The 54947-nt window shown below is 59.9% G+C and carries 60 protein-coding genes and 1 pseudogene (2 of these 61 only partly in view); 23 read left to right on the top strand and 38 right to left on the bottom strand.

All coding sequences use genetic code 11. From position 1 onward, the window contains the following. Both K2Y42_RS06430 and K2Y42_RS06425 read right to left on the bottom strand, forming a co-directional pair. Nucleotides 1-1016 carry the 5' portion of a tyrosine-type recombinase/integrase gene (locus K2Y42_RS06430; protein WP_291149943.1) on the bottom strand. The gene continues 181 nt to the left of window position 1, outside the view, so 1016 of the gene's 1197 nt are visible here — the first part of the coding sequence; its start codon is at nucleotides 1014-1016; its stop codon lies off the left edge, out of view. A 299-nt stretch (nucleotides 1017-1315) separates the two neighbouring features. Further along, a complete protein-coding gene (locus tag K2Y42_RS06425) occupies nucleotides 1316-1687 on the bottom strand; it encodes a hypothetical protein (protein ID WP_291149940.1) in 372 nt (123 codons plus the stop codon). 344 nt (nucleotides 1688-2031) lie between these two features. On the opposite strand from K2Y42_RS06425, the gene K2Y42_RS06420 reads away from it, so the two are divergent. The 9 genes from K2Y42_RS06420 to K2Y42_RS06380 all read left to right on the top strand — a co-directional run bounded on the left by K2Y42_RS06420 (nucleotide 2032) and on the right by K2Y42_RS06380 (nucleotide 8775). Then, nucleotides 2032-2277 carry a hypothetical protein gene (locus tag K2Y42_RS06420; RefSeq protein WP_291149937.1) on the top strand — a complete coding sequence of 82 codons (246 nt, stop codon included), beginning with the start codon at nucleotides 2032-2034 and terminating at the stop codon, nucleotides 2275-2277. Between the two features lie 648 nt (nucleotides 2278-2925). Then, nucleotides 2926-3591: a Crp/Fnr family transcriptional regulator gene (locus K2Y42_RS06415; protein ID WP_291149935.1), complete on the top strand. Its 666-nt coding sequence runs from the start codon at nucleotides 2926-2928 to the stop codon at nucleotides 3589-3591. 77 nt (nucleotides 3592-3668) lie between these two features. Beyond that, nucleotides 3669-3866 carry a DUF2892 domain-containing protein gene (locus K2Y42_RS06410; protein ID WP_291149932.1) on the top strand — a complete coding sequence of 66 codons (198 nt, stop codon included), beginning with the start codon at nucleotides 3669-3671 and terminating at the stop codon, nucleotides 3864-3866. Between the two features lie 49 nt (nucleotides 3867-3915). Further along, nucleotides 3916-4455: a YeeE/YedE family protein gene (locus K2Y42_RS06405; RefSeq protein WP_366512350.1), complete on the top strand. Its 540-nt coding sequence runs from the start codon at nucleotides 3916-3918 to the stop codon at nucleotides 4453-4455. A gap of 1 nt (nucleotide 4456) precedes the next feature. Continuing rightward, nucleotides 4457-4906, top strand: a complete 450-nt coding sequence (locus K2Y42_RS06400) for a YeeE/YedE family protein (protein ID WP_291149929.1) — start codon at nucleotides 4457-4459, stop codon at nucleotides 4904-4906. A gap of 8 nt (nucleotides 4907-4914) precedes the next feature. Further along, nucleotides 4915-5808 (top strand): MBL fold metallo-hydrolase, encoded by an 894-nt coding sequence (locus K2Y42_RS06395; RefSeq protein ID WP_291149926.1) that lies wholly within the window; start codon nucleotides 4915-4917, stop codon nucleotides 5806-5808. Between the two features lie 22 nt (nucleotides 5809-5830). After that, nucleotides 5831-7495, top strand: coding sequence for a bifunctional protein tyrosine phosphatase family protein/NAD(P)/FAD-dependent oxidoreductase (locus K2Y42_RS06390; protein ID WP_291149924.1), 1665 nt, complete (start codon nucleotides 5831-5833; stop codon nucleotides 7493-7495). Next, nucleotides 7495-8286 carry a sulfite exporter TauE/SafE family protein gene (locus K2Y42_RS06385; RefSeq protein ID WP_291149921.1) on the top strand — a complete coding sequence of 264 codons (792 nt, stop codon included), beginning with the start codon at nucleotides 7495-7497 and terminating at the stop codon, nucleotides 8284-8286. Before K2Y42_RS06390 ends, K2Y42_RS06385 begins: the two co-directional genes overlap by 1 nt. Before the next feature lie 102 nt (nucleotides 8287-8388). After that, the gene (locus tag K2Y42_RS06380; RefSeq protein WP_291149919.1) at nucleotides 8389-8775 is read left to right on the top strand and encodes a DUF302 domain-containing protein; all 387 of its coding nucleotides are present in this window, start codon (nucleotides 8389-8391) and stop codon (nucleotides 8773-8775) included. A 620-nt stretch (nucleotides 8776-9395) separates the two neighbouring features. On the opposite strand, the gene K2Y42_RS06375 is transcribed toward K2Y42_RS06380, so the two are convergent. The 10 genes from K2Y42_RS06375 to K2Y42_RS06335 form a co-directional block, all read right to left on the bottom strand. Then, entirely contained in the window at nucleotides 9396-9632 is a 237-nt protein-coding gene (locus K2Y42_RS06375; protein WP_291149918.1) for a hypothetical protein, read from the bottom strand. A 13-nt stretch (nucleotides 9633-9645) separates the two neighbouring features. After that, complete coding sequence (locus K2Y42_RS06370) at nucleotides 9646-11187, bottom strand: SH3 domain-containing protein (RefSeq protein WP_291149917.1); 1542 nt, start codon at nucleotides 11185-11187, stop codon at nucleotides 9646-9648. Between the two features lie 27 nt (nucleotides 11188-11214). Continuing rightward, nucleotides 11215-11478 carry a hypothetical protein gene (locus tag K2Y42_RS06365; RefSeq protein WP_291149914.1) on the bottom strand — a complete coding sequence of 88 codons (264 nt, stop codon included), beginning with the start codon at nucleotides 11476-11478 and terminating at the stop codon, nucleotides 11215-11217. Between the two features lie 99 nt (nucleotides 11479-11577). Continuing rightward, nucleotides 11578-12288 (bottom strand): helix-turn-helix transcriptional regulator, encoded by a 711-nt coding sequence (locus tag K2Y42_RS06360; protein WP_291149913.1) that lies wholly within the window; start codon nucleotides 12286-12288, stop codon nucleotides 11578-11580. Continuing rightward, a complete protein-coding gene (locus K2Y42_RS06355) occupies nucleotides 12233-12538 on the bottom strand; it encodes an HNH endonuclease (protein WP_291149910.1) in 306 nt (101 codons plus the stop codon). The genes K2Y42_RS06360 and K2Y42_RS06355 overlap by 56 nt, the downstream gene beginning before the upstream one ends. A 483-nt stretch (nucleotides 12539-13021) precedes the next feature. Next, nucleotides 13022-13429: a hypothetical protein gene (locus K2Y42_RS06350; RefSeq protein ID WP_291149907.1), complete on the bottom strand. Its 408-nt coding sequence runs from the start codon at nucleotides 13427-13429 to the stop codon at nucleotides 13022-13024. A 174-nt stretch (nucleotides 13430-13603) separates the two neighbouring features. After that, a complete protein-coding gene (locus tag K2Y42_RS21250; RefSeq protein WP_366512348.1) occupies nucleotides 13604-13819 on the bottom strand; it encodes a helix-turn-helix transcriptional regulator in 216 nt (71 codons plus the stop codon). Beyond that, nucleotides 13744-14445, bottom strand: a complete 702-nt coding sequence (locus K2Y42_RS06345) for a type II toxin-antitoxin system HipA family toxin (RefSeq protein WP_291150212.1) — start codon at nucleotides 14443-14445, stop codon at nucleotides 13744-13746. Before K2Y42_RS06345 ends, K2Y42_RS21250 begins: the two co-directional genes overlap by 76 nt. A gap of 32 nt (nucleotides 14446-14477) precedes the next feature. Continuing rightward, nucleotides 14478-14954: a HipA N-terminal domain-containing protein gene (locus K2Y42_RS06340; RefSeq protein ID WP_291149906.1), complete on the bottom strand. Its 477-nt coding sequence runs from the start codon at nucleotides 14952-14954 to the stop codon at nucleotides 14478-14480. A 258-nt stretch (nucleotides 14955-15212) separates the two neighbouring features. Next, nucleotides 15213-15341 (bottom strand): hypothetical protein, encoded by a 129-nt coding sequence (locus K2Y42_RS06335; protein ID WP_291149904.1) that lies wholly within the window; start codon nucleotides 15339-15341, stop codon nucleotides 15213-15215. 321 nt (nucleotides 15342-15662) lie between these two features. On the opposite strand from K2Y42_RS06335, the gene K2Y42_RS06330 reads away from it, so the two are divergent. After that, a complete protein-coding gene (locus K2Y42_RS06330; RefSeq protein ID WP_291149901.1) occupies nucleotides 15663-16661 on the top strand; it encodes a DUF4238 domain-containing protein in 999 nt (332 codons plus the stop codon). A 38-nt stretch (nucleotides 16662-16699) separates the two neighbouring features. Here the strand turns inward: K2Y42_RS06330 and K2Y42_RS06325 are convergent, their stop codons facing one another. The 6 genes from K2Y42_RS06325 to K2Y42_RS06300 form a co-directional block, all read right to left on the bottom strand. Continuing rightward, nucleotides 16700-18223: an ATP-dependent helicase gene (locus K2Y42_RS06325; RefSeq protein WP_291149899.1), complete on the bottom strand. Its 1524-nt coding sequence runs from the start codon at nucleotides 18221-18223 to the stop codon at nucleotides 16700-16702. After that, the gene (locus K2Y42_RS06320) at nucleotides 18220-20007 is read right to left on the bottom strand and encodes an ATP-binding protein (RefSeq protein WP_291149896.1); all 1788 of its coding nucleotides are present in this window, start codon (nucleotides 20005-20007) and stop codon (nucleotides 18220-18222) included. The genes K2Y42_RS06325 and K2Y42_RS06320 overlap by 4 nt, the downstream gene beginning before the upstream one ends. A 237-nt stretch (nucleotides 20008-20244) precedes the next feature. After that, entirely contained in the window at nucleotides 20245-20724 is a 480-nt protein-coding gene (locus K2Y42_RS06315) for a hypothetical protein (RefSeq protein WP_291149894.1), read from the bottom strand. Nucleotides 20725-21067: 343 nt separating this feature from the next. Beyond that, entirely contained in the window at nucleotides 21068-22888 is a 1821-nt protein-coding gene (locus K2Y42_RS06310; protein ID WP_291149892.1) for a ParB/RepB/Spo0J family partition protein, read from the bottom strand. A gap of 125 nt (nucleotides 22889-23013) precedes the next feature. Further along, nucleotides 23014-23961, bottom strand: coding sequence for a DUF2493 domain-containing protein (locus K2Y42_RS06305; RefSeq protein WP_291149890.1), 948 nt, complete (start codon nucleotides 23959-23961; stop codon nucleotides 23014-23016). Between the two features lie 237 nt (nucleotides 23962-24198). Further along, complete coding sequence (locus K2Y42_RS06300) at nucleotides 24199-25233, bottom strand: toprim domain-containing protein (RefSeq protein ID WP_291149888.1); 1035 nt, start codon at nucleotides 25231-25233, stop codon at nucleotides 24199-24201. 308 nt (nucleotides 25234-25541) lie between these two features. Here K2Y42_RS06300 and K2Y42_RS06295 point away from each other — a divergent pair, with 308 nt between their 5' ends. Continuing rightward, entirely contained in the window at nucleotides 25542-26390 is an 849-nt protein-coding gene (locus K2Y42_RS06295) for a hypothetical protein (RefSeq protein ID WP_291149886.1), read from the top strand. 47 nt (nucleotides 26391-26437) lie between these two features. On the opposite strand, the gene K2Y42_RS06290 is transcribed toward K2Y42_RS06295, so the two are convergent. After that, on the bottom strand, nucleotides 26438-27220 hold the full coding sequence (locus K2Y42_RS06290; protein ID WP_291149883.1) for a hypothetical protein: 783 nt from the start codon (nucleotides 27218-27220) through the stop codon (nucleotides 26438-26440). Between the two features lie 67 nt (nucleotides 27221-27287). Next, entirely contained in the window at nucleotides 27288-27683 is a 396-nt protein-coding gene (locus K2Y42_RS06285; RefSeq protein ID WP_291149881.1) for a hypothetical protein, read from the bottom strand. 126 nt (nucleotides 27684-27809) lie between these two features. Here K2Y42_RS06285 and K2Y42_RS06280 point away from each other — a divergent pair, with 126 nt between their 5' ends. Continuing rightward, nucleotides 27810-28202 (top strand): hypothetical protein, encoded by a 393-nt coding sequence (locus K2Y42_RS06280; protein WP_291149878.1) that lies wholly within the window; start codon nucleotides 27810-27812, stop codon nucleotides 28200-28202. 83 nt (nucleotides 28203-28285) lie between these two features. On the opposite strand, the gene K2Y42_RS06275 is transcribed toward K2Y42_RS06280, so the two are convergent. The 10 genes from K2Y42_RS06275 to K2Y42_RS06230 all read right to left on the bottom strand — a co-directional run bounded on the left by K2Y42_RS06275 (nucleotide 28286) and on the right by K2Y42_RS06230 (nucleotide 39334). Further along, nucleotides 28286-30340, bottom strand: coding sequence for a type IV secretory system conjugative DNA transfer family protein (locus tag K2Y42_RS06275; RefSeq protein WP_291149875.1), 2055 nt, complete (start codon nucleotides 30338-30340; stop codon nucleotides 28286-28288). Then, the gene (locus K2Y42_RS06270; RefSeq protein WP_291149874.1) at nucleotides 30337-31125 is read right to left on the bottom strand and encodes a protein phosphatase 2C domain-containing protein; all 789 of its coding nucleotides are present in this window, start codon (nucleotides 31123-31125) and stop codon (nucleotides 30337-30339) included. The genes K2Y42_RS06275 and K2Y42_RS06270 overlap by 4 nt, the downstream gene beginning before the upstream one ends. Before the next feature lie 7 nt (nucleotides 31126-31132). Further along, nucleotides 31133-31972, bottom strand: coding sequence for a hypothetical protein (locus tag K2Y42_RS06265; RefSeq protein WP_291149872.1), 840 nt, complete (start codon nucleotides 31970-31972; stop codon nucleotides 31133-31135). Between the two features lie 11 nt (nucleotides 31973-31983). Beyond that, nucleotides 31984-33762 (bottom strand): hypothetical protein, encoded by a 1779-nt coding sequence (locus K2Y42_RS06260; RefSeq protein ID WP_291149870.1) that lies wholly within the window; start codon nucleotides 33760-33762, stop codon nucleotides 31984-31986. Nucleotides 33763-33941: 179 nt separating this feature from the next. Beyond that, complete coding sequence (locus tag K2Y42_RS06255) at nucleotides 33942-35111, bottom strand: relaxase/mobilization nuclease domain-containing protein (RefSeq protein ID WP_291149868.1); 1170 nt, start codon at nucleotides 35109-35111, stop codon at nucleotides 33942-33944. A 6-nt stretch (nucleotides 35112-35117) separates the two neighbouring features. After that, nucleotides 35118-35633, bottom strand: a complete 516-nt coding sequence (locus K2Y42_RS06250) for a hypothetical protein (protein WP_291149866.1) — start codon at nucleotides 35631-35633, stop codon at nucleotides 35118-35120. Between the two features lie 9 nt (nucleotides 35634-35642). Next, nucleotides 35643-36035: a plasmid mobilization relaxosome protein MobC gene (gene mobC, locus K2Y42_RS06245; protein ID WP_291149863.1), complete on the bottom strand. Its 393-nt coding sequence runs from the start codon at nucleotides 36033-36035 to the stop codon at nucleotides 35643-35645. 574 nt (nucleotides 36036-36609) lie between these two features. Further along, entirely contained in the window at nucleotides 36610-37614 is a 1005-nt protein-coding gene (locus K2Y42_RS06240; protein ID WP_291149859.1) for a hypothetical protein, read from the bottom strand. A gap of 44 nt (nucleotides 37615-37658) precedes the next feature. Then, nucleotides 37659-38891: a relaxase/mobilization nuclease domain-containing protein gene (locus tag K2Y42_RS06235; RefSeq protein ID WP_291149856.1), complete on the bottom strand. Its 1233-nt coding sequence runs from the start codon at nucleotides 38889-38891 to the stop codon at nucleotides 37659-37661. Continuing rightward, a complete protein-coding gene (locus K2Y42_RS06230; protein ID WP_291149852.1) occupies nucleotides 38891-39334 on the bottom strand; it encodes a MobC family plasmid mobilization relaxosome protein in 444 nt (147 codons plus the stop codon). The genes K2Y42_RS06235 and K2Y42_RS06230 overlap by 1 nt, the downstream gene beginning before the upstream one ends. Before the next feature lie 688 nt (nucleotides 39335-40022). On the opposite strand from K2Y42_RS06230, the gene K2Y42_RS06225 reads away from it, so the two are divergent. From K2Y42_RS06225 to K2Y42_RS06205, 5 genes are all read left to right on the top strand, one after another. Continuing rightward, nucleotides 40023-40568, top strand: a complete 546-nt coding sequence (locus K2Y42_RS06225) for a thermonuclease family protein (protein WP_291149849.1) — start codon at nucleotides 40023-40025, stop codon at nucleotides 40566-40568. 19 nt (nucleotides 40569-40587) lie between these two features. Then, a complete protein-coding gene (locus K2Y42_RS06220) occupies nucleotides 40588-40992 on the top strand; it encodes a hypothetical protein (RefSeq protein ID WP_291149847.1) in 405 nt (134 codons plus the stop codon). Between the two features lie 98 nt (nucleotides 40993-41090). After that, nucleotides 41091-41786, top strand: coding sequence for a hypothetical protein (locus K2Y42_RS06215; RefSeq protein ID WP_291149844.1), 696 nt, complete (start codon nucleotides 41091-41093; stop codon nucleotides 41784-41786). A gap of 76 nt (nucleotides 41787-41862) precedes the next feature. Continuing rightward, entirely contained in the window at nucleotides 41863-42606 is a 744-nt protein-coding gene (locus K2Y42_RS06210; protein WP_291149841.1) for a hypothetical protein, read from the top strand. A gap of 81 nt (nucleotides 42607-42687) precedes the next feature. Next, on the top strand, nucleotides 42688-44301 hold the full coding sequence (locus K2Y42_RS06205; RefSeq protein ID WP_291149837.1) for a hypothetical protein: 1614 nt from the start codon (nucleotides 42688-42690) through the stop codon (nucleotides 44299-44301). A gap of 39 nt (nucleotides 44302-44340) precedes the next feature. Here K2Y42_RS06205 and K2Y42_RS06200 read toward each other — a convergent pair whose 3' ends face one another. Together K2Y42_RS06200 and K2Y42_RS06195 are read right to left on the bottom strand one after the other, a co-directional pair. Next, the gene (locus tag K2Y42_RS06200; RefSeq protein WP_291149836.1) at nucleotides 44341-44760 is read right to left on the bottom strand and encodes a hypothetical protein; all 420 of its coding nucleotides are present in this window, start codon (nucleotides 44758-44760) and stop codon (nucleotides 44341-44343) included. 110 nt (nucleotides 44761-44870) lie between these two features. Continuing rightward, the gene (locus tag K2Y42_RS06195; RefSeq protein WP_291149834.1) at nucleotides 44871-45368 is read right to left on the bottom strand and encodes a hypothetical protein; all 498 of its coding nucleotides are present in this window, start codon (nucleotides 45366-45368) and stop codon (nucleotides 44871-44873) included. A gap of 101 nt (nucleotides 45369-45469) precedes the next feature. On the opposite strand from K2Y42_RS06195, the pseudogene K2Y42_RS06190 reads away from it, so the two are divergent. Then, nucleotides 45470-45628, top strand: a pseudogene (locus K2Y42_RS06190) (helix-turn-helix domain-containing protein); the annotation flags it as partial. Here the strand turns inward: K2Y42_RS06190 and K2Y42_RS06185 are convergent. From K2Y42_RS06185 to K2Y42_RS06160, 6 genes are all read right to left on the bottom strand, one after another. Then, nucleotides 45564-46823: a site-specific integrase gene (locus tag K2Y42_RS06185; protein ID WP_291149832.1), complete on the bottom strand. Its 1260-nt coding sequence runs from the start codon at nucleotides 46821-46823 to the stop codon at nucleotides 45564-45566. The pseudogene K2Y42_RS06190 and the gene K2Y42_RS06185 overlap by 65 nt on opposite strands. Nucleotides 46824-47140: 317 nt before the next feature. Beyond that, the gene (locus K2Y42_RS06180; protein WP_291149830.1) at nucleotides 47141-47443 is read right to left on the bottom strand and encodes a hypothetical protein; all 303 of its coding nucleotides are present in this window, start codon (nucleotides 47441-47443) and stop codon (nucleotides 47141-47143) included. Between the two features lie 189 nt (nucleotides 47444-47632). After that, nucleotides 47633-47815, bottom strand: a complete 183-nt coding sequence (locus K2Y42_RS06175; protein WP_291149829.1) for a hypothetical protein — start codon at nucleotides 47813-47815, stop codon at nucleotides 47633-47635. Nucleotides 47816-47856: 41 nt separating this feature from the next. After that, nucleotides 47857-49185, bottom strand: a complete 1329-nt coding sequence (locus K2Y42_RS06170; RefSeq protein ID WP_291149826.1) for a sorbosone dehydrogenase family protein — start codon at nucleotides 49183-49185, stop codon at nucleotides 47857-47859. Between the two features lie 122 nt (nucleotides 49186-49307). Then, entirely contained in the window at nucleotides 49308-50336 is a 1029-nt protein-coding gene (locus tag K2Y42_RS06165; protein ID WP_291149818.1) for an AI-2E family transporter, read from the bottom strand. Nucleotides 50337-50465: 129 nt separating this feature from the next. Beyond that, entirely contained in the window at nucleotides 50466-50831 is a 366-nt protein-coding gene (locus tag K2Y42_RS06160; protein WP_291149804.1) for a PRC-barrel domain-containing protein, read from the bottom strand. A 292-nt stretch (nucleotides 50832-51123) separates the two neighbouring features. Between K2Y42_RS06160 and K2Y42_RS06155 the strand changes: the two genes are divergently transcribed. The 5 genes from K2Y42_RS06155 to K2Y42_RS06135 all read left to right on the top strand — a co-directional run. Next, complete coding sequence (locus K2Y42_RS06155; protein WP_291149801.1) at nucleotides 51124-51300, top strand: hypothetical protein; 177 nt, start codon at nucleotides 51124-51126, stop codon at nucleotides 51298-51300. A 193-nt stretch (nucleotides 51301-51493) separates the two neighbouring features. Continuing rightward, nucleotides 51494-52588 (top strand): dienelactone hydrolase family protein, encoded by a 1095-nt coding sequence (locus K2Y42_RS06150; protein ID WP_291149799.1) that lies wholly within the window; start codon nucleotides 51494-51496, stop codon nucleotides 52586-52588. A 140-nt stretch (nucleotides 52589-52728) separates the two neighbouring features. Next, complete coding sequence (locus K2Y42_RS06145) at nucleotides 52729-53124, top strand: hypothetical protein (protein WP_291149796.1); 396 nt, start codon at nucleotides 52729-52731, stop codon at nucleotides 53122-53124. A gap of 288 nt (nucleotides 53125-53412) precedes the next feature. Further along, a complete protein-coding gene (locus tag K2Y42_RS06140) occupies nucleotides 53413-54831 on the top strand; it encodes an ATP-binding protein (protein ID WP_291149794.1) in 1419 nt (472 codons plus the stop codon). Then, nucleotides 54831-54947: the 5' end (the start) of a response regulator transcription factor gene (locus tag K2Y42_RS06135; RefSeq protein ID WP_291149792.1), read on the top strand. Its footprint extends 501 nt past the window's final position; 117 of the gene's 618 nt are visible here — the first part of the coding sequence; its start codon is at nucleotides 54831-54833; the stop codon falls past the right edge of the window. Before K2Y42_RS06140 ends, K2Y42_RS06135 begins: the two co-directional genes overlap by 1 nt.

Genomic DNA, 54947 nt, shown 5'->3' with positions numbered 1-54947 from the left:
CTTCCCGTGCGCGTCGGCAAATCAATGCCGGCGTCCTTGAACATCACACGGAGCTGCCGATGAAGATTTGTACCCTTCTCCAAGCGATCTAATGGAGCCTTGTGGTCCACGAATAGAGAAGCTGACCTCGTCGCGGGCCGATCCTTCTCGATGTATTCCGTCAGCACTACGGCTACATCCGGCGGAAGCGCCATCCTGTCAAAATAGTCGCCCTTGCCCCGAATAAGCACGTCACCGGCCGCCCAATCGACATCTTCCAGCCGAAAATCCAGAACCTCTCTCATCCGCAGACCAAGACGGGCCAGTAGCATCACGATAGCTCTGTCCCGGCGTTCGATCGGAGTGGCTCTCGGAAAAGCCTCCAAAACGCCTTCCAGTTGGTCTGGCGAGAGGGCGCGGGGAAGCCGCTGCTTCCTTATCCGCCTGACCGCTGGCAATCCCTCGGCCAGGGGCTTTGAGATCAACCCCGTCTGGAACAGGAAGCGCAGGAAGGTTTTGATGGCCGTATTGATGTACCTGACGTGGTTCCCGACCGCCGAAAGGAAGCCCAACACATCGCGCGCGGAAAGCCGCTGCGTTTGCAGTTCGTCCTTGAAGCAATGGCGAAGGAATCGATCGGCGACGGCCTTGTATTGGATGATGCTGGCCGGTCGAAGGCCGCGGTTTACATCGAGGTGCTTTGCGAACCGGGACAACAGGTGCTCGATCTGGGCCTGCAGGCCATGCGGAGCAAGAAGCTTTTTCCGGGCGAGATACTGGACCAGCGCATGGAACCCCTCGACATGCATGACCGCACCGGCGGGGCCAACGGCCAACGAATGTCCATGAATATGCCGGTCAACCAGCGTGCGAAGATCAATGCCTTCCGCAGATGCCAGCCTGTCTAGACCTCGCAGGCGGCTCATGTAGAGCTTGATGGTTTGGGGCGAATACCCTTGAGAGCGAAGCTCCACGCGGAAGTTGCTTAGGTGGGAAAGCAGGCCAGACGGGCCCTGCGCCGTAACGGATGCGTTCATTCGCATCTCTCCTCTTGGGAGTCCCAAGCGTATGCCTATGACTTTTGCATAATCGCCGGGGAATCCGAGGCAACGCCGTCATGGCGGCAGGGCTGGGCAGTATTCCAAAGCCCAACAAATCCGCTAGTTTCGCGGAACATGTAAGCGGTATAACGGGGTATTGACCCCCATTCTTGAAACAAGCATGGACCTGCCGTATAGTGGCGTTGCAGTTGATCATCACAGTCAATGCACTGGAAAAGCCGCTCTGTCAGGGGCGGTTTTTCGTTTATGCGGGCGGCGCCTCGTGCGCGGCGGCCCTAGCTCATCACCGCATAGTAGGTATCTCCTGTTTTCTTGATGTGACCACGCTTAACCTGGAAGCGCAGTTGGGAACCTATGGACGTGCCGACGAACGCCTTCTTGCCGTTCTCGGCCGATTTCTCGATGAGTTGGAGCAAGGTCAATCCTTGCGGTGCCACCAAGCGTAGAATTTGGATGGCGCGCCCGACATTAGTGCTGGGGTCCGGCGGGGTGCCCTTCTGCTTCGTCGGCCTGCCTACTGGGGCGGGAGCATCATCCTCTTCGAGGATTTGAAGGGTCGTCTCGATGGAATGGCGCTTGTCCTGAAGCACCTCGATCTCCTTCGAGATGGCGCTGAGCTTTTCTCGAAGTCTTGCTCGGTCATCCATCGGTGCTCTCCCTTGTCATGACGCTAATCGTTCATGGGGGAGTTTGCAGAAGCTCTCCGTATGACTCTTAGACGAATGTCGTTCGTGTCAGGAAAGACTCTCGGGAGTCATGCGTCAAGCGCTCGGCAACGACGACTGCTAGCCAAACGAGCAGCGAGCAAAATCCGATTAATTGTATATTTGGAAGGACATAGCGGACGTTATTCTCATATTCCAATTTGTCACGCCAAGGCCTCCTGCGGAGCAACCGCCCGGAACTGAGAATAAGAAAAATATCGGACTAATGCGCTTTATTCGCATATCGCAATAACGCCCGCTTAAAGCCGCTACTCGAAAAGTATGGCGTGCAAGCCTATTTCAATGGACACGACCACAATTTGCAGCACGCCACGAGCAATGGAGTGCACTATTTCACGTCAGGCGCTGGTTCAAGGGTACGAGCGCCCGATGAGATCGGACGGGCGAAGCACTGCTATGCCTCACTCGGTTTTATGGCTGCGAAGATCAGCGAGACGACCATGTCGGTCGAGATCATTGATTCGGATGGAAGAGTTCTTCATGCGGCGGCGGTGTCGCGCACCTCGAAGTGAGCACCGACGTGCGACAGCGGCGAAAAGTTGGATGCAAGTGGCGGGTTAGCTGGTGCTGACGGCGGTGTGACCTCGCGCTTTCCACTTACTCGAAAACTCGTGGCAAGAACGATATCCGCCTCAGGCCTTCGGGCCACTTTGCAAATGTCCGTTTGCGGTGCTCTGCGGACATGATTTTTGTAGGCAACAGCAACCGTGTCCCTGGCCACCTCAATGTCCGCTTTCTCGGCATAGCAACGATATCGGCACTGCAGCTTCGTCCCAGTAGCGGACGTCGGTCATGACGAAGGCCCGGACTAACAACGCCTTGCGGGAGTAGTCCGCTTATCGATGCTGAGCCGACACACAAATGTTGCATCTGAGAGCAGTGACCCGGAGTGCCCAATGTCTGCGTCTAGATTTCGTCAGCTGATATAGCGTAAGCAGTCGAGTCAGCAACCACGTAGCTGCCATCAGGATGGGCGCATTTTCCACGCCCGTGATAGTTTGGTGGCACGTGCCGGCGTTACCTTGCTGCGTCCATATTATTTCAATATTTAAGCTTGGTAGTCCTCTTGCGCTGAGAAAGCGCTGCTAGCTTTCGCAAAGTTGCGATTATTATAACAGAAATTCCTCTGACATAGTGCGCTGGTCGCCGGAGACTCTTAAGTGCCGAGCCCCGATTGGACTGTTCACTTTCCCGGTCTCCGAAAGCTAGAGCCGTCGATCGGCAAGCCGCTTGTTGAGACCAGCAAGATTGTAACGCTTCCCGCCGGAACACGTATCTTCGGGCCGGGTCAATCGCCGGAAAGCTATCTCCTGCTTCTCGAAGGAACCGTTCGCGTGCAGCAGGTTTCCGATAGCGGTCGCGAAATTGTCCTTTACCGCGTGTCGGCAGGCGAAAGCTGCGCGCTCACGACGGCGTGCCTCATGGGCTACGAAGAATACCAGGCGGAAGGCATTGCCGAGACGGATGTCGAAGCTGTCGCTATTCCGCGCGCCACGTTTGACGATCTCATCGCGCGATCGGCCGAGTTCCGTCGCTTCGTCTTCACCGCATTCAGCGTGCGCGTGACCAACTTGTTCAAGATCATCGATGAAGTCGCGTTCTCGCGAATCGACATTCGATTGGCGCAGAGGCTGTTGGAGCTCGCCGATGGCGAGGGTCGCGTATCGCTGACGCATCAGCAGTTGGCCTCAGAGCTTGGCACAGCCCGCGAAGTGATCAGCCGGCAACTTCATGAATTCCAGCGGCGGAACTGGATTTCGGCAACGCGGGGCGAGACCAGACTTTTGGCGTTGAAGGACCTAAAAAATCTTGCTGGGGCGCCCTAACCAGTCGCTTTGTGACTTGGTCACATACACCCGAGCCACACAGGCCTAAGAAGGTCTCCAACAACAGGAGACCCGCCATGACGCACAACGTCGGCACGATTGATCGCACGCTCAGGATCGTTCTGGGGCTAGGATTCCTGAGCCTTGTCTTTGTAGGCCCTCAGACCCTTTGGGGTCTTGTTGGCCTTGTGCCCCTGCTGACTGGACTTGTGAAGTTCTGTCCCGCTTACAGCCTGACGGGAACGAACACGTGCGCGTCGCGTCATACATCGTGAGCGCTCATTAGCGGATCCGCTGTTCAATGGCTCCCTGCTTGAACGCAACTTGAACGGTCTCGCAAAGGAGTGCGGCGATTGTCATGTGCTGCGCTCGTCATCAGCGCAATCGCTTCTACGATCGCGCTTCGCATCTAACCTTGGACATCAAACCGTGACCGTCACCCAATTCACACCGTATACGTCGATCATAGGCGGTTTATTCATTGGCGCAGCCGCTGTGCTGCTTATGGCCTTTACGGGCCGCATTGCCGGTGTGAGCGGCTTCGTATCGAGGCTGCTGCCGCCCTATGCCGATGACCAGACGCCGGTCCGACTGGCGTTTGTCGGCGGGCTGTTGGCTGCCGCGCCGCTCTACATTCTGATCACCGGCTCCGACGTACCTCATACAGTGACCGGAAGCACCGCACTCCTTGTGCCGGGTGGTCTTTTGGTCGGCGTCGGCAGCGTCACCGGCAGCGGTTGCACGAGCGGTCATGGGGTTTGCGGCATCGCCCGGCTGTCGTCCCGCTCATTCGTTGCGACGGCGTCGTTCATGGCGACGGCAATCGCAACCGTTTTCATCGTCCGTCATGTGGTGGGAGGCTGACATGCAGATTGCGCTGACATTTATCTCTAGCCTTCTGTTCGGCACGGGCCTGATCGTCTCGGGGCTTGCGAACCCTGCGAAAGTCCAGAACTTTCTCGACGTGGCAGGGGCTTGGGACCCCAGCCTGGTGCTCACCATGGCTGCAGCGGTCATCACGACCGGGGTTGGCTATCGGTTGGTGTTCAGTCGCCCAAGACCGATCCTTGCAGATGCGTTTCAGCTTCCGACGGCCACTGTGATCGATCCGAAGTTAATCTTGGGTTCGGCGGTGTTCGGCATCGGCTGGGGTCTTGTCGGCTATTGCCCGGGCCCCGCCATCGTCGCCCTCTCTCTGGGCGGCACACAAACCATAACATTCGTCGTCGCGATGCTCTCCGGAATGTTTGCGGCGCGCACACTGCCCACGCTCACCGCGCGTCTGATCCCGACTCGCAGCCAACACATCACATGAGGAGCACCATGAGCAGCATCCCCCACGCCGTCGATCTCTCAATGAAGCCAGAGGTCAAAGGCTTCTTTGACGAGGCGACCAACACCGTCAGCTATGTCGTCAAAGACCCAAATTCCAGTGCCTGCGCCGTCATCGACAGTGTCATGGACATCGACTATGCGGCAGGGCGTATCAGCTATGACTCTGCCGATGAAATCATCCGATACGTCCAGGACAGCGGCCTGAAGGTCGAGTGGCTGATCGAAACGCATGCGCATGCCGATCACCTTTCTGCTGCGCCCTACATTCAAGGCAAGCTCGGCGGCAAGCTCGGCATCGGTGAAAACATCAGGATCGTGCAGGAGGTCTTCGGAAAGATCTTCAATGAAGGCACAGAGTTCCAGCGCGATGGCAGCCAATTCGACAGGCTGTTTAAGGACGGCGACACCTACACCATCGGCACCCTGACTGCCTTCGCGATGCTGACGCCGGGCCACACGCCCGCCTGCATGACCCACGTCATCGGCAATGCCGCGTTCGTCGGTGACACGCTGTTCATGCCCGACGGCGGAACGGCGCGCGCCGATTTTCCCGGCGGAGATGCACGGGTACTTTTCCATTCGATAAAGCGTGTTCTCGAACTGCCCGGCGAGATGCGGCTCTTCATGTGCCACGACTACGCCCCCGGCGGCCGCGAGATCAAATGGGAGACATCGGTTGCCGAGCAGAAGGCGACGAACATCCACGTGCATGAGGGCGTGACCGAGGACGAATTCGTCAGAATGCGCACCGAACGCGACGCGACCCTCGCGCTGCCGAAACTCATCATCCCGTCGATCCAGGTCAACATTCGCGGCGGTCAGCTGCCCGAGCCCGACGAAAGCGGCAAGCGCTACTTGAAAGTGCCTGTCAACGAATTCTGATCGATACCCTTTAGGAACTTAGATGATCAACAAGCTGACTGACGAGATATCGGTCTCGCCGCAGATCGCTCCGTCCGATGTTGCCGCGCTAGCAGCAAGCGGCTTCCGGTCTATTATATCGAACCGCCCCGACGGTGAAGGCGCCGATCAGCCGCTGTTCGCCGAGATAGAAAAGGCTGCGCGCGAACGCGGCTTGGAGGCAAGGTATGTGCCTGTAGCCTCCGGTAAGGTTTCTGACAGCGACACTGACGCGTTCAGAGCGGCACTCGCCGATCTGCCTAAGCCCGTATTGGCTTACTGCAGGACCGGGACCCGCAGCGCCACTCTATGGAGCCTTGCAGAGGCCCAGGTGCGACCGCTGACCGATATTTTGGCGCGCACCAAGGCCGCCGGTTACGATATGTCGGGCGTTGCAAACCGGATACGAAGCGGCGGAACGGTAGTAAGTGGCGCGCCGGCAGCAAGACACGACATCGTCATCGTCGGCGGCGGCGCCGCCGGCGCGGCCGTTGCAGCCAGTCTACTGAAGCGTGAACGCGATCTCGATATCGCGATCATCGAGCCTGCTGAAACCCATTACTATCAGCCCGGCTGGACGCTGGTTGGCGCTGGTGTGTTCACTGCCGCGCAGACCGCCAGATCGATGGCGTCGGTTCTGCCTCGGCATGTGACTTGGATTAAGGCGGCTGTCGCGGCCTTCATACCCGACAACAACGCAGTCGTCATCGAAGGCTGTCGCACGATTGCATACAATCATCTCGTCGTATGTCCCGGCATCAAGCTCAACTGGAGCGGGATCGAAGGGCTCAACGAAACCCTCGGAAAAAATGGTGTCACGTCCAACTACCGCTACGACCTGGCACCCTACACCTGGGAGCTGGTCCAGAACCTGAAGGCAGGCCGTGCGATATTCACGCAGCCGCCGATGCCGATCAAGTGCGCGGGAGCGCCGCAAAAGGCGATGTATCTGTCGGCAGACCACTGGCTGCGGTCCGGCTGTCTGAACGATATCGACGTCTCGTTCTTCAACTCTGGCGCCGTGTTGTTCGGCGTACCGGACTACGTCCCGGCTCTGATGGATTATGTGAAGCGCTATGGCGCGGAACTGAACTTCAACCACACGCTGACTGCCATCGATGGGCCAGCCAGAACAGCGTGGTTCACGAAGACCGCACCGAACGGCTCCAAAACGACTGTCAAAACAGCATTCGACATGATCCATGCCTGTCCGCCGCAAATGGCGCCGGATTTTATTCGCGGCAGCGCGTTGTCCGACGCAGGCGGCTGGATCGATGTCGATCCGTCGACCCTGCGTCACAAGAAATATGGCAACATTTTCGGGCTGGGCGATGCCACCAATACGCCCAACGCTAAAACGGCGGCAGCGGCACGCAAGCAAGCCCCTGTCGTCGCCGAAAATCTGCTCTTCGACAAAGGTCTGAGACACGCCGAATGTGCTTATGATGGATATGGCTCGTGCCCGCTGACCGTCGAGCGCGGCAAAGTCGTGCTGGCTGAATTCATGTACGGCGGAAAGGTGTGCGCCTCCTTCCCCAATGTCATACTCGACGGCACGAAGCCCTCACGCCTTGCCTGGGCTCTAAAAGAGCGCATCCTGCCGCCGATTTACTGGCAGGCCATGCTAAAGGGCCGGGAGTGGATGGCCCAGCCCAAGGTCATGGCGTGATGCTGACGCATGACCTTCTGGCGACTTTCTCAGGATCTCTCGTCGGATTCGTCCTGGGCCTCATTGGAGGCGGCGGGTCAATTCTTGCTGTCCCCCTGCTTGTCTATGTCGTCGGCGTGAAGTCCCCTCATGTGGCCATTGGCACGAGTGCGGTAGCGGTCGCATTGAGCGCGCTCGCCAATCTTTGGGGCCATGCGCGCCAGGATCACGTCAAGTGGCGCTGCGCCCTGGTCTTTGCAGCTGCCGGCGTCGTCGGAGCAGCGCTCGGGTCGACCTTTGGCAAGCAATTCGACGGGCAGAAACTGCTCGTCCTGTTTGGCGTTCTGATGATCGTCATCGCAGCTGCCATGTTTTTCAAGAAGGCGGGAGACGGAGATGCTGCCGTTCGACTTGATTGGCTTTCGGCACCCGACCTGATGCCGCTGCTTCTCATCTACGGCGTTGGTGTCGGTGCGCTGTCGGGTTTCTTCGGAATCGGGGGCGGATTTCTCGTCGTGCCAGGTCTGGTCGCCGCAACCAATATGCCGCTCATTTTCGCGATCGGCTCGTCACTGGTTTCTGTGGCGGCGTTCGGATTCACGACAGCGGGCAACTACGCGCTTTCCGGGCTAATCGACTGGCAGTTGGTCGCGTTTTTCATATTAGGTGGCGTCGCAGGCGGACTGCTGGGACGCCGTGCAGCCGACGTCCTGTCCGGCCGTAAGCAGCTTCTGGCGCAGATCTTTGCTGCGATCGTGGCAACGGTCGGCATCTACGTCGTGCTGAAAGGCATGAGCGACCTCGTCGGTTAAGACAGGGCGCGCCACTTCCTATTTGAGCTGAAGAAGGCCCGGCGACTAAAAGCCAAAAACTTGGTCGGGATGTTGATCGACTAGTCATAAGGAGCGTTCGCCATGAGCTACTATTTCAGCAAGACGGTGAAGGGGAGCTTCGAAGATGTGATCGTCAGGACCATCGCCGCATTGAAGACGGAAGGCTTCGGGATCATCACCGACCTCGATATCCAGAAGACCCTCAAGGATAAAATTGGTGTCGAATTTCGCAACTATCGAATTCTTGGCGCATGTAATCCGCAGCTAGCCCACGAAGCGCTCCAACTGGAAGACAAGATCGGCACCATGCTCCCGTGCAACGTCGTTATTCAACAGCGTGAAACTGAAGACGTCGAGGTGGCTGCAATTGACCCGGTCGCTTCGATGCTGGCCGTCGACAATCCGAAGCTCAAGGAAGCTGCGCGCGAGGTCGGTGGAAAATTGAAGCGTGCTGTGGCTCTTATTTAGGCGAACTTATCGAAAGGCGCCTTTGAAAAACGGAGCAAGCTTGAAAATCAGTGGCGCGCCGGTCTCTGCTGTGAAGTGCAGCTCGCAAAGACAGAACTATTGGTCCGATGAATAGTAAAGCCGACAAATTGCGGATTCCAACGACGCAGATTTTGGCCCATCGCGTCGCAAAGCGTTTTTCGGCTTCAGACTACTAGCGGACCAACGCTCTCGAGCCTAGGGAGCTAACACGAGAATCGCTGCGATGTCCGCTAACTCGGCAAAGCAGACGCCGCAGACTGCCAAACGCTAGCGGCTAAGACGTCCGCGTTGGGTCATTTGTGAACGGGGGTTTGATCATGGCCAAATTTCCGCTCTGGGTGAGATAAGTGACAAGGCTGGGTGATTTGTTCAATTCATTTTCTTGGCGTAGGGGCGGACCTGATGCGTAGCCCTGTCCAGCGGTCGAACATCATCCCGCAATCAGGACAGGCGATGGCCACGGTCATATCGAGATGCATGTCTTAGATCCAGATCGAGCGGCGGTAGTGCGTTTCCCCACCATAATGGTGGAGGATTTCAGGAGGGATTTCCTCCCCCCCATGAGACACCACATGCGGGGCAGGCGAGGGGCCAGAATGTCATTTTTCGGGCTTGGCTGGCGTACCCTTTGCTGTTCTGATGATGCCGACGATGGTCAGCAAAGCGGCGAACCCCAAGAGCCCGTAGTAGATGGAAGGCTCGATGCAGGGCGTGTTGGGTAGGAATTCCTTGCCGGTATGGAAGCACTCTATTCCGAACATGCTGGCGCGTTTGATGAAGGTGAACGTGGCCACGCCGATGACGAGGCCGAGGATGAGCGCGGGCGAGATTTTCATGGGGTGTCCTGGGTCAGTTGCAGGTTGATTTGATGGTCTGGAAGGCTGCGCGGAGCTGCTTGGGGCGTGCCTTTGGGTTTGGGTAGGTGTGGTTGGCCGATGCCGTGGCAGACGAGCAGTAGCTGTCGGAGCCATCGTCCTTCAAACCGCAGACCGCCTTCTCGCCGAGGAATTCCACGATGGTGGTCATCTTGGGTTTCCTGAGCTGTGGGTTGCGGTCGCCCCCTGCAAACGAGTGCAGGAGGGATTCCCACGGGTCGGGTTCGTAGCGTGCCTTGATGTCCTTCATCTTCCGGAAATCGAAGCGCTGCGAGGATGTGAACGTTTGTTCCTTCCAGTGGTCGCCATAGTCGTTTTCCTTCTCCGTCCTGGTGGTGGCGAGGGTGACGGTACAGGGGTCGTCCGAGGTGAACGTGAACCCCAACGTGACCTTCTTGGTGATGACGTTGTAGCCGTTCCGGTATTCCTCGTAGGTGCTCATGGCTTGGTCGTGCACGCCGGTGGTGAGCAGTTTCGCGCTACGGAACAGGGCGTCTTTGTCGGGTTGGGTTGTTGTAGGGAGGGCAGCGGTTTCGTCCGGCGCGGTGGAGTACGTGGCATTCAGGGTGCTGGCTTTCAGGATGACGGCATTGTTTGCCCAGCCGCGCACTTCGGGGGCTGAGTTGATGCGGGTCCATTGACCATCGGGGCTGGCGTCTTCGATCTCGAAGACGGCATTTGCTCCAATGGTCATCATGAGCGGGCCGTCCATCGCGGGGCGTTCGCGGACGTTGATGCCGGCCGTGGCAATGCGGCTGGTGCCGCGTTTCAGGGTATCGCCTCCCGGCGTGGGGGCATTGAACGGCAGTGCCTTTGCGAGTTCGCGTTCCTCGCTTGAAAACCTGCGGGCTTCCTCACCCTTTCCGTTGTGCACGATGAGCTCCCACTCGGTGGTGGGGCCACGGAAGATGTATTTGGGGCTTCCCATCGGTTCCACGGTGTAGGATTCGACCTTCATGCTGAAGGTGAGCGTGGCCGTGGGGTTTCCATGTTCAAAAAGGGCGCGGGCCTTATCCTTCGGAATGGAGATGCGCCAAGGGATTTTCTTCCAATCGGGAAGGGCTTCGACAACGGGGCTGAAGCTGAACATGTTGCCGAGGTTTTGCCAGCAGGTACGGTTTTGCGGGGTGAGGAAGTTTCCCACGGGTGCGGTGCGCGCCCAATCGTAGTCGCCCCGGTTGATCTGCAGGGTTTCGGTTTTGAAGTCATAGTCGAAGAACGAGAACTTGCGGTACAGGCCCTCGATCTTGCCGAACGAGCTGCTGCCAAGGTCTTTCATGCGGGCGGCAAGGTTGGTTAGGTAATCCTCGCGCTGGAATTGGTTCTGCAGGGGGGCGTATCCATGGCACCAGACATACCGTGCGAAGGTTTCGACGGCCTTGCGGTCGGTGAGCTTGGGGTTGGCTTTGACCATAAGGCCGACCATCGTATCGCTCTCCAAGGGGGGAGAAGCGAACGTGGGCTCGACAATGCTGAGCAAGGCAGCGCTGAAGAGCGCGCATTTCATTGCGTTCATGGGATGGCTCTCTGCGGTCGCTTTGGATCAAGTGATTTTGGGTTCGAGCACGATCTCCACGACTTCAGAGCCGCGGCCGGCGGCCATCAGCATGAAGGCGAGTGCGATCCACCCGATGATGGGGATGAACAGGCAGATGATTGCGACCGGCCAATTGAATGTCTTGCGCTTTGATAGGGTGATGTGGTTGCCCTGGTCGCGCAGGGTCTGGAACCCTTTTCCGGCGTAAGATGCCAGTGTGTTTCGGAATGCCTCTGGCGTGCTGACGGTAATGGTTTGCGGGTTGCTCATAAATGTCCCCCTGTCCTGAAAATCGGCATGCTGGTGGAAGTGCCCTGATCGGTAAACGGCGTGACGCGGAACCCGCAGCGGTTGACGAGATTCCAGCTGTTAGGATTTTGGCTTTGGGGGCCTGGTTGGTTTGAGCGCCGTTTGCTTGACGTGGCTCCGCCGGAAGTCCGATGGCCTGCACTTAAATTCGCGCAGGAACATTTCCGCGAAGTGGCGCTGGTTGTCGTATCCCGCACGCAAGGCAACCTCGCGCACGAGCAAGCGGGTGTGGATGAGAAGATGCTTGGCGAAGGTAAGCCGCGTGACGCGGATGATCTCACCCGGCGGTGGCGCATTGAGCTTCTTCAGTTCGCGCAAAAGCGTTGCTTGGCTGATGTTTTCCAAGCGTTTTGCAAGGTTGTCGAGGGTTAGGCGGCTCTCCTTGATGGCCTGCAAGGATGCCCTTCCGCTTCGCGTCGTGTCGCGCTTGATGGCGTCGATGATGAACCATTCTTCCTGGACCCATCGGCAGGTCAGCTCATAGATGCGCGCGAGGAACGGTGAATCCGGCATGGCGACCGGCACCATTGGCGGGTACGGCGGAGTATCCTGTGCGGGAAGCTTGTAGGATTTTGCCATGGGTGGGGATGCCGGACCTTTGGAAGGGTGCGCATCATTCGAACCGCTTGCGGATGAAGCAAGCGGCTCATCCCGGTTTGACTTGAAACCCGCTGGTAATGACGACATTCCCTCGGTTCCGATCTGCGTTTGCTGATTAATGGATGGTGGTGCCGTCCCAGTTGACGGCATCGACGCGTTCAACAGCGGCATGGAAACTCCTTGGGTTGAGCCAAAGCCATGTGAACAGGATCAGGCGCGGATCCATGTTCCCCTTGGCCTGATTGCACGCGTAGCAGGCGAGCACCGTGTTCTTGGCGCCGCGCGAACCACCGCGTGAAACGGGAATGAAGTGGTCGCGGCTTGGGGCGTCGGGGTGAGGTTGTTTCACCTCGTTGTTGACTGCCTTGCCGCAATAGACGCAGCGGCCGCGGAAGCGGGCGATGAGGGTTTCGATTTTCATGAGCCTGGGCACTTGCGTTTGGACATGGGGGATCGATCCCTCCGGCGGTGAGCCGGAAGGCGGTTCAGCTGCGGATGCTGGCGCTAGAAACGCGAACCCGAAAAAGCAAAAGCCCTCCTTGGGGGAGGGCTTGCTGGACGGAATCCGAGCGCCAGTATCAGCGATATAAAGTGGGCACTATTAAACTGTGCAGCTATAACAGGTGCATAATGTTTCTCCGTGGTATTGGCGCATTGTTTCTCACACGAGAAAAGTCCCATGGGGTTTTGATTTAATTGTGGCGGCATGGTTTCGTCGATCCGTATGCGGGCATGGTGATGCATTCACGCAAGCGGGGTGCTTGCGCGAGATTGCGGCGTGTGCGTTTTCGGTTCAGGTGGTTGCGCCGTGTGGCGCGCGTGTGCGTAAGAATTCGCGTGTGATTGCGGCGGCCATGTTGACCGGATTGCGTCAAACCTCAGGCGTGGAAATCTCTACCAACACCTAGCGGCCGGGTGCTTCGGGAAGTAGGTCGCGTGGATCGGCGGGAGGCGATGCGCGTGCGCCGAGGCGTTCTGCGTGGTGCCATTCCAGTACCCGGGGCCTTTTTCCGGAAACGGCGTTTGAAAGATCGGCGAAGTCAAAGCCGATTGCGTCGGCGGTATCGCGTAGAGTCATTTTGTTTGATCGGGCCAACGCCATCGCCTTGTTCCAGACAGCTTCACGATTGGCGGCGCTGGTGCGGTAGAAGGACCACTCGTTCGTTTCCTGTTCGATCAGCGGGCGCGTCAACTCATCTGCGGCAAGGCTGAGTGTGGCGGCAAGCTCGGTGATGAAGGTGTGTTCGACGCTGACGCGGCCTTGGGAGAGGGCGGTGGCGAGATACGCCTTTCCCTTTAAGGCTTCACGCAATGGCCCTCCTGTTAGGCTGAGCCTGTGAAGATGATACGCGAAGCGCGCCTCGAGGGCGTTGGGGTCTTGGCCTTCAGCCAGCAAAGGCCATTTGTACGGCAGTCCGTTTGGCTTTCGTTGTGAAAGCCTATGGGGCCGGGCACTCGCCTTCCTGACATGTGGGGCGCGGCAAACTCAGATCGGCAGTGAAGAGGCCAGACCGAGCTTTTGGAGGATCTTCAGCGCTGAACGCAGCGTGAGGGACGTGTCGCCCTGTTCGAAGCGGTTTACGGTCGGGAGACTGAGGCTGGCGATGGCAGCAAGTTCCTTTTGGGTCAGGTGCTGGCGTTTGCGCGCGGCAATGGCGTCTTTGACGATGCTTTGCCAATCGAGCTGAATGTTCCTTTCCATCTCGCCTCCATGTTTCTGATGATCTTGGTTTTGAGATGTGTGTCCCCATGGGGGGCATCGTGGACGGCGGCGATGGCACGCGGCAGGCGTTTGCCGAGCGATGCGATGAGGCCGGTAAGGCCGGTTTGCAATGCGAATTCGTGTGCCAGCAGTTCGATGTTGCGGGCTTTGAGATCAACGAGCCTGCGGCGGTGGCCGTCGAGTGTGAGGGCGAGATCCGGGTATTCGTAGAGGATGCCGCACACCTGGTCGTAGCAGGGCGTCAGGGATAGCTTGCCGTTCTCGTGCAGCATGGCGTGGTTCTTGAGGTGCATGTCGGTATTGCCGATTAGAAATCCTGCAAGGATGCGTCGCAGCATGCGGTAGAGGTCGGTGGGGGCGCATTGGGGGGTGTTCAAGATGAAGCTGGCGATGTCGCCGTGGTCCGCGTCGTACTTCAGTCCTGACGGCATGCCGAGCAGGCTGGTGAATTCTTCAAAGTGGATGCGCTTCCCATCCTTGCGGTCGAAGCGCGGGATGATGAGGGCATTGCCCAATTCCGGCAGATGCTGGATGGTGGGCTGAACGATCGGCTCCCGTGGCAGAAGCATCCGGAACGCGAGCGTGGAAAGGTATTCGTTCTCGATGATGTCCGGGTGCGATTCCGACGGGAACTTGGCTATGTGTGTGCTGATCTCGCGACCCGCGGCCGGCCGGAGTTGTCCATCGCTTTCAATGAGAGCTTGGGCTGGATGCCGGAAAGCGAAGCGCGGGAACGGTAGGCTGCAACGCTCTTGGCGTCTGTGGGGTCGAGAAGGGTATTGGAAAGCGGACGAGGGGACGGGTCAATAACCGAAACGGCACCGGCGCAGTCGTGGCCGAAGGCAAGCAGGAGCTCAACGGGGCGCGCTTCTCGTTTTCCCAACAGGCGGGATTGCGCGGAGGCGAGCCAGCCTTCGGCAAGGAGGTTATCGAAGAAGGGATGCAGGCCGTACTCGGTGGAGTATGCGTCGGTACGGACGGGTATGAGATGCGCGATCGGTGGCCCGGTGTAGGTTCTATCGTACTGGAATGTGTACCGGTTGCCGGTTTCTTCGCGCAGGATCCCGCAATAGGTATCCGCGTAATAGACGTTGCCCCACAGTAGCTCAGCCAATCAACCCGCTTTCATTGCAATTAAAGTATACTTTATTTTATGGGGCGTGCCGAGAAGAAAATCAAGTCTATGATATGTTGCTTCGTCTCGATGTGATGTGCCGGTTGCGTGAATATTAGACTTCGCATAATTTTTGAATGAATAAGAAATGGCGGAATACAGCCATTCGTATAACAACCATTATGTTAAATTGTGGTGGGGTCACTTAGGTCGGCTGGCATGTCGGCAGATCCCTTCGGGATGTCAGCCTTCACGATCCTATGAAAAGATGACGGCGACCACGATCGTCCACAAGGCCAGCGAACCGGCGACCATGAGAGCGCCAAACCACCAAGGGTTTCGTTTGCCGTTGCGGTTCTCGACCTCGATTTGCTCCCAATGGCCCATGGCTTGAGTTATCCCCGTGCCTTTGCATCGTAGCAGAATGGAAACGATGGAGGTGGCGGATGGACAATATCAGACCGTTGGTGACTGTCGAGGATGCGGAACGGCATCTTTTGGCGGTTCTGGTTTGGGTAGAAGGTCAATGCGGTGACGAACGGCTGGGTGCCCTATTGAGGCGCTGCCTAATCCGTACGGCGATGTCGCGCGTGAAATGGCTACAATAGAAAGGGCCGCTTTCCTGTCTAGAACATAACATCGGATATGTTCAGAAGTGCGACAGGGGGGGGGGTGCCAGCACCGCAACAGGTCCGCTATACTTGAAGCATGGACAAAAAGCGTCACCACTACATCCCACAAACCTACCTGAAGCGGTTCGCCGGCAACGACGGAAAGGTTTACATCCACCTCAAGGATGAGCCGGGCAAGGTTATTCACCAAACGCCAGACAACACCGCATTTCACAAGTATTTCTATTCACAGCCCCTTCCCGATGGCGGAAGGGACAACAACAAGTTGGAAGATTTCTTCGGCACGGTGGAGAACAAGTGGCCGTCCCTCGTCGATGCCATCCATAACCGACGCCCAATCAAAATCGACGACCTCTATGAGTTCATTGCCTTGCAGCGGGCGCGCGTTCCCGCCGCCAGGGATGCCTTCGAGAAGATGCAGGCTGAATCAGTCCGTGCAGCGGCGTTCACACTCGACAAGATGGGCCTCCTTCCCCCGAAGCCGGAAGGCATGGAGGATATTCTTGAACAGGCTCTTATCTCTATCGATCCGCACCAATCGATCCACTCCATGCCCACCGCCATGCGTGCCATGGGCACCGTTCTGGACCGGCTTGGGCTGGCGGTTCTCCACAACACAACGGACGTGCCGTTCCTGACCAGCGACAACCCCGTTGTCTATTTTGATCCCCGCCTCGCTGATGAGGAGCTTCTTCCCTACACGATCGACCGCAATGGAGGGCCAGTCGCCTTCCAGTTCCCGATAACCCCTCAGCTAATGCTTTACGGGTATTCGGAGATCAGGGATGCGTTCGTACGCAACGGCTTGGGGCATGGCGATATCCGCGATGTAGACAAGGTTGAGATGTTCAACCGACTCACCTGCCGGTTCGGATACCGGGCAGTGTTTTCGCAAGCCCCCGGCACTGAAGGCTTGGTGCAAGAGTACGCAGCCAAATCTCCCATCGTGGAGAGCGTCATCCTTCCTCAGGACAAAGGGCATCTGGTTGTGTCGCAAAGCGTGTTTGGGCAACGTACTCCCAAGCCCAAATGGGATGACAAGGACCGCTCTAACCCGGCGACATCTGGAGAATAGAAGGCGGCAGGATGCTTCCCCTTTGGTGACCTTCAGCGCTACAGTTGCAAAAGCGGGCTCGGGTTGGAATTTGGGACCACGATCATCAATCGATTCATGGCTCGGCTTAGGCCAACATAGAGCAAGCAACGTGCCTCCGGCGTATCAGGAAATTGTTTGTCGTCACACGCCATCAGCACTACGCAATCGCATTCCAGTCCCTTGGCCTTATGGATGGTGCTGATTGCCTTGGGTGGTGGGCTTGGTCTCGAATAGGTCCGCTTGTGCGTCAGCGCGTTGAACCCCTCCTCCGCGGTTGAATATTCAGCCAGCCGGGCGGCCTCCCAAAATTCCTTACTGTGGTCAATCTTGATGTCGTTGAAGACGGAATCTGATGCGCGGAGATCACCAATCGTGCGCAGCACCTTAGCCACGCCCCGAAAGTCGGGCTCGTCAACAATCAATTTTGCAAGGGCCTGTATCTTTGCTGGTTTGGTGTCGGCCTTGCGCTTGGTGGTGCATCCTCCAGCTACCTCCGCTTGAAATTGGTCGCCGAACGCGGAGGGACTGAACCCCACTGCCACTTCATCCATGAAGGTGACGACAGCAGCCGCCAAGACGGTCGTGGTTTGAGGCTCCTTCAATACCCCGATGAGCTTCTCCAAACCTTTTCGGGTATGCCCCTCCCATAGAGGTATCTGACGGTAAAAGAGCGCTCTCAGTGCCGAGGCGGTTCGTGTGTGATGCGCCACGACCAGCAAGGAGTTGGTAGCTCCAATAAAAGCGTCGATGGGCTTCCGGTGCGCAGTTGAAAGCAGGACGTCTCCATATTTCTTGGCGATGTTATCGACCCGGATGACAACTACAGACGTTGGACGGTTTACCAGATCCACTTTGCCACCAGCCTTTAGCGCCTCCCTGGCGCCGAGAATCCACTTCCCGAGATCTGGGTCGGTGTTCTTCCAACGGTGCGGAACATCTAGCTCTTCGAACGTGTCGGCTTCTTCCTTCAGAACATTCCAATCACAGGGGAGGCAGCCGCCAACGAAGGATTTATCCTTGAAGATCTTTTGCATCGGATCAGCGAATACCCGAAGCCTCGCACCACCAGCCTGGATGGCAGCAATGACCGCGTGTTGTTCTCCGCTGCAATCCTGATGTTCGTCGCAAACAATCAGGGGGTAGCGCTGAGCCAACGCTGCTGCGATCGAAGGGTAACGCTTCAGCAGCGCCGCTACCTTGACGCCTAAAAGCCCATATCCATCATCTCCCGCCTGACGGGCCCAAACCGAAGCATCGGCGGGCAACGCAAGCCCACGATGATAGGCAGAGGCTATTTGTGCAATGAGGCTGTCGATCGTGCGGATTTCGATGTTCGAGCCAATTCCCTTGGTCTTCTTGTCAAAGATGGAGCAAGCAGCATGGGTGTGGGTCAAAATCAGTAGTCGGCCTGGCTTGATGGCCGCAGCAATGTCCTTGGCGTAGTCAGATCCTTGAAAGGTCTTCCCGCATCCGCCCGGGGCCTCAACGACCACCAGTGCAGCTTCCGAACGTAATGCCGCGTGAACAGATTCATCGGTCACGACGGAAGGTCCGTAGTGGCTGGCAGGCCGACCACGCCACGCACAGCATTGAGGAACGGAAGGATCTGCGGGGAAAGCGATGGCCAGGCGCCAAGGGCAATCATCTTTTCAGCAAGCTCGCGCCCGCCCAGATACGACTTGAACCAAGAAGTCTGGTGGTTTTTGAACTTTTTCTTCTCCTCCTTGTCCTCTTTCTTGTCATCCGGAACCTTACCCGTCGCCGCATCGATCATCACGGCTATCAGCTTGTCACCTGCGGCTGTGGTGATGGTGGTAAGATCCTTGGCGGTGGTTCCAAGCCTGTCCGCCATGGTTCTTAGGCGGATACCCGAGAGGCCATCCGGATCTTCAAATAGCTTCACCACCTTGTCGGCAGGGATGGCAGCAAACACGTTTTCTTCCACGCAACCGCTGGGCCATCGGAACAAGAGACTGCCTTGCTTCTCCAAGAGGCCTTTCCAGATGTCAGGGTAAGTGCCTTCGTTATCCGCGAAGCCACCGAATGCGAGGCCACCCTCCGACAAGGCTTGCAGCAGTCGCAGGGTGTTTTCGTTACCGTTGCCATCGGCAACGAAAATGCCGAATTGCTCAAGGGTAGCGCCTAAGGCCTTTTCTAAGAGGTACGTGACAAAGCCCATTTCCGTGGCGCCCTCGGCAACGATGGCAAACCGGCAGAGGAATGTTTCCGGTTGGCCTTTACGGAACAGCGCAATCTTGTCGGCGCCTAACGGCCTGATCTTTCCCTTAGCGTCGACATACCAAACGGAGGATTTGGTCGTTGCTGCCAGAACGGAGGTGCTGTGGGTCGTTAGAAAGACCTGTGAGGCAGCCTCTTCCAGTTTTTTGACAAGGTCCCGTTGACGATATGGTTCCAGCCCACGCTCTACCTCGTCCACCAGGGTGATCGGAAAGGCGCTCTTATGTTGTTCCGCGATGGCCAAGGCAGATAGCCGACGCGTACCAGATCCCCAACTCGAGAGGGGCAAGTCCACAGTCTGATGTTTGGCCGTGAGCCCGATCAAGGCACCAATCGAGAACCCCTGCCCGCCTGCGATACCGAGATCGAGCCCATGGGGTAGAGCGCGCTTCTTGAACTCGCCATCGAGATTTTCAAGCGCGTCCTTGGCTTCCTGCTTAAGAACATCCCCTATGTCGGTGCCCGACATTTTCTCGGCAAGGCGTGAGCGCAGGCTGGCATCGGACAGCAACCGATCCAAGGCGGATCCCTGGATCAAACGCAAGTCCCGGTCATTCCTGTCCTCGCCACTCAGGCGGACAAGCCCAATGCTACGCCGCAGTCCGACTGAAAATGAGGAAATTCTGTCATCGGGCTGCATGAGCTCATAGACAAGCTCCATATCCGTCGTACCCCGAACCCTGGCGCGGTAGACCAAATCCTGAGAGGCCGCACTGCCATCCTCCGCCAGCTTAGGTACCTGCGGGTCTTTGCCGTCCCATTCCCATGGCCAGGAGGGATTCAGTTGTTGGCCGATGGTGCTGCCGGAGGGAAACGAAAAGACCCCCTCAATTTGAAACTCGGAGTTGTATTCCCGTTGCCAATAATCGGTATCGGAAACGACTGTCGTATTTGTGGGGCTTAGCAGCAAACCCACAGCATCCAAGATGGTCGTCTTTCCTGCGTCGCCGCCGCCAAGGATGATGTTCACACCCGCGTTTGGGTGCCATGTCAGCGATTGGACACCTCGGAAGCGTTCGATGATTAGGCGGCGCAAGATTGGTGCGGCTGGAGGCACCGCAACCGCTGCATTATTTGTCGGTGTCATGTCGCCCCCTGGATCTTCTATCGTTTCGAACTTTCTTGAGAAGTCGCTTGAGGCGACGCAGGAAACAGTTCGCATGCGTGAATGTAACTCAATAACAATGCCTTGCGAAGCAACCTATTCTGTATACGCATTGATGCGTCGGCGAGATTCGCTGTGTCGAACCGCTGCTACGGCTATCCCGTGAAGCTTAAGCAACCTTGTCAGCGTAGCGAACGGGGTTGGACGCTCCCTGCTTTCTCAGCCAATCCGGTATGCGGTGTCGCAAGTATTGCTTGGCGATGTTCTCCGGTGCCTCACGTCCGACGAACCCCAACGGCCCTCGCGGTTCACTGACGTGTGCGGGAAGTGTACGGGTGTTGCGGGGTGCCATTCGTCGGCAACAAAGACACCGATGATGAGGCCTCGTTCAACGGCCATGATCAGATCGGCCTGCCTTGCTTTCCTGGGGTCCAGCTTCCAGGCGTAGCGGACGGCGTCGTAGACACTATCCCTTTCGAGGACGGATTTGTTGACGGTGATGAGCAGCGCTGAATGCCGGAACACGGTTTCGGGGGCAGCATAGCGTTCGATGATCTGCTTGGCATGCATCAAGCCGCGTTCACCGGAAGAGCGGCCGCCCGCGATGTTGTGGGCTTCGGGGTAGGCATCGATGAGGGCAGCTTCGAGTTCAAGGGCGGTTGCTTCGTCGAGGCCGTGCCGGTGGATGACGTGTGCCACCTCGAATCCGTCCCTGCAGATTTGGCGGATTTCCGGAGCTTCTCGGTCTGCTCGTCGTCAGAGGCGGCAAGCGCCCCCTTTTGATGGGCAAACACGCGGTTGCCGTACCCCTTCCCCACATAGAACGTTTCCCCGTTCCGCGGGTCAATCAGGCGGTAGACATAGAAGCCGAGCTTTTCCGTCACTTCATCTGTGAACATATTTGGTCTCTGTGCGGTGTCGAATCAAATGATCAAAGAAATTAAGCCATCGGCTCCCCCTTTGCGAATTCGCACGGCAGGCCACTAAAATGATAAAGGCCGCGTCCCTTTCGAGAAGCGGCCTGTCTGATTTGACGGGAAGGCTAGGCTTTGCTGCGCTGAACCTTTGTCATCTTGCGCTTGGTGTAGCCGGTTGCGGGGAAGGCAAACCAGCGCGGCAACCATCCGTCGACCTTCTTGCGGCCGTCACCGCTGAGGGCTTTCTTGATGATCTCCTTCTTCGCCTTGCCGGTGCCCGTGAGGTAGCTTGCGGCGGCATCCTTGCCGATCACTTCCGCGAGCATGGCGTTTAACACCTCCTTGTCGCGCGTGAGGTCGAAGAAGGTGTCGTCGGGCTGCCAAAGCTTGTCGATGGTGACGCCCATGGTGGCGCCGAGTGTGTCGACCACCTCGGTCCCGAGGGCGAGGGTTTCGGCGGTGAGCGAGGCGAGGATGGCGAGCACGTCGTTGTCGGGTAACGTCTGCAGGTGGGCGAGAATGACTACCACGCGCTCGCCATGGGAAGGGCAGCGGATGGCGCCCTTGTCACCCATGTAGATGGCATCGCGTTTGGAGCCCTTCGGCAGCAGTGCCTTGGCCTTGGCGCGGATGTCCTTGAACATCATTTCGGTCGGCAGATCTTTCAGAGCGGTGGCAATCGCCGCGTTGGCCGGTTGGCGTCCTTCGGCGCTGATGGACCAGTGCGTAGATCCGGCGATGAGCTGTGCCACTGCAAGCCGCAAGGCCAGCTTCGGCGTCTTGGCGAGTTCGGCGCGCACGGCGGAATGGCGCACAAGGTCGATGTAGTTGGCCAACGGTTCGGAAAGTTCCGGCCTTTGCGGCGCGTCCTCCTTGCCTATGGTTTCGGCTTCTGTTTCCTCCGCGCCGCTTCCCTTCTCCGCCTTCCGTTCGAGCTTCTTGAGTTCGGCGGTGGTGATGAGGCCCTTGTGGAGTTCCACCTCACCGCTGGGCTTCACGACGATGTAGACGTGACCGCCCTTGGCTTTGGAAAGGTCGGCGTAAGTGTAGCGGTGGAAGTGCTGATCCGGTTCGAGCAGGTGAACCTCGGCCCAGCCTGACGTTTCCAGCGCGTCTTTCTGTTTGGCGATGGCCTCGTTCTGGAGCTGCCAGAAGAGATCGGCACTGGTGAAGTAGGCGTCTTCCCCGAAGAGGTCGTTGGCGATGGGCGCCTTGTAGTCGGCGAGGTCGAAGATGGCCACGCTGGTCTTGATGGCGGCACCACCGAGCAGCCATTCCTTGAGCTGCCACGACTGCGGGAAGTCATTTCCGGTTTCAAAAGCTTTCAGGTACTGCTTCTGCTTGGCGGCGGTGGCCATGGTCAGCAGCTGCAGTTCCTTCGCCCCGATGTCTTCGTTGCGGTACATCTGGCGGATTTTCGGAAGCAGGTTGCCGATGGCCAGGCGCCTTTTCACCAACTGCTCGGTGCATCCAAACGTGAAGGCGATGTGGGAGATTTCGCGCCCCTGTTTTTGAAGGGCGGCGAACACCTCGTACTGGTCCATTTCGTCCATGGGCAGTCGTTCGGCGTTCTCGATGAAGGATGCCTCGATGGCGGCGGCATCGTCACCGGGTTCGAGAACCACGGCCGGAACCATATCGGTGCCGGGATGGCCCTTGGCGTTGAGCTTGCGGATGGCGAGGGTGCGGCGTTCACCGAACACCACCTCGTTGGTGCCGTCAGCTTGCTGGCGGATGCCGATGGGCTGGAGCAAGCCCGCAGAAGCGATGGTCGCGGCCAGCGAGTCCACGTCCTTGTCCTTGTGCTTCCGCACGTTGATTTTCGAGAACACGAGGCTGGGCAAGGGAACCTCGCGGATTTCCCGCTTGAACGGGCGCGGTGCGGGTAGTGCGGGCGCTGTTACTTCACCGTTGGCTTGTGGCGCGGTTCGGGCGTCGAGGGTCATGGGAGTTTTCCTTTTGTGGTGACGGTGCCGGCGAGGGCCTCTCCCCAGCCTTTTGCTCTGTCACCCGACCCCCTTCCCCTCCTCTTTCTCTCCCTATTGTCGGGCGGCTGGTCATCGGAAGAAATCTAGGGCCGCGTCCTCAGCGGCGCCTTTTGCGCAACTGGCCGTGTCACGGCAATGCCGAGGCGCTTCGCTTTATCGGCCAGGTTTTCGGAGATGCCGTTGCCGGGGAAGACGATGAGGCCGATGGGCATGACCTCCACCATGCGGTCATTGCGCTTGAAGGGCGCAGCCTTGCCGTCGCGTGTCCATTCAGGCTTGAAGGTGACGCAGGTGACCTTGCGGTTGGCAGCCCATGCGGTGGCGATGGCCTCGGCACCGCGGTCGGTGCCGCCGTGGATGAGTACCATGTGGGGATGCTTCTTGTGGGCATTGTCCAGCACGGCCCAGATGGCGATATGGTCGTTGTAATCCGGGCCACCGGCGAAGGCGACCTTTGGGCCGGCGGGCAGCATCACTTCGGTTTCCGCGCGCCGCTTTGCGCTGATGTAGTTTCGGCTGTCGATGACGGCGGCGGTATTCTTGCGGTGGTTGACCTTGGAGCCGGACCGTGGGCGCCAGGGGGAGCCGGTGTGGTCCTCATACTGCTGGGCCGCTTGGTCTCTCATGCGTTCGAAAGCGGCGCGCTTCTCCAGCAGCAGCTGGCCCTTCTCGATGAGGCGCTCGAGGGCGACCGATGATATTTCCGATCCGTCCTGCTGCTCCTGCGCGGCGCGCTGCTTCATCTCGTTGTCGTCGAGGAAGCGTTGCACGCGGTCGGTCTTGCGGTGGAAGAGGTCGGTGAGCGACCAGAGCAGGTCGGCGATGTCGGTTTGCAGGGCGGTTTCCGCGAGCGGCTGCGCGATGCCGTCGAAGAGGCCGGCGACGATACCGTCCAGGAGGTCTTCCGTTGGGAACGGGCGGTGCTCGGGTTCGTCGTAGTGGCCGTGGTGGCCGTAGAGGGCGAGAGCGTCGGTGACGCGGGCGGTTGCGGTCGAGGAGGGATAGCCTGAGGGGCGCGCGAGGGTGGACATGGGCTGTAACTTTTCCGTCGCTTCTTAGACAGGGGCCTCTTCCCTGCCTTTCTGGCGAAGCTCTTGCCGGGGGCGCGTTGCGGGCAGCACCGCGCGCGTTCTTCGCGCGCGGCCGGAACAACGTGGAGGACGGCGCAGCCGTTGCGCCCGGACCCGCCTCTGGCCTCCTTCGCCAGCTCGAAAGGCGGGAGGTGGCCGATATGAAGCGGGGGACGGCCCTTGCTGAGAGCAGCGCGGTCAGGATGATGCGGTCGACGGTGCCGGAAGGATGGACATATCCTCACGGGCCAACTGGTGGGCGAGCAGCCTATGCAGGACGTCAGCCGCAACGGCGCGGAGGTCGGCGTTCCAATCGTCCTTGCCGGGCGGTGTCAGCAACCCGACAGCAACGCCGGCCGCTGTGGCGACCGCTCGCAGCTGCTCGGCCGCTGCAACTCCGGCGCGGCCGTGGTCGTGAGCGATGTAGAGGCGCTTCAAGCCGGGCGGCGGGGTGAAGAGGCCAAGGTGGTTGGCCGACGCGCAGGCGACAACCGGCATGTGGGGAAGCAGGGAGCGGATGGACAGCATCGTCTCCAATCCCTCGCCTGCGGCGAGGACGTCGGTTACGGCACCGATGCGGATGGCGTTTCCAAGCAGGTCGCCGAGTGATCGCCTGGGTTCCTCGATGGCGGCTTTGTGCAAGCCGTCGGGAGCAAGGTAGAGGCGTTGCACGCCTGTGATGTCGCCCGCGTTGTCGGTGATGGCGGCGATGATGGCGGGGAGCTCCATGCGGCCGGTGTCGGTGAGGTGATAGCAGCGCGGATGGAAGCGCAACGCAGGCACTACAAGTGAGCAGGTGATGCCGCGTGTTCGGCGGAGGTAGGTTTCGCCGGGGGTGTAGGTAATGGGCATTGATGCGGCGAACAGGCGGCGCGCCGCCTGGCTGCTGTTGCGCGCCACGGGTTGGTGCTCGGGCTTTCGTGCCGTGCTGGGGAGTGACAGGAAGCGCAGGGCTTCCTCGCGGGCTTCAGAGAGGCTGATGTTGAGGGTCAACGCAATGATGTCGAGAAGGTCTCCATGTTCACCTGAGGCGGCATCTGTCCACTTACCGGCGGCGCCTGGCCCGTAGGTCGGTCCCGCAAGCCGCACGAACATGGAGCGGCCCTTGGTGTTGTAAGCATCGCCCACAATCCAGTGACGGCCGCTTTTGCGGCCGTTATCGAGGTAATGCCTGCAAACGGCCTCGGCGTTTTGCGCGAGGCGTTCTGCGATTTGGCGGATGGGTAGGGTCATGGGACTGCTCCTGCGGTTTAGCCGGTGGCGGTGCCTCTCTCTCACCTCCGTCCCGATTCACGAGAGCAGCCGTTCCTCTCGGCCTCTGGCTATCAGCACGGGTCGCGCTCTCCGCAAGGCTCTTTCCTCTCCACGGCGCGCGCCACCGATCGTCACCCGCACGGGCGGAGACGCGTTAGCGGCTCCGTCGCGCGCGCTGCACTTGCGCGCGATAGAGCGGGACCGCCCGCAGGGCGGGGCGCCCACCTTATTATTCTTACACGGAAGAAAAGCTCCAGTATGCTGAGGTACTATCAAGCGAGGTGAATATGGCACTCCCACCGGCCATGGCGAATTTCAATGCGAAGCAAACCGCAGCAGCTATCTTCGCTCGCCGCAATCTTCCGCTACCCTACGGGGCTCAGGAACTACATTTGACGCCGGCCCATGTTTACGAGGCTGCCGGGACACGAGCAGTGTCTGACGCTCTGCTTGAGAGGATGTTCCCGACGCTTCCAGCCATGGAGCTTTGGCATTTTACGAAGCCAGACATTCTACCGCAGATCATTCAGCAGAAGAAGATCCGGCTGTCTTCCGTTGCAAGGCATTTGGACGCCAATGAGTATCGTTCGTTCTTGGAGGAGCACGGGTATTCTGCTGCGGAAAGCAAGAAGCTGAGGGAGAAGCTGGCGGGCTGCCATTTCTATCTATCTTGCACTGAGGTCGGGAGCGGTAGTGAACTCTCTCACTGGAACGTGTTTGCAGACGGCGGCGATGGGTATCGGCTGCGCCTTCGCGTTAGTCCAGTGAAAGGTGACCTGAGACGTATCCGTTATCGGCCCGATGAAAGGTCACTGTTGTCGGAATTGGATGAAGACCTGAAGAGAGAGATAGGGCGCACGTTCTTTCCATTTGGGGTGTCTCGCGTGACGGCGTTCTCCTTGCGGCAAGGCTTGGGCTATGAGGATGAGGTCCGCTTGATGGTCAGCAACCCACCCCGCGATTGGGTTCTTGGATCGGGGAAGGAAAGGTACATCGAGATCGATTTAGCGACGGATAATGAGGCCTGTCGGATTGACCTCGTCGGCGTCACCTGTGGGCGGTCGAAAGACGTGCCCATCATTAAGGCTGCCCTCAATCAACACGGCTTCGCAGGCGTCGAGGTAGATCACCGCTAGCTCAAAACAAGAAGGCCCCATCGGGGCCTTTCGAGTATGTGGGCCTATTAGCGGCTTTGCTCGTCGTCCGGAATGCTGGCGCTCTGTTGAGTGTCAGCGCGTCGACCGCCACGGCGACGGGAGGAGGTTTGCTCTTCCACGGGTTCCGGATTTTCCGAGCCATGGCCGAATGCGTGTTCTTCGGCGGGTTCTGCCGTACTGCGCATGGCATCGATTTCATCCGGGGATGCCTGCATGTCCACGGGCTTCTCGAAGTGAGGCTGCGTGCCGCCGACGACGGAGGTGCGGCCGTCCTCGAAATCATTGGACCAGCCGCCGACATCGATGAGGGTGCCCTTGTCGTTCCAATACCCGTAGAAATCGGCACGACGCTTGCCGTTCTCGGCGATGTTTCCTTCGGCGTGTACGGCTTCGAAGAAGACGATGCGCCCGTCCTGGATTTCCATGCCGTTGACTTCAATGGAGGGGCCGGTGCCGGCATTGGCGCCGGCGCGCATCTTGTCGACGCCGCGGTCGGTGCGGGCGTAGGGGTCCACATTGCCGTTGTAGGCCAGGAGTTCGACACCGTCTTTGTTGACGAAGGTCGAGGCCCAGACCGAGACATTGAATTTGCGCTCGGGCTGGCCGGGTTTTGCGATCCAACCCTTTCCGTTGGGGCGGCGCTTGCCGAAGCGGGTGGTGCCGGGGTTGGCGTTGAGGTTGACCGAGAAGGTCGGTTCGGGTTTTTGCATGACTGTATGCTTTCTTTGTTTCTGGGCCTCCCGGACTCTTCTTTTTGCTATTGCAAGTGGGGTTGTCGGAAGGCTGACGCGCGCAAAATGCGCGGTCAATGCCGCTGCACACCGAGAGGGCAGTTGTGTACGGGCTGGATGCGTTGGCTGCTCGGGCGGTGGGCAGTCAGGATTTGCGGGCACGCTGGAAGCGGAGTCGAGGGCGCTGGGTTTGTTCGATGAAGCGGCGCGCGGTCTTGCCGTGAAGGTGATGCGGGTTCGGGTTGCGGCGCATCATTTCCTCAGCCATCTGGCGCATGGATTGCGCGAGCGCCTTTTCGATTGGTGTTGCCGCCTGCGCCGCGAAGACTTCGATGCTGCCCTGGATGGACAGCAGGCAAGCAAAGGGGTCGTCGTCCTCGATTGATTGGATGAGCATGGCGACGAGCTTGGCGCCGCAGGCCAGCATGTGGCTGGCGGGAACCTGGTTGAGGTCGTCGTATGCGGCGTTCATGCGGGTGGTATGGAATCCGGCTGTCGTGATTTCAAGGGGTGGATAACGACGGCGGTTGCTCGCCCACACTTGTGCGGGATCTGAATATTGGGGAAGGTTGCGGGCCGGGGCCACCCGAATTGGTTTCGGCAGGAGGGGGCGGTTACAGCCCTTTTTTGCCGTCCCTTCCCTTCCGGCCACTTAAGGATGGACGCGATGTGGAACCGCCAGAAACTTGCAGATTTGGCCCGAAACAGGAAAGCGGCGTTGTCCGACGTGGACGGCGCGCTGCTGGCCTTCGCGCGCACGCAAGAGATGACGGATGAAGCCGGCATCGACGCGAAGACCGCCGAACGGGAGCTCGCGGACGCACTGGACAAGCTCGAGCCAGAGGCGGCGGACAAGCTGAAACTGCTGGGCAGCGTCGAACGGGACGAAGTGCTGCGGGATTTCCTTGTTGTGATGATGGGCCACAACCAGAAGCGGATCGAGCGCGAGCTTCAAGAGGTGCAAGAGTTGCAACCTACGCAGAAGCTGGACGCCCCGAAGGTGGAAGGGGCCGCACCTGACAAGAAGCGCAAGCGCGGCCTTCGGTTTTTTAGACCCTAAGTTGTTTCAGCGCGCGATACGGCCGGTATCTTCTGCATCTTCGCTCTTGGCGTGCTTCTTTTGGCGGGGGGTATGACCTGTTGCTAGGGCCGCGCGGCAGCGGGCTGTTGGGGCTTGATGACGGCCGGGACGGAAGGGGCCGGAATGGTCATGCGGTCGGGCATCACGTCGTAGGCCATGATCTTTGAGAGGCGCATCGGGGTTTCCCCCGGCGACAGGATGATGATGTCGTCGCGGAACTCGCGCCCGCGCAACTGGTCTTCCGATGCGAGAGGCTGGCGCTTGTCAGAAAAGTAGCTGTGGGTGGCCCCGAGCGCCGGTTTGATGAGATCAACGGCGTCGTCGTCCGGTTTCATCCAGCAGCTGACGCGGCAACCTCCGATGAGGCCCCTGGCCAGGTCGCGGTAGGCTTTCTTGAACTGCCCGAAATACTGCCCGAACAACCAGAGGCGCAGGCCCGCGCTGCGTCCGAGGTCCAACAGGTCCGTCAACGAGGCCATGTTTCCAAGCTGGGGCAACTCGTCGAGAAAAAAGGTGATGGGAAGCTGGTCGGGCCGCGCGGCGTAACCGTCGATCAGCTGGTCGGCATGTTGCTGGAAGAGAATGCGGATGATGGGGGCGAACGGCTGCAGGTCACCCGGCCGGAGCGACACGTAGATGGACGTTCCGGTTCGATAGCGGAGATCTTTCGGTTTCCAGCTGCTCGAGGAGATGGCGGCGGTGACAATCTTCGATCGCGCGAAGGCGGCGGTGAACTGGCGCGCGGTATCGAGGATGCTTTCGATACGGGCGTTGTCGGTCAGGGCGTTTTCGAAGGCGGTGGCGGCGTTGGCGAGGTCGGTGATGCCGGTCTTGTGGCCAAGCTCGCGCATGGCCTTCATGACCTTTCCGGTTTCGGAGTCGAGATATTTCTTGTCGGTGATGTCGTCGAATGTGGTGGCGAGCGCGAGGTAGCGCGCCAGATAGGAGAGATTACGTGTTTCCGGGGAATGCTTGAGGGCGATCACCAAGGAGAAGGCCCAGATGAAGTCGCGGGCGCGGCTCTGCCAATACTTGTTGTCTCCCTGTGGTTCTCCCACGAGCTGGTGGGCGAGGACCGTACACTGGGAGGCGGCTTGCGACGGATTGGTGCTGATGAAATCGAAGGGGTTGTAGGAATGGGTGAGGCCTGCCGTGTTGGTCGGCGAGAAGCGGTAACAGGGCCCGAAATGCTTTTGGCGGTAGCCCGCTGTTTTGTCCCAGAGTTCGCCTTTGACGTCGAGGATGAAGGCGGAGCCGGGATAATTGAGGAGATTGGTGATGACCTGGGCCTGGCTCTTGCCGGTGCCGGAACCACCGATGGTGATCAGGCTTTCGTTGTGGGGGTAGTAGACCGTTTGGCCGGTGTCTTTGTGGGTGCCGAGGATGAGCGCGTTGCGTGAGGGCGTGGTGGTGTAGACCGCGCTAGATGCAAGGTCTTGCGCGTTGAGCCAGTGGGCGCCGGTGCCGAGCACCTTTGCTGCGGGCATGGGGTTGAGGAAGCCAGCTGGCGTGCGGTTTGCGAAAGTGACGGCTTCCTGCGCGGCCTGCACGATGAAATCATCATAAGTGGGCAGATACGAACCGACGAAGCTTTTCATGAGCTGCAGCGCAAGCGGGATATGGGGCGAGGCCTGGTATTTACGGCGCGGCTCGAGGCGACCGTTTCCCCCATGCAGCATGAATAACAGCAGGAAGCGGGCCCATTTGTCGACGGACGCTTGTGCAGCCGTATCGCGGTACATGGCGAACTGGGCCATGAACAAGGACTTTTCCTTGTCGGAGATGGTGAGGCAGTCGCGGACAAGGTCGGCATTCTTGAAGATGTTGGTCAGCTGCCGGTGGTCCGAGGAGCGTTTGATGTTGGATCCCCAGCTTGTGAGGATGCTCCAGGGCGTCGGGTTTAAATTGATGGTGGGGGCGAGAATGACGCGCCCCACTTTGACCGTGGGGCCGCCGTGCCCAAGCGCCTTCAAGGCGTTGTCATGGAAGACGCGCTCTGGGATGACGTTGAAGAACCACTGCGCGGGTATGGAGAGATTGGCGGTGGGGTCGTTGAGCGTGGCGGTGAGGTAGCGTTCGACGTCGGCAAGGTTCTCACCCTGGATTCCGAGCATCATGGCCTCTTCTCCTTCCGGAAAGCCCAGAACATCGTGCGGTCGTCGGTGCGGTCGTAGCCGGGATGTTTTATGAGGGCGTTGACCACCTGCATGATGTCGAAGTCATCGGCGCCCTTGGTTGCGATGGTGTGCAGGGCTTGGGTGACTTCGGGATTGGTGAAGCGCCCGTCGTCCGGGGATCTTCCAAGGAAGAAGCTGTCGTTTCCGTCGGTGGCGAGGACGAAGGCTTTGACGTAGGGTTTGTTGATGGTTTGCACGGTGAACTGCGTGCGCCAGTTGGGGAGTATGATGAGGTTGGGCTGGTCGTTGGAGAGGGCGGTGGCAACGCGGGTCAGTCTTTTTCCGTCGTAGTGGTAGGCGTTGCTGTCACCGATGTGGCCCACGGTGATGGAGCTATCGCGGATGACGGTTGCGGCGAGCGTGCAGGCGTAGGTTCCCCAAAAGGCGTTCTCGCGCTGGGTCAGTTCGGTCAGTGCGTTGTAGGTGTGGGAGAAGGCTTCGGAGATCGCCTGTTCCGCGTCCAGTCCCGCTTCAAGCCCGCGCGCGATGGCGCGGGCCGTGTGTTGCACGGCGAGGCGGGCCCCCTCCCCGGACTTTGTGCATCTCTCGTCGCTCACCCCGTCTGAAATCACGGCAATGACCGCGTCGTTGTGGGCGGTGATGATAATGGCGTCTTCCGATGCCGTTCCTTTGGACGTGTGGTTGGTCCCCACCGCTGTGACGGTGAGGAAGGTCCACAGGTTGTTTTCTGAAAGTGCGAAGGCATAGCGGGCCGGAAGGCCCACCAACACGTCAATGGGGGATGATGTTGTTGCTTTCGAACTTGGGGGGCTCGCTTCCTGCGGGGACTTGGCCGTTGGCGAGCTGGGTGGCGTGGGTGATGAGGACGGTGACGAGCTGGACCATGTCATGGAAGGCATCCTCGGTATTTGACAGTTCGAAGGTGTCGGCGCCGTTGGAGAGTTCACCCATGAGCTCAAGACCAGTGACGTGGCGGCCGTCGGCGAGGACGGATCCTCCGGAGTTCAGGTCGCAGCCGTTGGCTGTGACGAAGCTTTTCAAGGCCACGTACTTTTTCTCGACGTTGGGCGACATGCGGGCGAGGTTCGTTTGCACCTCGTTCCAGATGGGTGACCCCGGCTGCATGTCGGTTGGTGCCCCGTCGGTGATGTGGAAGAGGTTGGGCATGCCGCATTTGATGTTCTGGTTTTTGAGCTGCACGTACTGTTTCAGTGCGTAGCTGATGGCGAACAGGATGGCTTTCCCGGTTTCGGTTCCCGCTTGGGGGGCGAACGGCGGGATCATGGGGGGCAGGTTGGCGGCGGGCGTCCAAGGGAGATTGACGTCGACGTTGTTGCTGTACGTCAAAATGGCGAGATCGATGCAGTCGCGGTTGTCGGCAAGCGGGGTACCCTGAGGCGGGGAGCGCAGCATCGATACGATTTTGTGGATGGCGTTGTTGATGCGGTGGATGTCGGCGTTTGCTCCGCCTGCGCCACTCGGGTCCGCACCGGTGGAGCCTGAGATGTCGACGAGGATGAGGATGGGGAAGCGGGTTTTTCGGGTGGCGGCGGCGGGGATGTTGATGGGCGGGGGTTCTGGAGTCAGCAACTGCTGCAACAAGGTGGACATGTTTCAATCCTTCATTGTGAGGGTGTGATACGCAGAATGGGAGTGGCACCCGGTGCCAGGCGGAATTCGGAAGAGCGGCTACGCCGGGTCCAGCCTGAATTGTCCGCTCGCTCTTGCCTTTGGCGGCGCATGCGTTGGTATTCGCGGAAGTTCCTCGGGTAGATCCGCCGCTTTGACCGTGTGTCGGGTGCGGAGAGCGGTTCCGCCTTCGGCGCTGGAACTTCTTTGGTGAGCCACGGAAGGATTTCGGGTTCCGCCTCGGGCTTCTGAGGAGCGCTTTTCTTTTGCGGGGGAAGGGCGGCGGGCGGGCGCGCGGCTTCGATGGTCGTTTTGAAGGGGCGGTCGGCGCGTGTTGGCGCGGGCGGTTGCGCGGCAAGCGCGGGCTGGGTTTGCTTCGCGGCGAGTTGCGCTTCGTAGGCTCGGAAGTACCAGAAAATTCCAACCAGGACGAAGACACCAACGGTAGCTTCCACGCCGCCGTGTTTGCGGAACCCCTTTGCGGATGCGATGGCGAGCACGCGCCCCTGCTTGAGCAACCACAGCAAGAGCATTTTGAACAAACGCCAGAGATTGATGGCGAGCCACCACGCGATGGCTTTGGCGATCGCTTTTGCGGCGGCTTTGCGCGTGGGTGGCGGGCTGGGTGCAGGTTGGGGTGCAGGCGGGGGAATGTTGAGCGCGTGGTGGTAGGCGTAGTGCGCGGGTTGCGGCGGAGCATAGGGCGTCGCGGCTGGTGGCTTTCGCGCGGGCTGGGGCGTGGCGGGCTTGGGCGGCGGGACCGGTTGGGCTGCTGGCTTTACCTGGGGAGGTGCAGTTCCCTCGACGTTGTTGCGGTATTTCGGAAGAACGGCTTCCCACTCCGCGGCGGTCGGCGGATTGAGCTTCTGGAAGGCGCGTTCGAACATCGCGCGAAGCTCTGGGTGCAGCTTGGCGTAGTGCTTGGGCGTCTCGCCGGGCGGATGGTATTTGGCGATATCCGAGTAGGGCCAGCGGCGGGCTTTGATGTTGTCGTGCGGGGTGATGGTGGCAAACGGGTCGCCCGTTGGGTCGTAGGCCGGACCTGTATCGAACGGATGGCCACCATCGAGAAGGAGTTGGAAGATATGGATGGCGAGGACGAAGTCGTCGTCTGAAGAGTGCCGCGGACCGGGCTTGCCATCGATGTGATTGGGGGAAGCGAATCCGGGGAAGTAGTGCGGTTTGGTGAAGACGTTCGCAATGATGGAGTGCTGGAAGGCATCGGCGTCAACGAAGGTGACGTTTGAATGGTCGTTGGAGACCAGGATGTTCTTGGGGTTGAAGTCGCAGAAGACAATGCCGTTTTTGTGGAGGCGGGTGAGGTAGTTTGCAATCACGGCCGCGATGCGGACAGCCTTTTCCGTTCCGATACCGAAGCGTCCGTTGCCGTTGGTGGTGATTTTTTCCAGCACGGTATGGCCACTGATGTGGCGCATGGTGATGCCGGCCAACGTGGGCAAGTGCTGGATGGACGACGGATGTTTGACGGTGAACAGGACTTCGATCGGCCAGGCAACGAACGGCAATGACTGAGAGTAGTCGGCATACTTGGACGTCAGCACCGCGAGGCTTCTAAAGGCTTCGGGGTTCAAGAGGGATTTGGACGCGGGGTTGTAAAGCCTGGCGACGCGCTTTTCGCCCGCATGGGGCTTAAGCGTGAATATGCCCCCTTCCCCGCCTTCTGCGTTGGCGAGGGGCTTTTCAATTTCGTATTCGGTCCATACGTCATGATGCTGAGGTTGCACGAGGCAACCCCAATAGCGGCTCTGCATGGCGAAGGCGCAGCCCCTCGTTTGCGCTTCGCGCGTTGAAGCGCGCGAAGCCTGTCAAATGGCGTGCATGTGTGGAGTTTTATCCGGGCGGCGCGTGGAGGAAGGCGCTGTGGGCGTCGGAGTATCGTGCGGGATACGTATCGCGGTGCATTATGGGTACCTTTTGAAAAAGGGTACGCCTACAATTTCGGACCTTTGCGTTTGCGCTGCTTCCGTTTGTGAGGCGTTGGCGACGTACCGTCATGCTGTGCAGGCGTTTCAACACGCATATGTTTGTTTACGGATAGACGTTGGTCAACCGTGGACGGTGGCGAGGGGGCGGTGTTTCCCGGTTTTTGTTGTGGATGTCTGGAATAGTCGTCAGGGGGGGAGGGTTTCACGTCATGTGGTGAGGGTTTTTGAACATTGTCCGGTGATGTATCTTTCCTGTTGTGAGTGAGGTCGCGTAAGGAGCTGTGCCGAGATGGTTGGTATGGGGCTCCGAACCTCTTGGCGAGCAACCCGATGCGGGCGGTTTTCGAGATCGAGGATAGCTTCACCTCGCTCGATCGGTCGTAAAGGACGTGGCCCTGCCCCTTCTCCCTGAGGGATAGGCCGGTCTCCGCGAGCGTGTGATGAAGGTGTTCCCAACTGCTCGCGGTATCGAAGAGTTTGGCGATGCGCTTGCGCTCTGCGGCAAGGCGGCTGGCGGTCCATTGCATCGGTGGGGACGGAAGGCCATTGCGGCGCGCGCGCTGCAGTTCGGCGTCTTTTGTTCTCTTGGGCTGATCCTTGAAATCATCGGGGGCGTTGTGGCGGCCTGGCACGTAGCGCAGCCCCCGCGCCTTGGCCTGTCGCGCAAGGCTTTGCTCGAGCCGCACCCAATCCTGGGCGCGGTTCCACGCTTTTCCGGTCTCGTGGTGGATGCGGTTGACGACCACATGCACATGCTTGTGGCGGGTGTCGCCGTGGGCGATGGCAATGCGCTGGTGGTCTTCAAGCCCCATGTCGACGCAGGTGTCTCTGACGATGGCGCGCATGACGTCGGTGCTTGGGGTTTCGTCCGGAGTCCAGCTGATGACGAAGTGGTAGACGGGACTTTTGCAGCGGCGTGAACGGTTGGCGGTGGCGCGCATAACGCGTACCGCTTTTGCCGGGTCGGTGGTGACGAGGTTGTGTGTTTCGGTCCACAACACTCGGGTTCGTTTGGCGTCCGGGCGTTCGTTCGTTCGGGCGTTCGCTTGGAGTTCGGTGGCGTTCTGTAGGCTGGGCGCCTTGCCGTCTTGGCGTTCGGGTTTTCGGGCGCCAGTCAGGAGATAGGAGACGATGCCCTTGAAGCCGCGCCCCGCTTTGGGGATTTTGCCGATCATGTTCGGCTAGTATTTGAATTGAAGCTTGGGAAGGGGTTCTTCGTGCCGCATACGCTCATCGAGAAGGACGTTCACGCACATCGATATGCCCCAGTAGTCGACAGCGGGTGTTCGCATTTCGGGCGTGTCGCCCGTGCATTGCCGTGTGATGTCGGCAGGAATCTTGCTCCAGATCGGTTTCAGGTAATCATAGTGCTCCTGCTGCCTTTCAAAACATTCCGTGTAGGCGTTTGCCTTGTTGACGTGGGATTGTTCGGCTTCCTTTCGGCACCTCGGGTCTACATCGAGGACGGGGATGGTTTGGTTTGTTGAGGGTAAGGTCTGTAGGAATTCGAGCCGGGCCTTTTCCTGCTGTTTTGGTGAGACCGCGAGAGCAGCATGCACCGGCAGCGCCACGGCGATGACGGCGACAAGTGGGATAGAGACCCGGGCGGGCAGCGAGGGCAACCGCTTGGCGTTTCTTTGGCGTTTCTTGGCAGCGCGCTGTGCGAACGCCATGGCGGTGTGCAGTGTAAATCTCATGTCGATACCCTAGGTCAGCAATTTGTGGGCAGCGGTTTGGACCGCCGCCGCGGCCTGTTGCAAGGTGTGAAACACCGCAAGAATCTCGTCGCGCGACACCGGCACAAGCCCGGTGTTTGTTTGTCGGGCGATCTGGTTGAGGTTCGTGCCGATTTTTCGCAACTGGACGTGCAATCCGTTGATGACGGCGATGAGCTCGTCCACCTGGCGCGCTTTTTCCGGCCTGGGCGCCGGCGGCTTCTGATCTGCGACGGCCGCCAGCACCAAGGTGCGGACCATTTGTGCTTCGGTTGTTCCATGCGCTGTGCAGAGGGCTTTGAACGCGGATAACTCGTCATCGGTCATGTAGCTGCGCACGCGGTTGGTGCGCAGCTTGGCATCCGGTTCAGCGCGTTGTGTCACGTCTTGGAGCCCCCCGGCACTGAGGGGCAAGCAAGCGCGTTTGAGGCCAAAGGCCTAGGTGCGCGATTTTGGGGCCATCCTGGCCCCAAAAGACTTGCTTGCTCCCACGGGGAGAAGAATGCCCTAGTGCGACAGCGCTTTCCAGTATGCGGATGACTTATGCCCAGCAGGAGCAGCAGAAAGTGCAGCTCGATTTTTCGGTCGGGGCCGTGCCGCCCCCGCACCCCTGGCTGGAAGTGAGGCGCGGAGGTTCCCTCTGGTTACCACGCGGCGTTTTGGATGAGTTTTAGGGCGTGGGGGAGCGTTCTCCCCGTCAACGACCATCAACGGCCGCACAATCGTTTCCTAAAGTCTCCTGCGGTGAAACCCTGCGGACAAGACGTGCCACTCCAATGATGATGTGGTTGCGCGGAAGCGATGAACTTACCGCTGATAGGATTGGCAGCGTTGTCGTTCGACCGGGATGGCGTGGAGACGTTCAGACGCCATGGAACCGAAACGCCAAAATCCGGCACGGATTAAGGTGGAGGTTGAACGCCATGGAGGCGTGTGGCGTTCGGAAGCAAATCGAATTTTATAGAGTGAACGGCTGTACGTTCCACGGCTGGATCAGGCGTGCTTCTTTCGCGCTGAAAACACGGAGGGCAAGGTTTGGGTTGGCTGGGTAGGTGATCAGCGGAACGTAAAACGTTCGGGGGTCCGGGTTGACGAGGGTGATTGTTGTGAAGAGTTCATTGTAGAGCGAGGCGGCAGGTCCCCCTTCCCTCCATAACGGATAGGGGCTGAAACGCACAGAAAACAGCACCAGGTTGGCAGCAACCGCATCGATCGCGTTCTTGAGAGTGGCTTTGTCGAAGTGGGTATCCCGGTCGTGTTTGGTCTGGTTGTAGGCGTGGTACCAGTTGAGGGATTGGGTTGGTTGTTGCGCGGTCCAATTCGCAAAGGGCCGCAATGGCGGGACGGTTGGGTAAGAACGAAGGGTGAGCTGGTATTCCGCGAGGAACAGGGGTTGAAGAAGCCTCACATAGTCGTTGGTTGTGTAGAAGTTGCCGTTTGCGGGCGCTGCAGTGGCGGTTCGGAGGTAGCGGGCCCAGGAGTTCTCGGCTTCGGTGGCGGCCAGGATCAACAGCTCGCGTGTCTTGTGGCTGTGAGCCTGAAGGCTGTGAAGCGTCGGTTCCATGTAGACGAAGATGTCGTCCAGGCGCTCGAGCAGCAATCGAATGGTTTGGAGAGCTTGGTGGCGTTCGAAGTCAGTTGTGCGCAAACCCGCGCGGATATCGTCATAGTCTTCGATGCCGGGCCGCCAGACTGTTGAAACGGTTTCTCCGACATCGCGAAGGGATTCCACGACACTGGTTGCGCTGAAATTGCGAACTAGCCAGTCGGCAAACACTCCAGCTTTGCCCTGCGTGACACACATGCCGGGGGAGATGGGCCAAATGGTCTGTGATGACCCGTAGAAGTGAACAAAGTGGGTATCGGTTTCGTAGGCGTATCCGAGGTCAAACTCGGTATGGACCGGGTGTGCCCAGTGAAGGTCCGAGTGTGTGGCTGTGTTGGTGTAGGTTTTGTATTTCATCTGTGGATTAGGTGGTGGACTGAGAAAGCCTGTCAATATGGTGGTCACAGATTGTGGTGCGGAAGGTCAGGTTCCTCGCTTTGCATCAGCGTTTTGCGGCGTCGGGCAATTAGACGCCTCCTGAGCTGGGTAATGTCGTGTTTTGTCTGGGCCGCTATGAGGGCATCGAGATAGTCCTTGGTTGGTTTTTGCCGGGAAGGACGGGAGAGTGGCTTGGCTGGGCGCCCCAGCCCGTCGCGAGGAGTTGAAAGGGCCGTGCGCGCATAGGGCTTCATGCGCGGAAGTGCCGGAATGGCGAGGGCTGACAGGAACCCATCGGTTTTGCGCGCGGCGGCTTTCATTTCTCGCTCGGCGCGTTTGTCGTTGATCACCTGCTTGAGGTCTTCCTTGGTTTTAATGCCCCACGCCATGAACGCGCGGGTGAGGTCCACCGCGTCGACATCCCACCAATGCCGCTGTGGCGGGGTAGGGCGAAGGATCTCATTCGGGTTCACCCGCCGGCGCACCATGCCGTTGGCCGACATGGCGAGATTGAGGCTGGATAACGTGGCGTAGCCTTCGGTGTTTCCAAGTACGACGCCCCTTCCCTTCTGCTCGAAGGCAAGTCCGTGCTCCGAGGCAAGCACCTGCAGGTCGTCGAGTGTGGTGCCGCGATCGAGGTTTTCGGAGAGATGCTCCCCGAACTCGCGGGATGCGCGCTTGCTCCACTTGATGCGGTTTGTGTTGGCACCTCTCTTAGCCGCGCGGTGCGATTTGCTGTCGGGAAGCTGAGGGAGTTCGTCGGTGAGCTCCGGGTCGAAGCTGTGGGCGGGTGCGTACTCGAACCCGTATTCATCTGAGAGCATTCTCATGATGCCGTCGAACCGCTTGAAGTCGTCGGAGGTTTTCCAGGCCTTGCGGGTTTCCGGATCCACGCGGTTGAGCATGATGTGGATGTGCCGGTGCGGCGTGTCTCCATGCCCCATGACCAAGGCTTGGTGTCCATGAAGGCCCGCCATCTCCAACGTGCGCCGCGCCACCTCCTGCATGATTTCGGATGAAGGCCGTTCCCGTTCGTGCCAGGCCACCATCAGGTGATAGACGGGTTTCACGCATCGCGTGGAACGCGATGCGGTGGCTTCCATGTAGCGGGCTGCCAGCAACGGGTCATCGGTTCCAAGGTTCTGCGTGAACATCCATTGTACGCGGTCGGGATGGGGTTCGCCCCCCTTCCCGCGAACGAGGTAGCGCGCAAGGGCGTGGAAGTCGCTCGAGGTGGGCGCGACCTTGCACAACATCAGAGCTGCGCCACCTTGGTGTTGATGACGGCGATGCAGGTTCTGATTTCCTCGGCCGAGACGGCGACATAGCCGGTGTTGGCCTGATGAGCGAGCTGGTTCAGGTTGTTCCCGATACGGGCGAACTGGTGAACCAACTCGTCGGTGATGCCGCGCGGGTGCGGCAGCGATACCGGGACGCCTTTCAAGTGCGCCTTGAGGATGGTGCGCGCGAGGCGCGACACCTTGATGCCGCGCGCGCTGGCCATCTTCTGGATGGCCGTGTGGTCATCTTCACTCAACCGCGCCTTCAGGAATCGGGGCTTCACCACCCGCTCTTCCTTGTCGGCCCTTCTCACACTTCGTCGCGCCATGTGCATCGCTTTCGTTGAAAGGAACGGAGCAAGCGGGGAGCCGGGGCTTGCCCCGGCGCCACAGGCCCGCAGGGCGCTGCCTTTGGACACAAATTGTGGTCAAAGGCATACCTCGCTCCGTTCCTTTCAACCTTCCCTCACGCTCACTTTGCATACCAGTCGTATGCCCTGTGTATGGGCATCGCCCGTGCATGAAAGCCACGATCAGTGCCTACGCGAAAATCATCCCGTTCAATCGCAATCGCTTACCGGCGACTCTGATGCGGATGGGGTGGCGTCGTGAGAGGCAGGTGCATCCACAAACGTGCCGACACCAGCAGGCAACGGGTGGCTTCACGCCCCCCTAGCCCCCCGTGGGATATTTGGAGCCGGTGATGGCGTGTATACAAGTTTACAGATGCATAGCGGGTGGGCGGGGCAATTGCCGGAATGAACGATGCAGGTAGAATTTGGAGTACGGTACAGCCTGGGAAGGCGATGACCGTGCCGGTGATGGGCCACCGTAAGGATTGCGGCTGTCACCAAGTAGGCCCCGACGGATCACCGGGGCCTTTTTCGTTTGGGGGACAAGGACGGATGATAAGCCGGTTACTGCTGGTTGTTGGTGCTGCGGTGATGATGTCATGGGGCGCTTATGCCGAAGCGGTGTTTCCGCGTTGGGACATGAGGGTGTTTTGCACGGGCCGCGTGGCCCCGACAGGCGTGGGCGTCTGTGTGGATGTGCAGTTGGGATCCCGTGACAAGGCGAAAGGCCATTGGGGTGTCGCGTGGGGGAGACATGGAAGATCCGATTGATTTGTCGGTGCGACGCAAGGCGCGGCATAGCGCAGAGCGCAAAGCTGCATTGGGGCGCTGGATGCCGTCCTATACGGCGTGCGCTTGGGTCGTCCTGCTTGTGTTGGCGTTGGCGGGGTACGTCGTGTTTGGGGGCGGTGGGACCTTTCGCACGGCAGACCTGAGCGGCGGCTCATTGCAAGCGGGCGGCATCAAGGAATGCGGGCTTATCCGGCATACCTGCCTCGTGGACGGCGACACGGGTTGGCTGGATGGCACGAAGTGGCGGATGCAAGGCATCGACGCGCCCGAGATGGAGGACAAGGCTGAATGCAAAGCGGAACGCGAGAAGGCCACCACGTCCCTTGAACGCCTAATGCAGCTTATGGCAGACGGCTACACCATCAAGACCAGCGGCCGGAATGACAAGTATGGACGTGCCCTGGTGGACGTTGTGCTGGGCGACGGAAGGAATGCGGGAGGCGTACTGATACAAGAGGGACTGGCACAGCGCTGGCCGAACGACGGGAATGTGTGGTGTGGCCTGTGATGAGCGCAGGGAGGAGACAATGAACAGGGCTGTGATGGCGGTGATGCTAACGATGAGCATCGGTGGGGCGCGAGCGGAAACAGAATCTGAGTTGAACAGGGCCATCCGCGAGATCGAGAATATCGAGCTTGGGGGCTCGTACAAAGTGAACCCTGGGGCATTTGCATGCGCTGATAAGGGGAAGCTTATGTTCGTGGAGCGCTTGGCGGGCGGTGACAGTGTGGATCAGGACAACGCGCAGCTGATCGGGGCGCGGGATTGCGAAGTGACGGACGAAGATACCGTCTATACGCGATGCGAAGCCGGAGGTTTTGTGTTCCCGCAACGGGGCGGCCAGCACATCTTCTCGGGTTACTGCGTGCACGGGACTAAGGCGCCGGTGCTTTACATTCGTGATGACGAGGTTCGGAAGGTGAGGAATTGAACGAGCGGGAGCGCTGTCGCAGGCTTCACGCCTCTCCGACAAACTCGTGGACCTTTTGGAAAGTGGCCAGTGCGCCCGATTGTTGACGGAGGAATGCTGTGCATCCCGATGTGCGGAACGGCTTTGCGGTGGCGTTGGAACGCAAGCTGGGCGCAATGAGCGCCGCTGACCTTGAAAGGCACGTTGAGCACTACGCGACCATCACTGCTTTGCATGAAGCGGCGCACGCGGTTGTTCATGTGAAGTCAGGCGTCCGGCTGGTGAGCGTCGACATCCTGCCGAATGAACATGGCGTGGGGTACACCCTTCCTGAAGAGGGGATGACAGATGCGCAGGCGGCGGTGGGTTCCTTTGCCGGGTGCATCGGCGAAGTGCTGACGGGGGATATCGCGACGTTTGTCGAGGCGACCGATCATGACGTGGGGCAAGGCGTTTTTTCATGCTTCAACCTATGCGGCGGCACGCTTGGCAGCGAGGTTGATGCGGAAGAACTGATGGCGTGTGTGATGCGGGAATGGGATCGCACCGTGGTGCTTATTATGGAGCCGGTGACATTCGGAGGACTTTACAAGGTAGCTGGCGCCTTGCTTGCCAACGGCAAGCTAGACCATGAACAGGTTGAGGCTGTCATGGCGTTAGTTGATAGGCCGGACTCCAATCTTGCGAAAATCTTCCGGGTGACGAAGGAGAACCTCGCCAGTGTGCGCCGGATGGTACCGCTGGTGGCTGGGCGGTGGCTGAGTGAGGATAAGCGGCGGCTGAGGGATGGCGCGTTTCAGGTGGAGACGACATGAGCAGTATGTGAATGCGCGCGCCGGAATCGAGGTTTTTGCCTCGAAATCAATTTACACAATCTACGGACCTATCGACATGCAGCGCCTGCTGACCTTGTTATGCCTTTCCGTTGCCCTGCCCTTGTTCCAACAGGACGCGGTGGCGCAATCCAATGAGTCACCGGTAACCGATATCGCAGGGATTGAAGTCGGGGGCCCGTTCACAGCTGCCGAACCAGTGCTGCGCGAGCTTGGATGCAGCCTTGTCTCAAATATCTCCATCGACGATGCCGACGCCTATCGGTTGGCCGACAGATATGACGTGGAGGCGGTCAGGAAGATACAGGAGTGGCAACTTAGGCCACCATTTCCTCCCTACGACGGTCTGCCTTCCCTACTCAAGCAAGTGTATCGATGCAGCGACAATCAGCTAATCCTTATGGCCACCGAACACGATCAGCCGAAACGCATCGGCTCCGTTGGCCTTGTCTACTGCGCACTTGACGAAGAAGAGGGTGCCAAGCCGATTTACGATAAAGTCGGGTCGCGCAGGATGGCTAATGGGGCCCCTGGAATCGGCCCGTTCGATATTTTCTTTCCGAAGGCCGTATCCGGTGACCGGCTCCAACAAACATCTGGCCGCCTGTCCAAGCGCTTTCCCGACCATATTTATGCAACCGCGTATAAAAAACCCGATGCGTGCAAGGTTGATTTCAGGCCCGGTGGCTATCTCTTCGGCCTCACGATGGCATCGAAGCCGGTCTTCGTTGCTGCCAAGGAACGCAACCTCAAATATCGGCAACGCAAGCTCGACAGCATGAAAGTGACGCCGAAGCTGTGATTGCGGCAAGATATTCGAGCTATTGATGAGCGGAACCGTAGGCATGAGCAGGATGGTGGAGAGCGTAGAGGCTGCATAGGAATGCTGGTCAAGCCACCCGCTCCCCAGGATGGCGAAGAGGGGCTTCGCGCTTTCAGGAACGGCCTCAAGCTGAGCGAAGCTTCGCTTCGCAGCAAGGCCATGCGCGAGTTTTACCGCCGTGACCTGAAAAGGCGCGAACAGCTCTACGAGACTCTTGCCAAGAAACGCCCGCCGCGCAGCTCGGCCGCTCTCCATTTCATCCGATTGTCTGCCATTTGCCGCGAGCTTTTGCATGAATTCGGCGAGGAGCCGCCGTCCCAGCCGCGCCCTCGTAAGCCGCATCGGCGCGCCGCGCTCGCCTATCCTGTCTTCCCCGAAGATCTCACCCATCGCATCCATTTCTTTGAAGGACATGCGCTGAGACGGCTGCGCGCGGTTCAGCTTGCTTCCCATGCTGATGCCGTATTCAGGCAGACCTCCGGGACGGGGAAGGTGCTCGTCTCGGTCGGCGTCGGCCGCGCAGGAGGTCAACTCTTCGAAAGACTGATTCATGCGCTGGGGGATAGCGGCATCGAAGGCGACCTGGAAAAAGCGGGGTTCGAAACCGGGTATGTCTATCGTCCGCCGGACGCAGGCCCAGAGTGGACTTTCACGCCGCCCGATCCGTCCTTGCCGCTGGCTCGCATATGGTCAGACAACAACCTGGCGCGCCGGTATCAGTGGCAGGCGAGAATCCTTGCCGTAGAGAACGGCCAGTCACTGCCTGAGGACCTTCCCGCGATCCCGGAAAGCCTGCCGTGGGATCCCGATCCCGCCTTTCAGCGAATCCTGAACCTCACCCACGAAAACAGACTGCATGAGGCCCTCGCACTGGTTGAGGAAATTCCAGCCAGCGAGCGGGAAGCCCTATTCGACGAAGTGGTCTATTTACGTTTTCTTGCGGGAAGCCCGGTACGCGCAAGCGATATTCGTCACCTCGCGAGTAAGCATATATCCGCATCCACGATAGCGGGCAGACTAAGTGAAGAATTCAATGCGTTTATTGACTGCTTGGACGACATCCTGGCTGCCGAACGCCCGCCCTTAAACGACATCTCCCGGCTGACGCATGAATTTGGTGACGGTATGATCCCCCGGCCTCCGCCTGCGAAAGACTGGCCTGCAACCCGGTGCTATTACGAAGGCGCATCCGCAAGGGGTGCGCTTCGGGGACGTATCTTCATCTATAACATCGACATCGGCGACGGGAGCCTAGCCGCATTCTTTGCTCCCTTTATGGTGGCGGCAGAAGATGCGTTCCGACGCGCGAGGGCCATACCCGAGATCGGCCGCGGCTGGGCATCAGAAGTCGCGCTTTTCGATCTTGTCAGAACCCTCTGGCCGACCGCGCAGCATCAGTGGCGTCCCCCCTTTCTGGGAATGCAGTCCATCGATGTCTACGTTCCCGACCTGCACCTCGCCATCGAATACCAGGGCCAGCAGCATTTCGAGCCCGTCGATCTCTTCGGCGGCGAAGAGGGATTCCGGGCGACCTCGGCACGCGACGCACGAAAGCGCGCCCTGCTCAGTGCCAACGGCGTGCGGCTGATTGAATGGCGATATGACGTTGCGGTCACAAGGGGCGCGCTTGTTCGCGCCCTTGAAGCCGCAGGTATTGCCGCTTCAAATCCATAAGGTCATCGCGCCATTCAGCGCGTCCGCTCCAGTGATGAGTTAGCGGAACCGCTGCCGCTGTCTGTCGTCTGTGAAATCCCGCGCCCTGTAATCCGCGCTCGGCCGCGTGGTATTGGGGGGCGTGGATATGAACCCGTATTCGGTCACTTTGCGCAGCGGTGACGCGATGCGGCGGTGATGGGTCGGTGGGGCGGTGTGTAGGGCGGCGATCGCCTCGAATGGCACGTCCGCTAAGAGGGATGGCTCTACGTTCAGTTCGTCGCAGAGCTGAAGAAGAAGAGATTCCGCCCATGCACGCATGTACTCGGGTGCCATATGGCTGTTGCCCGCGCCGGTATCGAAATGGAAGGTCCAGGCGCGTCCGTTTTCTTTAGGTTCGATCCAGCATTCAAGGCTGAGCTTGGCTCCAAGATAGATGCGCCGGTGACCGTCCTGGCTTTGGGTGTGGGTGATGATCATGGGGCAAGCCTACCCTATAGGAATAGGCGGCAAGCAAGCGGTCATGCCTACACGATGAGCAATCGATGGCAGGAACAGTGCTGACATCAAAAGGACTGTTGCAAGCGCGCCTACATGCGCGGCTGCAGCTTCCTTTTCCGGGTGGGTTTCGGTGGCTCGATGTTCGGGCCTTTGAACGCTAGCAGGTCGTAGGGAAGCTTGTGTTCCTTGGTCAGCGTGACCTTGATGGGGTGATCGGGGTCATCGAGGTAGGTCCAGACCCCCTTCTCCACGTCCAGTGTGAACTCCCGGCCGTCTTCGATGTAGACGCGCTGGTGCGCGGGGTTCTGTTGCGTGAGGAATGATTCACGGTCACCGATGGCGTGGCTGAGGCTGTCGGACGCTTCCACGAGCGCGGTGATGGCATCGGCAACCTTGGGGTTGGTGGTTTTGAGGCGGTGGAGGGTGGCGTTGAGGCCGAGCTCCTGCGTTGAGGTGACCAGCTCCGCAATGGATTCGCTATCGGGTGATTTGTTGACGGCTGCCGCCAAGGAAATCCGCGCGGCGCGGTACGCTTTGTGGGCTTGCGAGCAGGATGCTTGGAGCTGGGTCAGTTCCGTTGAATGCACGGTATGAACTCTCCTGTTGCGAAGCGGGGCTTGGTCGGTAATCTGAACGCAGAGGGATTTAAAAACAAGAGCGGGAAGCCGTGGGTCAACCACCGGAAAGGATGACGCTTCTTACGACGGCGGAAGCGGCCAAGTATTTGCGGTTAAGCCCACGGACACTGGAGGACTACCGCATCAAGGGCGGTGGTCCGGTGTTTATCCGCATTGGGCTGGGAAGAAGGGCTCCTGTTCTTTACGATCTTGAGGATCTGAATGCGTGGTTGAAGGGTCAGAAGCGGGGCTCTGTGGCAGAAGAAGTGCCGCTGGATTGAAGGCGGCGTAGATGGTGTGGGCAGTCACTTCTGCAGCTTCCTTGGCCCGGTTGTTGAACATGTGGATGTAGAGTTTGGTCGTTTCCACGCTGGCATGCCCGAGCAGGTGTCCGACGGTTTTGGCGGAGGCGCCACTGTCGGCGGCGAAGCTGGCGAAGGAATGCCGGAGGTCGTGGATCCGGAAGTGCTCCAGCTTGGCGTATTTGCGGATTTTCGACCAAGGCTTGTAGATTTCGGTGAGGCAGGTGCCCTTGAACCTCCCGACAAAGAAGTAGGGATTGCCTTCGATTTCAGGGACGGAATCGAGAATGGACATGGCGATGGGGTTCAGCTGAAGAACTTTTGACCCGGTCTTACTGTCGGGCAGGTGGGCAATCATGCGCTGCTTGTCGACGTAGCTCCGCTTCAGCGTGAAGATTTCTCCTCTCCGCGCCCCCGTGAAGAGCAACGTCAGAATGGCGGCGATCATGAAGGGGGTGGCTTCGTCCCTCACCAAAGCCGTTCTGCACCCCTCGGCGAGACGAGCGACGTCGTCTGTCGTGAGGAACTTGGCTCTATTGCCGGACTTGAACATCTGGATATCAAGGCAGGGATTTTTCCTGTCACCGCAGAGCGAGTTGGCGTCCGCCCAATTGAACACCTGCTTCAGGACGGCCAAGGCGTGGTTCGCGGCACTTGGGGTCTTCCTAAGACCCCTGTGGAACGCGGCCACGTCGGCGCGTGTAATGGACGTAAAAACCCGACGTTTAAAGTGAGGCAGGATCACTTTGTTGGAGAGGCGCCTGAACTCCTTGAACGTGCTTGTTTTGAAGTACGGCTCGCGGTCTTCAAAGAAGCGATCGAACACCTCCTGGATGGTGAGGCCGGTGTGGTAGGTCGTTTCCGTTGCGACGAGGTCGACGTTCTTGTCGGCGGCGTGGAGGATGTCCTTGGCACGTTGGCGCGCCGTTTCGGGGGTCCAAGGGCTCAGATGGTTGCCGATGGTGAACCAGCGCAGTCGGCGGTGAACGCGGGTCTGTACGAAGTAGGACACGTTCTTTCCCCGGCGGCGGGCACCAAACCCCTTAAGGGTGGTGTCGCGGATGCTGTCTCCGGATTTCAATGAGGCGACAGAGGCAAGGGTGATAGGCTTGTGGTGGTTCATAGGCGTGCTCCAATTCGGGCTAACAGGTGTTTGGCGCAGGGCTAACACCGGGCTAACCAGATGGTCGGGTAGCAGGCCGTATTGTAATCCGTTCGTTGCGGAGGCTGTGGAGAGATTGCATGGACTTTCAGTGACTTGCCGTATCTCTCCGTAAGTCTCCGAAATCGGGGAAACTATTTCTCAAGCTGAATGTCGAGGGTTCGATTCCCTTCGCCCGCTCCATTTCCTCCTGCCTGAGAAAACACAACCGCGAAGCTTTCGCTCGCGGTTGCGCTGTCGTGAAGTTGCGCTGTCGTGAAACCGAACGACGCAGGAGCTTACTTGCTCCCCTGGTCCTTCGCGGCCTTGTCCTGAAGACTGCCGTCCGCGGGCTTCGCGGTCGGATCCACAGTCGTGCCCTCGGCGCTTGTGCCGGGCTGATCCTTCGCCGCTTTTTCCGACAGGCTCTTGTCGTCTGACTTGGCAGTGGGGTCGGCCGTCGTTCCGGGCTGTTTTGTGGCCGGGTGATCTTTGGCGGCTTCGCTCGAAAGGCTCTTGTCATCAGCCGCAGGCGGCGTCTGTGCAACAGCCAAAGAGGAAGACAGCGCCACAAGTGCAGCGGTCAATGCAATCTTGTTCATTTGGTCTCCATTTCGATTTCGCATTCGAAAAAGAAACCACCGCAGTTCAAATAATGTTTCTCGACGGATCGCACTATTATTTTGAAACTTTTCCGCCAACAGTACGTAGCTACCGATTTTTTCTGCTGTTTGTGCGTGATCTGTACGGGGTGAGCGTAGCGATAGGTGTGTGCAAAGAGAAGCGCGGTGCTACGGCATGGCGGCTGGCGGCGTCACGCTGCCGATATGACCGGGGCCTCCAAGCAGATAGAAAATGAGCAGCACGGCAACAATGAGCGCGAGGATCTTGAAGAGCCGGCGGTCGCCGCCGATGGATGGCACGTCCGGAAGCTTCGGATCGCCCAGTTTGGGTTTGTCGGGAAGTAGCGCCATTTTTGGTCTCCGCATTTTAGTTTAGCGAATGCGATCGATCGCTAGCGCGCCATGGCGCTCGGCGAGGCATCGCCCGTCACGCGCCAGACGACATTGCCCACATCGTCCGCCACCAGCAGCCCGCCGCGCGTGTCCATCGCGACACCCACGGGCCGGCCTTGCGCGTCGCCATCGGCGTTCAGGAAGCCGGTCAGCACATCGGCCGGCTCACCCGCCGGTTTGCCGTTCTGGAACGGAACGAAGATCACTTTGTAGCCGCTCGGCGGCTTGCGGTTCCAGGACCCGTGCTGCCCGACGAACACACCCTGGCGCAGGCGCTCCGGCAATAACGTGCCGGACGAGAACGCGAGACCGAGCGAGGCGGTGTGCGCGCCCAATGCGTAGTCTGGCACGAGGGCCGTCGCCACGAGGTCCGGGTTCTGCGGCTGCACGCGCTCGTCGACGTTGGCGCCGAAATAGCTGTACGGCCAGCCGTAGAAGCCGCCGTCCTTCACGGAGGTCAGGTAATCGGGAACGAGATCGGGCCCAAGCTCGTCGCGTTCGTTGACCACGGTCCACAGGGTGCCCGTCTGCGGCTCCCAGGCCATGCCGTTGGGATTGCGCAAGCCCGAGGCGAACACGCGCGTTGCCCCGGTCTTGAGATCGATCTCGAGAATGGCCGCGCGGTGCTCTTCGAGAGCCATGCCGGATTCCGCGATGTTGCTGTTCGAGCCGACGGTGGCCATCATCTTGGTGTTGTCCGGCGAGGGAATGATGTTCTTGGTCCAATGGTGATTGATCGGCAACCCGGGCAGATCGGCCACCTTGACGCCAGGCGCCGTGATCTCCGCGTCGCCCTCCTTGTAGGGAAAGCGCATCAGCGCATCGGTGTTGGCAACGTAGAAGTCGCTGCCAATCAGCGCCATGCCAAAGGGGGCGTTCAGATCTTTCAGGAACACGCTGCGCGTTTCGGCGACGCCGTCTCCATCCGCATCGCGCAGCAGCGTGATGCGGTTCGCGCTTGCGACACCCGCTCCGGCCCGCGTCATGACCCGGCCCATGATCCAGCCGATGATGCCGCCCTTCCCGCCCTCCGACCGGTTGGTTTCGGCGACGAGTACGTCGCCGTTCGGCAGCACGTAGAGCCAGCGCGGATGATCCAGGTTGCCCGCGAAGGCCGTGACTGTGAGCCCGTCGGCCGCTTTCGGCTTGCCGCCCTCGGGCCAGCCCTTGGCCGGGGCGATCTGGACCGTCGGGATGAGCTGGGGCTTGGGCGCGGCCAGCGTCGGTTGCGGGCCCGTCGTCGCGCCCGGCGGCAGTGCCTGCTCCTCGCCGCAGCCCGCGAGCAGCAGCACGGCGAATGCGGAGAGGGCGAACGCGAATGACGGCATCTGGATCTCCTGGCAAAAAGCACCGGCCCTCGGAATGTGGCCCAGGATACTGAACAACGCTTGGTACTGAATGACGCTTGGCGAAGGCTACAGGTTCCAATGGTTCGTTTTCCGGGGGCCCGTCAGTCGCCCTCGGCTTTCCGTTGCCGCTCGGCAGGTATTTCGACAGGCTTGCCGAGCGTTTCCCGGACGTAGAGGCGGCGGATGGCGACGTCCGCCACGATGGCAAGAGGATAGCCGAGCAACAGCCCGAGCGGCCCGAACAGCAATCCCATAGCGACGGTGGCGAACATGCCCACGGCGGCCGGCAGCTCTACGACGCGCCCGACCACGAACGGCATGACGAGATTGTTTTCGATCTGCTGCACGGCGATTGCGACGGCGAGGGCCGCGAGCGTGGTGTCCCACCCCAGGGTCGATGCGAGCAGGAGCGCGGGAATGGCGCCGACGATCGGCCCGACGATCGGGATGAATTCGGTTGCACCCGCGATCAGGCCGAGGGCCAGCGGCGAGGGCACGCCTGCTACCCACATGCCGACGCCGGTCAAGACGCCGATCACCACCATTGCGATGCCCTGCGCGTAAAGCCACCGCCCGAGCGCAAATCCGCTGTCGTCGAGCGTTGAGGACACGACGCTCTGCCAATGCTTCGGCACCAGCACCATCGCACCGCGGCGGTAGAGCTGCGGCGAGGCGGCGAGGTAGATGCCGCCGATCAGCACGAGCACGAAACCTGCCACCGCGCCCGCGATGCTCGATCCGACCGTGAGCGCCCCCGCCGCCAGCGCGCCGATCGCCGAACCGCCGACCTGACCGGAGACCGCGCCGAGATCGAAACTCTCCGACAGCTTGTGCAGAGCCTGCGGTGCATTCTGCGCGAGATAGGCGATCTGGTCCGAGAGCTTCGATCCGAACTGTAGGACAAGGCCGGCGCTGACAGTGACAATGAGCACGACCACCACCGCGAGCGCGAGCGGCTCCGGCATACTCGTCGCGCGGACCAATGGCGCCATCAGGGTGCGCAGCGCGATGCAGCACAGCACCGCCGCGAATATCACGAGCAGAAGATTGGAGAGCGCATAGATCGCGGCCGCGAGCGCGCCGATGGCCACAACGATGAGGACGCGGCGAACGAACTGCCAGTCAGACATGACGCCTCCCGCCGCATCGTGCAGCAGGAGCACATGCCACCTGCCACAGCTGGACCAGCCGGCATAAGGACGGCCACGGTTGGCTCCGTGGCCGTCTGATTGCAGACGTGGAAATCAGGCTGCGCGGCACTAGCGCCCCCAGTACGCAGGCACGTCGTAATGCTCGTGCGTGCGGATCTCCCATGCGCGGTCGGTCCAGGAATCATCGCTGAATTCCGGCGCATTGCGGAGCTGGTCGGCGGTGATGCCGGTGCGATAGCCGCCCGCTTTGGCGTCGTATTTGAGCGCGGTCCACGGAATGGGATAGTGGCTGTGCGCCAGTCCCAGCACGCCACCGAAGCTCATGACCGCGTAGGCGACGCGGCCGGAGATCTTTTCGATCAGCAGATGATCGATCTCGCCGACCACGTCGTCCTCGGCGCCGATCACGTCGGTGCCGTGCACGTCTTCGCTGGAAATCAGCCGGTGATCGGGATGTGCGGTTGCTCGGCCCATGGGAGCCTCCTTGGGTTAGAAGGTTTGCCCCACGGGCGAAGATGCGGACCCGTCGGGCTTGTCTGCTAAACCCCGTCATCCAGCCTTTTGTTTCCTATCCGCCACGGTCCCGCGCGGACGCATTTTTTGATGGAACAACATGTTGAACGCATTGTTAGTCATCGACAGGGGGGCACGCCGCTCGCTGAGTGTGAGTAACGGACGTGACTGCGCCGCACGATCCGGTATGGCAACGATCTGCGCAGGATCAAAGGTCGCATCGGCCGTCGATAGACGACACGGGACTCAACGCATGGAACGCGAGTTCGAGGTAGATTTGGTTAAGGTTGTCGGCGCGCGGCTGAAGCGCGACTACGCCGTATCCGAATCTGCGCTTCCCGAACCGATTGCGAACGAGCTGGCGAAACTGCGTCGCGCCGAGCAGGCGGCCCGGTCGCCACGGCGTGACGAAACTGCGAGCGAAAACTAGAGCTTCACCGCGCATCGCGCCGCGCCAGGCCTTGATGAAGAGAGCCGGCAGCGCGCTTTTTCGAAGAGATTGCAGCCTTTCGTATTTCGCCGACTGTCACTCTGGCGTCCTTGTCCGGGAGTTGAGTCGTGCCATAACTTTGCCCCGTGCGCTTGGCAGGTGCTACGCGTCAACGCGCGGGGATTTCGAGACTATGGCGAACAGCTTATGGGCGCGCCGCGCCGGTGGGTTTTTTGCGGCCGTGCTGGCCCTTGGCGCATGCGCTCACAGCGCCGCGGCGCAAGGGAAAGACAGCGCCGCGGCACAAGGCAAAGAAGGCGCTCCCGCGAAGGTGCGCAAGCAGATCGTCCAGCAGTACGGCGCGTTCGGTCCTGAAGGCCTGCGCATGCGCGAGCAGCTCTGGATTATGCCGAGCGGCGATCCCACGCGCGGATTGCGCGCGACGGTGTTTCGGCCAGAGGACGACGACGCAGACGAAAATGCAGGCGCTGAGCAGAAGCCGCATCCGCTTGTCGTGATCAATCACGGCACGTCGAGCGCGACGCGCCTGTCCGTTGCTATGCCCGTCTACTATTGGCTGTCGAAGTGGTTCGTCGACCGCGGCTACGTCGTGGTTGTTCCGCAACGCCGTGGTCATGGTGCCACCGGCGGGGACCTGGATGAGTCGGTCGGCACCTGCGCCAATCCGGATCATGCCCGCTCGGGCGAAATCGCCGCCGACGACATTGAGGCCGTGGTCAACTACATGACGCGCGAGCCGGATATTGCGCCTCACGCGACCGTCGTCGTCGGCATATCGACCGGCGGTTGGGCGTCCCTGGCGCTCGCGGCCCGCAATCCCGGTGAGGTTCGCGCTATCGTGAACATGGCCGGCGGACGGGGTGGACACGCGGGCGGCCAACCGCACGCCATCTGCGGCAGGGATCGTCTGGTTGAAGCCGCCGGCCGCTTCGGCTCCACTGCGCGCATTCCGACGCTGTGGCTCTATTCGGAGAACGACAGCTATTTCGGGCCCAAGCTCGCTTCCGACATGGCGGAGGCTTGGCGGGCAGGAGGGGCCGCGGCGGAGCTCGACATTCTCCCGCCCTACGGCAGCGACGGCCATGACATCGCCAACGATCGCGCGGGGTGGGACGCTTGGGGTGCGATCGCCGATCGCTTCCTCGCAGCACCAGACACGCGAGCCCCCGACACACGCGAGATGGCATCTTCTGTCTCGGCTGCGGCGCCGGCCGCTTCGGCCATCGAGACCGGAATCGAGACAGGCGCCCTTCAGGCGGGCCGTTGACGCGCGCAGCGTATTCCTCGGAAACTGGACAGGATTGGCTGGTCAGGGTGCGTCACGCTGACGGCCCGCCGGAACCGTGCTGAGGAGGTCGCGTTTTCTTGAGTGAGGGAGCATCGAACTCCAACAACAAAGGAAACGCGATGATCAAGGTAACGTCTCTCATTGCAGCACTTGCGCTTGCAGCCGGTGCTACGTCCGCCTTCGCGCAGTCGCCGGCCGGCAGTCCCGCAGACCCGACGACGAACGAAAACCAGCAGATGGCGCCGGGCAACGTAAACCCTGCCGATCCGGCAGCGGGCTCCAATCCGAGCGCACGCGTCCCGACCTCTCCGCCCGGAACTGGAAGCAGTACGAGTGGCCCGTCGAGCGACGGTCTGAGCAGCGGTGAATCCGGGGCAGAAGCTCCGGCAGGCCTCCCGGGCGATCCGAACACCAACGAGAACCAGCAGATGGCCCCGAGCAACATCAACCCGTCTGATCCGGCCGCCGGCGGCGATCCCGACGCCCGCGTCCCGACCGAGAAGTCCGCGCCTTAACTCTAAGGACGTTCGGAATTCTCCCAATGAGCCCCTGGCGCATGCCGTGCGCCGGGGGCTTTTGTTCCTGAGGGGCGTCAGGTGACACTTCCTTGATCGCGAGGCACTTGCGCCCTGCGTCATTTTATAACATACGAGGTGTAACCTTGTTACATTGAAAGCCCATCCATGCGACCCGCGCCCCAAAGCAGCCAGCCGGCTCATGTGCCTGCAGAGATCGCGCGCGCCGCTTTCCGTGCAGCAGGCGTGCCGTCTCCTCGCGTCGATCGATAGGTGCGGGGCCGGGCGATGATCGAACGACTGGGACTGAAAAGCCCTTTTGGACCGCGCAAATCCGAGTCACTGAGCGCGACCCTCATCCGCAACATCTCGAGCGTGCTGGCGCTCACGCTGGTGTTCATTCTGCTTCTGACCTACTGGCAATCCGCCACGAAGGTCGAAACGGAAGTTGGCTCCGCGCTGGCCATTGCTGAAAAGACCGTCCGCAAGGTGGTCCAGGAAATTGCCCACGACGACGATCCGCGCTTGCAGCTCGTGCGTCTCGTCCGCGTGTTCGACGGCAATCGCCACGTCAAGGTCACGTTCGCGGAAGCGGGCCCGTCCCCGCAACGCATTTCGAGCTTCGTCGCACCCGTCGAAGAGCTTCCGAACTGGTTCTATGCGATCATGGCGGGCGTACCCGATGTCGTTCGCGTCGAGCTGCCGGGAGATCTCGCTCGCTTCGGCGCGATGGAATTGAAAGCGGATCAGCGCAGCGAAGTGGAAGAGGTCTGGGAGGATTTTCTGCTTCGCCTCGCCATTCTCTCCGTCTTCTGCGCACTCGTGGCGACACTCGTTTACGTCACCGTCGGGCGCGCGCTTGCGCCGCTTCCGAACCTGTCGACCGCGTTCGAGAGGCTGGGCGGCGGCGACTACGATGTGCGCGTCGCGGAAACCGGGCCGACCGAGCTCGTGCGATTGTGCTCGGGCTTCAACGAAATGGCGACCCGCCTCGGCGACATGGAAACCGCCAATCGGCGGTTGAACGACCAGCTCGCAACCGTCCAGGAAGAGGAGCGCGCCGATCTCGCCCGCGATCTTCACGACGAGGTGAGCCCGTTCCTGTTCTCGGTCGAAGTCGACGCGTCGACGATCCGGAACATGTCGCAGGCGCCGGACCGCAAAGCGGTTCTGGAGCGAGCGGACGCCATCCGCGTGGCCATCGCCCACATGAACAAGCACGTCAGATCCATCCTCGGCCGCCTTCGTCCGACGGTCCATCTGGAGTTCGGGCTCGCCAGCGCCATCGAAACCCTGGTCGACTCGTGGAAGCTCCGCGATCCGAAAGTCACCTTCAACGTCGAGGTGGACGATCTCGGCGGCACGGCGAAAGAAGATGCCGTCATCCACGGCATCGTGCGCGAAGCCGTGAGCAACGCCTTCAAGCACGGGCGCCCGACGCGCATCGATGTGGCCGTCACGAGCGAGGCGGACGGCGCACGGGTCGTGGTGAAGGACGATGGCGGCGGCCTCGCGCCGGGCGGCACTCCGGGCGGGACCGGGGGCGGCTTTGGTCTCATTGCCATGCGCGAGCGTGTGACCGCGCTGGGCGGCACGGTGGAAATTAGGAATAGCGAAACTCCGGCAGGCGTGACGGTGGACGTGCGCCTGCCGATCGGGGAAACTAGCGCGGCTTTCGATGGATCCGCGGATCCAGAGGTGGGTTGATGAAAATTCTCGTTGTCGATGATCATGCAATCGTGCGTCAGGGCGTCCAGCGCCTGCTGTCGACCTTGCCGAACGCCGTCGTTTACGAAGCGGCGACCTCGCACGAGGCGTTGGCC

Source organism: Hyphomicrobium sp. (genome assembly GCF_019744875.1).
In the GTDB taxonomy this organism is placed as follows: Bacteria; Pseudomonadota; Alphaproteobacteria; order Rhizobiales; family Hyphomicrobiaceae; genus Hyphomicrobium_C.
Note: the sequence above shows the minus strand (reverse complement) of the source record. Positions and strands in the feature narration are given on the sequence as shown.

Excerpts from the sequence above, each read along its gene's own strand:
- K2Y42_RS06380 (WP_291149919.1), top strand. The coding sequence starts at position 8,389 with ATGAGCTACTATTTCAGCAAGACGGTGAAGGGGAGCTTCGAAGATGTG.
- K2Y42_RS06360 (WP_291149913.1), bottom strand. The coding sequence starts at position 12,288 with ATGCCGCTGTTGAACGCGTCGATGCCGTCAACTGGGACGGCACCACCA.
- K2Y42_RS06370 (WP_291149917.1), bottom strand. The coding sequence starts at position 11,187 with ATGAACGCAATGAAATGCGCGCTCTTCAGCGCTGCCTTGCTCAGCATT.
- K2Y42_RS06410 (WP_291149932.1), top strand. The coding sequence starts at position 3,669 with ATGACGCACAACGTCGGCACGATTGATCGCACGCTCAGGATCGTTCTG.
- K2Y42_RS06210 (WP_291149841.1), top strand. The coding sequence starts at position 41,863 with ATGCAGCGCCTGCTGACCTTGTTATGCCTTTCCGTTGCCCTGCCCTTG.
- K2Y42_RS06265 (WP_291149872.1), bottom strand. The coding sequence starts at position 31,972 with ATGTCCACCTTGTTGCAGCAGTTGCTGACTCCAGAACCCCCGCCCATC.
- K2Y42_RS06305 (WP_291149890.1), bottom strand. The coding sequence starts at position 23,961 with ATGTCCACCCTCGCGCGCCCCTCAGGCTATCCCTCCTCGACCGCAACC.
- K2Y42_RS06395 (WP_291149926.1), top strand. The coding sequence starts at position 4,915 with ATGAGCAGCATCCCCCACGCCGTCGATCTCTCAATGAAGCCAGAGGTC.
- K2Y42_RS06155 (WP_291149801.1), top strand. The coding sequence starts at position 51,124 with ATGGAACGCGAGTTCGAGGTAGATTTGGTTAAGGTTGTCGGCGCGCGG.
- K2Y42_RS06185 (WP_291149832.1), bottom strand. The coding sequence starts at position 46,823 with ATGAACCACCACAAGCCTATCACCCTTGCCTCTGTCGCCTCATTGAAA.
- K2Y42_RS06165 (WP_291149818.1), bottom strand. The coding sequence starts at position 50,336 with ATGTCTGACTGGCAGTTCGTTCGCCGCGTCCTCATCGTTGTGGCCATC.
- K2Y42_RS06160 (WP_291149804.1), bottom strand. The coding sequence starts at position 50,831 with ATGGGCCGAGCAACCGCACATCCCGATCACCGGCTGATTTCCAGCGAA.
- K2Y42_RS06275 (WP_291149875.1), bottom strand. The coding sequence starts at position 30,340 with ATGATGCTCGGAATCCAGGGTGAGAACCTTGCCGACGTCGAACGCTAC.
- K2Y42_RS06375 (WP_291149918.1), bottom strand. The coding sequence starts at position 9,632 with ATGAAAATCTCGCCCGCGCTCATCCTCGGCCTCGTCATCGGCGTGGCC.
- K2Y42_RS06180 (WP_291149830.1), bottom strand. The coding sequence starts at position 47,443 with ATGAACAAGATTGCATTGACCGCTGCACTTGTGGCGCTGTCTTCCTCT.
- K2Y42_RS06225 (WP_291149849.1), top strand. The coding sequence starts at position 40,023 with ATGGAAGATCCGATTGATTTGTCGGTGCGACGCAAGGCGCGGCATAGC.
- K2Y42_RS06260 (WP_291149870.1), bottom strand. The coding sequence starts at position 33,762 with ATGCAGAGCCGCTATTGGGGTTGCCTCGTGCAACCTCAGCATCATGAC.
- K2Y42_RS06235 (WP_291149856.1), bottom strand. The coding sequence starts at position 38,891 with ATGTTGTGCAAGGTCGCGCCCACCTCGAGCGACTTCCACGCCCTTGCG.
- K2Y42_RS06140 (WP_291149794.1), top strand. The coding sequence starts at position 53,413 with ATGATCGAACGACTGGGACTGAAAAGCCCTTTTGGACCGCGCAAATCC.
- K2Y42_RS06335 (WP_291149904.1), bottom strand. The coding sequence starts at position 15,341 with ATGGGCCATTGGGAGCAAATCGAGGTCGAGAACCGCAACGGCAAACGA.
- K2Y42_RS06295 (WP_291149886.1), top strand. The coding sequence starts at position 25,542 with ATGGCACTCCCACCGGCCATGGCGAATTTCAATGCGAAGCAAACCGCA.
- K2Y42_RS06425 (WP_291149940.1), bottom strand. The coding sequence starts at position 1,687 with ATGGATGACCGAGCAAGACTTCGAGAAAAGCTCAGCGCCATCTCGAAG.
- K2Y42_RS06255 (WP_291149868.1), bottom strand. The coding sequence starts at position 35,111 with ATGATCGGCAAAATCCCCAAAGCGGGGCGCGGCTTCAAGGGCATCGTC.
- K2Y42_RS06240 (WP_291149859.1), bottom strand. The coding sequence starts at position 37,614 with ATGAAATACAAAACCTACACCAACACAGCCACACACTCGGACCTTCAC.
- K2Y42_RS06280 (WP_291149878.1), top strand. The coding sequence starts at position 27,810 with ATGTGGAACCGCCAGAAACTTGCAGATTTGGCCCGAAACAGGAAAGCG.
- K2Y42_RS06355 (WP_291149910.1), bottom strand. The coding sequence starts at position 12,538 with ATGAAAATCGAAACCCTCATCGCCCGCTTCCGCGGCCGCTGCGTCTAT.
- K2Y42_RS06320 (WP_291149896.1), bottom strand. The coding sequence starts at position 20,007 with ATGACACCGACAAATAATGCAGCGGTTGCGGTGCCTCCAGCCGCACCA.
- K2Y42_RS06145 (WP_291149796.1), top strand. The coding sequence starts at position 52,729 with ATGATCAAGGTAACGTCTCTCATTGCAGCACTTGCGCTTGCAGCCGGT.
- K2Y42_RS06150 (WP_291149799.1), top strand. The coding sequence starts at position 51,494 with ATGGCGAACAGCTTATGGGCGCGCCGCGCCGGTGGGTTTTTTGCGGCC.
- K2Y42_RS06175 (WP_291149829.1), bottom strand. The coding sequence starts at position 47,815 with ATGGCGCTACTTCCCGACAAACCCAAACTGGGCGATCCGAAGCTTCCG.
- K2Y42_RS06205 (WP_291149837.1), top strand. The coding sequence starts at position 42,688 with ATGCTGGTCAAGCCACCCGCTCCCCAGGATGGCGAAGAGGGGCTTCGC.
- K2Y42_RS06330 (WP_291149901.1), top strand. The coding sequence starts at position 15,663 with ATGGACAAAAAGCGTCACCACTACATCCCACAAACCTACCTGAAGCGG.
- K2Y42_RS06400 (WP_291149929.1), top strand. The coding sequence starts at position 4,457 with ATGCAGATTGCGCTGACATTTATCTCTAGCCTTCTGTTCGGCACGGGC.
- K2Y42_RS06390 (WP_291149924.1), top strand. The coding sequence starts at position 5,831 with ATGATCAACAAGCTGACTGACGAGATATCGGTCTCGCCGCAGATCGCT.
- K2Y42_RS06220 (WP_291149847.1), top strand. The coding sequence starts at position 40,588 with ATGAACAGGGCTGTGATGGCGGTGATGCTAACGATGAGCATCGGTGGG.
- K2Y42_RS06300 (WP_291149888.1), bottom strand. The coding sequence starts at position 25,233 with ATGACCCTACCCATCCGCCAAATCGCAGAACGCCTCGCGCAAAACGCC.
- K2Y42_RS06250 (WP_291149866.1), bottom strand. The coding sequence starts at position 35,633 with ATGAGATTTACACTGCACACCGCCATGGCGTTCGCACAGCGCGCTGCC.
- K2Y42_RS06385 (WP_291149921.1), top strand. The coding sequence starts at position 7,495 with ATGCTGACGCATGACCTTCTGGCGACTTTCTCAGGATCTCTCGTCGGA.
- K2Y42_RS06170 (WP_291149826.1), bottom strand. The coding sequence starts at position 49,185 with ATGCCGTCATTCGCGTTCGCCCTCTCCGCATTCGCCGTGCTGCTGCTC.
- K2Y42_RS21250 (WP_366512348.1), bottom strand. The coding sequence starts at position 13,819 with ATGGAAAGGAACATTCAGCTCGATTGGCAAAGCATCGTCAAAGACGCC.
- K2Y42_RS06310 (WP_291149892.1), bottom strand. The coding sequence starts at position 22,888 with ATGACCCTCGACGCCCGAACCGCGCCACAAGCCAACGGTGAAGTAACA.
- K2Y42_RS06200 (WP_291149836.1), bottom strand. The coding sequence starts at position 44,760 with ATGATCATCACCCACACCCAAAGCCAGGACGGTCACCGGCGCATCTAT.
- K2Y42_RS06365 (WP_291149914.1), bottom strand. The coding sequence starts at position 11,478 with ATGAGCAACCCGCAAACCATTACCGTCAGCACGCCAGAGGCATTCCGA.